Annotated in this window: 52 protein-coding genes and 1 pseudogene (1 of these 53 running past the window's edge); 36 read left to right on the top strand and 17 right to left on the bottom strand. The window is 36.0% G+C overall.

Annotation, left to right across the window (positions count from 1 at the left end):
- Positions 1–425: the 3' portion of a DUF4230 domain-containing protein gene (locus HM983_RS04080; RefSeq protein WP_317166952.1), read on the top strand. 190 nt of this gene lie to the left of the window's left edge; the window shows 425 of its 615 coding nt (coding positions 191–615); its start codon lies beyond the left edge, outside the window; it ends in the stop codon at positions 423–425.
- A gap of 7 nt (positions 426–432) precedes the next feature.
- Here HM983_RS04080 and HM983_RS04075 read toward each other — a convergent pair whose 3' ends face one another.
- Positions 433–738: a rhodanese-like domain-containing protein gene (locus tag HM983_RS04075; RefSeq protein ID WP_179344131.1), complete on the bottom strand. Its 306-nt coding sequence runs from the start codon at positions 736–738 to the stop codon at positions 433–435.
- An 89-nt stretch (positions 739–827) separates the two neighbouring features.
- Between HM983_RS04075 and HM983_RS04070 the strand changes: the two genes are divergently transcribed.
- The 17 genes and pseudogenes from HM983_RS04070 (at position 828) to HM983_RS03995 (ending at position 17,068) form a co-directional block, all read left to right on the top strand.
- A complete protein-coding gene (locus HM983_RS04070) occupies positions 828–1,397 on the top strand; it encodes a TetR/AcrR family transcriptional regulator (RefSeq protein ID WP_179344130.1) in 570 nt (189 codons plus the stop codon).
- A gap of 116 nt (positions 1,398–1,513) precedes the next feature.
- On the top strand, positions 1,514–2,587 hold the full coding sequence (locus HM983_RS04065) for a 2Fe-2S iron-sulfur cluster-binding protein (protein WP_179344129.1): 1,074 nt from the start codon (positions 1,514–1,516) through the stop codon (positions 2,585–2,587).
- A 156-nt stretch (positions 2,588–2,743) separates the two neighbouring features.
- Entirely contained in the window at positions 2,744–3,700 is a 957-nt protein-coding gene (gene paaA, locus HM983_RS04060) for a 1,2-phenylacetyl-CoA epoxidase subunit PaaA (protein WP_179344128.1), read from the top strand.
- Between the two features lie 49 nt (positions 3,701–3,749).
- Positions 3,750–4,037 carry a 1,2-phenylacetyl-CoA epoxidase subunit PaaB gene (gene paaB / locus HM983_RS04055; protein ID WP_179344127.1) on the top strand — a complete coding sequence of 96 codons (288 nt, stop codon included), beginning with the start codon at positions 3,750–3,752 and terminating at the stop codon, positions 4,035–4,037.
- 137 nt (positions 4,038–4,174) lie between these two features.
- Positions 4,175–4,930, top strand: coding sequence for a 1,2-phenylacetyl-CoA epoxidase subunit PaaC (gene paaC, locus HM983_RS04050; RefSeq protein ID WP_179344126.1), 756 nt, complete (start codon positions 4,175–4,177; stop codon positions 4,928–4,930).
- A 77-nt stretch (positions 4,931–5,007) separates the two neighbouring features.
- Entirely contained in the window at positions 5,008–5,508 is a 501-nt protein-coding gene (paaD, locus tag HM983_RS04045; RefSeq protein ID WP_179344125.1) for a 1,2-phenylacetyl-CoA epoxidase subunit PaaD, read from the top strand.
- A gap of 109 nt (positions 5,509–5,617) precedes the next feature.
- Positions 5,618–6,400, top strand: coding sequence for an enoyl-CoA hydratase-related protein (locus tag HM983_RS04040; RefSeq protein WP_179344124.1), 783 nt, complete (start codon positions 5,618–5,620; stop codon positions 6,398–6,400).
- 54 nt (positions 6,401–6,454) lie between these two features.
- Positions 6,455–6,775: pseudogene (locus HM983_RS15790) on the top strand (endonuclease domain-containing protein); the annotation flags it as partial.
- 69 nt (positions 6,776–6,844) lie between these two features.
- Positions 6,845–7,777 carry a threonine ammonia-lyase gene (locus HM983_RS04035; protein WP_246277477.1) on the top strand — a complete coding sequence of 311 codons (933 nt, stop codon included), beginning with the start codon at positions 6,845–6,847 and terminating at the stop codon, positions 7,775–7,777.
- Between the two features lie 63 nt (positions 7,778–7,840).
- Positions 7,841–8,998 carry a 3-hydroxyacyl-CoA dehydrogenase NAD-binding domain-containing protein gene (locus HM983_RS04030; protein ID WP_179344122.1) on the top strand — a complete coding sequence of 386 codons (1,158 nt, stop codon included), beginning with the start codon at positions 7,841–7,843 and terminating at the stop codon, positions 8,996–8,998.
- A gap of 123 nt (positions 8,999–9,121) precedes the next feature.
- Positions 9,122–9,529, top strand: coding sequence for a hotdog fold thioesterase (locus HM983_RS04025; protein ID WP_179344745.1), 408 nt, complete (start codon positions 9,122–9,124; stop codon positions 9,527–9,529).
- A 28-nt stretch (positions 9,530–9,557) separates the two neighbouring features.
- Complete coding sequence (ypfJ, locus tag HM983_RS04020; RefSeq protein ID WP_179344121.1) at positions 9,558–10,418, top strand: KPN_02809 family neutral zinc metallopeptidase; 861 nt, start codon at positions 9,558–9,560, stop codon at positions 10,416–10,418.
- A 237-nt stretch (positions 10,419–10,655) separates the two neighbouring features.
- Positions 10,656–11,867: a 3-oxoadipyl-CoA thiolase gene (gene pcaF, locus HM983_RS04015; RefSeq protein ID WP_179344120.1), complete on the top strand. Its 1,212-nt coding sequence runs from the start codon at positions 10,656–10,658 to the stop codon at positions 11,865–11,867.
- A 231-nt stretch (positions 11,868–12,098) separates the two neighbouring features.
- Entirely contained in the window at positions 12,099–14,636 is a 2,538-nt protein-coding gene (paaZ, locus tag HM983_RS04010) for a phenylacetic acid degradation bifunctional protein PaaZ (RefSeq protein ID WP_179344119.1), read from the top strand.
- Positions 14,637–14,726: 90 nt separating this feature from the next.
- Entirely contained in the window at positions 14,727–15,479 is a 753-nt protein-coding gene (locus HM983_RS04005; RefSeq protein WP_179344118.1) for an enoyl-CoA hydratase/isomerase family protein, read from the top strand.
- An 81-nt stretch (positions 15,480–15,560) separates the two neighbouring features.
- Complete coding sequence (locus HM983_RS04000; protein ID WP_179344117.1) at positions 15,561–16,157, top strand: acyltransferase; 597 nt, start codon at positions 15,561–15,563, stop codon at positions 16,155–16,157.
- A gap of 257 nt (positions 16,158–16,414) precedes the next feature.
- A complete protein-coding gene (locus HM983_RS03995) occupies positions 16,415–17,068 on the top strand; it encodes a hypothetical protein (protein WP_179344116.1) in 654 nt (217 codons plus the stop codon).
- 21 nt (positions 17,069–17,089) lie between these two features.
- On the opposite strand, the gene HM983_RS03990 is transcribed toward HM983_RS03995, so the two are convergent.
- Positions 17,090–17,563, bottom strand: coding sequence for an Lrp/AsnC family transcriptional regulator (locus HM983_RS03990; RefSeq protein ID WP_179344115.1), 474 nt, complete (start codon positions 17,561–17,563; stop codon positions 17,090–17,092).
- 198 nt (positions 17,564–17,761) lie between these two features.
- On the opposite strand from HM983_RS03990, the gene HM983_RS03985 reads away from it, so the two are divergent.
- The 6 genes from HM983_RS03985 (at position 17,762) to HM983_RS03960 (ending at position 24,475) form a co-directional block, all read left to right on the top strand.
- Positions 17,762–19,033: a dihydrolipoamide acetyltransferase family protein gene (locus HM983_RS03985; protein WP_246277454.1), complete on the top strand. Its 1,272-nt coding sequence runs from the start codon at positions 17,762–17,764 to the stop codon at positions 19,031–19,033.
- A gap of 168 nt (positions 19,034–19,201) precedes the next feature.
- On the top strand, positions 19,202–20,263 hold the full coding sequence (locus HM983_RS03980; RefSeq protein ID WP_179344114.1) for a branched-chain amino acid aminotransferase: 1,062 nt from the start codon (positions 19,202–19,204) through the stop codon (positions 20,261–20,263).
- A 324-nt stretch (positions 20,264–20,587) separates the two neighbouring features.
- Complete coding sequence (locus tag HM983_RS03975) at positions 20,588–22,636, top strand: alpha-ketoacid dehydrogenase subunit alpha/beta (RefSeq protein ID WP_179344113.1); 2,049 nt, start codon at positions 20,588–20,590, stop codon at positions 22,634–22,636.
- Positions 22,637–22,680: 44 nt separating this feature from the next.
- Entirely contained in the window at positions 22,681–22,926 is a 246-nt protein-coding gene (locus HM983_RS03970) for a hypothetical protein (RefSeq protein WP_179344112.1), read from the top strand.
- A gap of 118 nt (positions 22,927–23,044) precedes the next feature.
- On the top strand, positions 23,045–23,371 hold the full coding sequence (locus tag HM983_RS03965; protein ID WP_218841818.1) for a thermonuclease family protein: 327 nt from the start codon (positions 23,045–23,047) through the stop codon (positions 23,369–23,371).
- Between the two features lie 42 nt (positions 23,372–23,413).
- On the top strand, positions 23,414–24,475 hold the full coding sequence (locus HM983_RS03960) for a bestrophin family protein (RefSeq protein WP_179344111.1): 1,062 nt from the start codon (positions 23,414–23,416) through the stop codon (positions 24,473–24,475).
- Between the two features lie 61 nt (positions 24,476–24,536).
- Here the strand turns inward: HM983_RS03960 and HM983_RS03955 are convergent, their stop codons facing one another.
- The 5 genes from HM983_RS03955 to HM983_RS03935 all read right to left on the bottom strand — a co-directional run bounded on the left by HM983_RS03955 (position 24,537) and on the right by HM983_RS03935 (position 29,540).
- Positions 24,537–24,728, bottom strand: a complete 192-nt coding sequence (locus HM983_RS03955; protein ID WP_020895249.1) for a cold-shock protein — start codon at positions 24,726–24,728, stop codon at positions 24,537–24,539.
- A gap of 156 nt (positions 24,729–24,884) precedes the next feature.
- Positions 24,885–26,561, bottom strand: a complete 1,677-nt coding sequence (locus HM983_RS03950) for a SulP family inorganic anion transporter (protein WP_179344110.1) — start codon at positions 26,559–26,561, stop codon at positions 24,885–24,887.
- A gap of 124 nt (positions 26,562–26,685) precedes the next feature.
- The gene (locus tag HM983_RS03945) at positions 26,686–27,309 is read right to left on the bottom strand and encodes a DUF4136 domain-containing protein (protein ID WP_179344109.1); all 624 of its coding nucleotides are present in this window, start codon (positions 27,307–27,309) and stop codon (positions 26,686–26,688) included.
- Positions 27,310–27,321: 12 nt separating this feature from the next.
- Positions 27,322–29,370, bottom strand: coding sequence for a urocanate hydratase (locus HM983_RS03940; protein WP_179344108.1), 2,049 nt, complete (start codon positions 29,368–29,370; stop codon positions 27,322–27,324).
- Positions 29,370–29,540, bottom strand: a complete 171-nt coding sequence (locus HM983_RS03935) for a DUF5522 domain-containing protein (RefSeq protein WP_179344107.1) — start codon at positions 29,538–29,540, stop codon at positions 29,370–29,372. The genes HM983_RS03940 and HM983_RS03935 overlap by 1 nt, the downstream gene beginning before the upstream one ends.
- 117 nt (positions 29,541–29,657) lie before the next feature.
- Here HM983_RS03935 and HM983_RS03930 point away from each other — a divergent pair, with 117 nt between their 5' ends.
- From HM983_RS03930 to hemL, 4 genes are read left to right on the top strand one after another with little or no spacing between them, the layout of a single operon-like run.
- The gene (locus tag HM983_RS03930) at positions 29,658–29,981 is read left to right on the top strand and encodes a hypothetical protein (RefSeq protein ID WP_179344106.1); all 324 of its coding nucleotides are present in this window, start codon (positions 29,658–29,660) and stop codon (positions 29,979–29,981) included.
- Positions 29,982–29,988: 7 nt separating this feature from the next.
- Positions 29,989–30,891: a 1-aminocyclopropane-1-carboxylate deaminase/D-cysteine desulfhydrase gene (locus HM983_RS03925; protein ID WP_179344105.1), complete on the top strand. Its 903-nt coding sequence runs from the start codon at positions 29,989–29,991 to the stop codon at positions 30,889–30,891.
- Positions 30,892–30,894: 3 nt separating this feature from the next.
- The gene (locus HM983_RS03920; protein ID WP_179344104.1) at positions 30,895–31,701 is read left to right on the top strand and encodes a glucosaminidase domain-containing protein; all 807 of its coding nucleotides are present in this window, start codon (positions 30,895–30,897) and stop codon (positions 31,699–31,701) included.
- Between the two features lie 6 nt (positions 31,702–31,707).
- Positions 31,708–32,994 (top strand): glutamate-1-semialdehyde 2,1-aminomutase, encoded by a 1,287-nt coding sequence (hemL, locus tag HM983_RS03915; RefSeq protein ID WP_179344103.1) that lies wholly within the window; start codon positions 31,708–31,710, stop codon positions 32,992–32,994.
- A 138-nt stretch (positions 32,995–33,132) separates the two neighbouring features.
- Here hemL and HM983_RS03910 read toward each other — a convergent pair whose 3' ends face one another.
- The 6 genes from HM983_RS03910 to HM983_RS15780 form a co-directional block, all read right to left on the bottom strand.
- On the bottom strand, positions 33,133–33,573 hold the full coding sequence (locus tag HM983_RS03910) for a hypothetical protein (RefSeq protein ID WP_179344102.1): 441 nt from the start codon (positions 33,571–33,573) through the stop codon (positions 33,133–33,135).
- A 976-nt stretch (positions 33,574–34,549) separates the two neighbouring features.
- Positions 34,550–37,048 carry a zinc-dependent metalloprotease gene (locus tag HM983_RS03905; RefSeq protein WP_179344742.1) on the bottom strand — a complete coding sequence of 833 codons (2,499 nt, stop codon included), beginning with the start codon at positions 37,046–37,048 and terminating at the stop codon, positions 34,550–34,552.
- Between the two features lie 134 nt (positions 37,049–37,182).
- Positions 37,183–38,874 (bottom strand): lysine--tRNA ligase, encoded by a 1,692-nt coding sequence (gene lysS / locus HM983_RS03900; RefSeq protein ID WP_179344101.1) that lies wholly within the window; start codon positions 38,872–38,874, stop codon positions 37,183–37,185.
- 57 nt (positions 38,875–38,931) lie between these two features.
- Positions 38,932–39,819 (bottom strand): thioredoxin family protein, encoded by an 888-nt coding sequence (locus HM983_RS03895; RefSeq protein ID WP_179344100.1) that lies wholly within the window; start codon positions 39,817–39,819, stop codon positions 38,932–38,934.
- A gap of 107 nt (positions 39,820–39,926) precedes the next feature.
- Positions 39,927–40,247, bottom strand: a complete 321-nt coding sequence (locus HM983_RS15935; protein ID WP_218841817.1) for a response regulator transcription factor — start codon at positions 40,245–40,247, stop codon at positions 39,927–39,929.
- A 171-nt stretch (positions 40,248–40,418) separates the two neighbouring features.
- The gene (locus HM983_RS15780; protein ID WP_218841816.1) at positions 40,419–40,961 is read right to left on the bottom strand and encodes a hypothetical protein; all 543 of its coding nucleotides are present in this window, start codon (positions 40,959–40,961) and stop codon (positions 40,419–40,421) included.
- A gap of 131 nt (positions 40,962–41,092) precedes the next feature.
- On the opposite strand from HM983_RS15780, the gene HM983_RS03885 reads away from it, so the two are divergent.
- The 3 genes from HM983_RS03885 to lipB are packed head-to-tail and all read left to right on the top strand — an operon-like array spanning position 41,093 to position 42,784.
- A complete protein-coding gene (locus tag HM983_RS03885) occupies positions 41,093–41,251 on the top strand; it encodes a YqaE/Pmp3 family membrane protein (RefSeq protein ID WP_155090056.1) in 159 nt (52 codons plus the stop codon).
- A 38-nt stretch (positions 41,252–41,289) separates the two neighbouring features.
- On the top strand, positions 41,290–42,093 hold the full coding sequence (locus HM983_RS03880) for a hypothetical protein (RefSeq protein ID WP_179344099.1): 804 nt from the start codon (positions 41,290–41,292) through the stop codon (positions 42,091–42,093).
- Entirely contained in the window at positions 42,086–42,784 is a 699-nt protein-coding gene (gene lipB / locus HM983_RS03875; protein WP_179344098.1) for a lipoyl(octanoyl) transferase LipB, read from the top strand. The genes HM983_RS03880 and lipB overlap by 8 nt, the downstream gene beginning before the upstream one ends.
- Before the next feature lie 78 nt (positions 42,785–42,862).
- Here lipB and HM983_RS03870 read toward each other — a convergent pair whose 3' ends face one another.
- From HM983_RS03870 to HM983_RS03855, 4 genes are all read right to left on the bottom strand, one after another.
- Positions 42,863–43,912, bottom strand: a complete 1,050-nt coding sequence (locus HM983_RS03870; protein ID WP_179344097.1) for a nucleoid-associated protein — start codon at positions 43,910–43,912, stop codon at positions 42,863–42,865.
- 164 nt (positions 43,913–44,076) lie between these two features.
- Positions 44,077–45,636, bottom strand: a complete 1,560-nt coding sequence (locus tag HM983_RS03865) for an OmpA family protein (protein WP_179344096.1) — start codon at positions 45,634–45,636, stop codon at positions 44,077–44,079.
- Between the two features lie 82 nt (positions 45,637–45,718).
- A complete protein-coding gene (locus HM983_RS03860; protein WP_179344095.1) occupies positions 45,719–48,100 on the bottom strand; it encodes a hypothetical protein in 2,382 nt (793 codons plus the stop codon).
- 33 nt (positions 48,101–48,133) lie between these two features.
- Positions 48,134–48,736, bottom strand: a complete 603-nt coding sequence (locus HM983_RS03855; RefSeq protein ID WP_179344094.1) for a ribonuclease HII — start codon at positions 48,734–48,736, stop codon at positions 48,134–48,136.
- Positions 48,737–48,950: 214 nt separating this feature from the next.
- Between HM983_RS03855 and HM983_RS03850 the strand changes: the two genes are divergently transcribed.
- The 5 genes from HM983_RS03850 to HM983_RS03830 all read left to right on the top strand — a co-directional run bounded on the left by HM983_RS03850 (position 48,951) and on the right by HM983_RS03830 (position 57,186).
- Complete coding sequence (locus HM983_RS03850) at positions 48,951–52,019, top strand: SusC/RagA family TonB-linked outer membrane protein (RefSeq protein WP_179344093.1); 3,069 nt, start codon at positions 48,951–48,953, stop codon at positions 52,017–52,019.
- Between the two features lie 16 nt (positions 52,020–52,035).
- The gene (locus HM983_RS03845; RefSeq protein ID WP_179344092.1) at positions 52,036–53,448 is read left to right on the top strand and encodes a RagB/SusD family nutrient uptake outer membrane protein; all 1,413 of its coding nucleotides are present in this window, start codon (positions 52,036–52,038) and stop codon (positions 53,446–53,448) included.
- An 18-nt stretch (positions 53,449–53,466) separates the two neighbouring features.
- The gene (locus tag HM983_RS03840; protein WP_179344091.1) at positions 53,467–54,213 is read left to right on the top strand and encodes a hypothetical protein; all 747 of its coding nucleotides are present in this window, start codon (positions 53,467–53,469) and stop codon (positions 54,211–54,213) included.
- A gap of 12 nt (positions 54,214–54,225) precedes the next feature.
- On the top strand, positions 54,226–55,116 hold the full coding sequence (locus tag HM983_RS03835; RefSeq protein WP_179344090.1) for a hypothetical protein: 891 nt from the start codon (positions 54,226–54,228) through the stop codon (positions 55,114–55,116).
- A 102-nt stretch (positions 55,117–55,218) separates the two neighbouring features.
- Complete coding sequence (locus HM983_RS03830) at positions 55,219–57,186, top strand: putative porin (protein WP_179344089.1); 1,968 nt, start codon at positions 55,219–55,221, stop codon at positions 57,184–57,186.
- The last annotated feature ends 485 nt before the right edge of the window (positions 57,187–57,671 follow it).

Raw genomic sequence — 57,671 nt, 5'->3', positions numbered from 1 at the left:
TATTCGGGAATTTTATTGAAGTTGAAAAGAAAGCTTTAGTGGTCGTAAATGCTGATGTCACTGTGGCTTATGACTTAAGTAAAATTGAATATGAAATTGATGAAACTACCAAAACATTACGAATTTTAAGCATTCCTAAAGAAGAAATAAAAGTCAGTCCAGACTTGGAATATTACGATGTACAGGCAGATTATTTAAACCAGTTTGAAGCCAAGGATTATAACGATATTAAGAATACGGTTAAAAAACAACTGATGAAAAAAATTGAAGCATCAGATCTAAAATCCAACGCGGAAAATAGATTGATTAGCGAACTATCAAAATTCTTTATTCTAACCAATTCCTTAGGTTGGACCTTAGAATACAACCAAGCACCAGTTGAAAGTCTTGAAGGGCTTCAAAATATCGGGATTTTAAAAGATTGACAAATGATTAGAGTTTCTTCTTCACGCTAACCCATCCTCCACCGTTAATAGCATTAATATTATTAAGATTCAAAAATTTTGAAGCTTTAGCAGAACGTACTCCGCTAGCGCAACAGGCTATAACGGGTTTATTTAATTGTTTAACTTCATCAACACGATTATTTAATTCGCCCAATGGTATATGTATCGAGTTTTCTATATGTCCTGCATCCCATTCCCGTTGACTTCTCACATCTAAAATAACTGCTCCATTCTCAATATATTCTTCAACTTTTCGCTTCTTAGTACCAAATAGATATTCCAAAAATCCCATAGTTTCTTTTTGGTTAAATTTACAAATTACAATTTGAAAACGATAGTGAATTTTATATTCCCTTTCCTCAGGAAAGGGTTAGGGATAGGATGAAAAAGGTAACCAGAAAAGAGGAAATTATTAAGACTGCCGCCAAACTTTTTAAAGAAAAAGGCTACAGTGCTGTAACTATGAGGGATTTAGCTTCGGCAATGGGTATCAAAGCAGCGAGTCTTTACAATCATATCAATTCAAAACAAGATATTCTCAAAGCTATTATAATTGAAGTTGCGGAAGATTTTACCCATGGAATGAGGGCGATTATAGCTTCGGAACAGTCTAACATTTCAAAACTTAAAAAAGTTGTAGAACTTCACGTCAGCATATCATCTAATAATACCAATGGAATAGCAGCGTTAAATAACGATTGGATGCATCTCGAAGATCAACTAGAGTATTATTTGAAGCTTAGAAATGAATATGAAGCCAATTTTCTATCCATAATAGAACAAGGAATTTCAGCAAATGAAATAAAAAATAGTAATCCTGAAATTATTATGTTTTCCATGCTTTCAACGTTGCGTTCACTTTACTTGTGGATTCCTAAAAAGGATACACTTAATTCAAATGAACTAGCCAACGGCCTAAGTGAGATTCTCATTGAGGGAATTAACATCTAATTAAGAATATTATTTTGTATATTTGCTACACAAACTAACAAGTGTTAGTTTGTTCAGTAAGATTAAGTTAAATCAGATAACAATTCTCTTTCTTTAGGAAAGGGTTAGGGATAGGAATGGCAGAATTTCACAAGTTAAAAATTGCAGATTTATATAAGGAGACCGATGACACTTCTGTAATTGAATTTGAAATTCCTCCGGCATTAAGAGAGGAATTCAAATTTCGTCAAGGTCAGCACTTAACGCTTAAGGCAGATATCAATGGTGAAGACGTGCGTCGATCATATTCATTATGCTCAAGTCCTATTGAGAATAAATTGAAAGTTGCTGTAAAACTGATTCCTGGAGGCAAATTTTCAACTTTCGTTAATGAAGAGCTGGAAGCTGGTGACACCATAGAGGTTATGACACCAAGTGGTACATTTGGTGTAGAAGTTAGTTCAGAAAAATCAAAGAATTATCTCTTTTTTGCAGCAGGAAGTGGTATAACGCCAGTGTTATCAATGATAAAATCGCATTTAGCACAAGAGCCAAATTCAACTTGCAAGTTGTTTTATGTGAATAAAACAGCAAAATCCATTATCTTTAAAGAAGAATTGGAGCAGTTGAGAAACAGGTATTTCGGAAGACTTGAGATTTATTATTTTCTCACTAAGGAACGACGTGATATTGATTTGTTCAATGGGCGATTTGATGATGAAAAGATGAAACTGCTCACCAACACGTTCATTGATATTCCGGACACGAGCGAAGTCTTTCTATGCGGTCCCGAGCAAATGGTAGAATATGTAAGTAACTATTTGGTCGAAGCAGGATTACCAAAAGAATTGGTTCATTTTGAGCTGTTCGTAAAAGGACTTTCGGATGAAGATATTAAAAGAGCAGAAAGGTTAGCGCAGCAAAATGTTGAAGGTACAGAAGTCACCATTGTAGATGGAGGAAAGGAGTTCGCCTTTACAATGACAAAGGATTTCGATAACATTCTCGACGCTGCTTTAAACGCAGGAGCAGATTTGCCTTTCGCCTGTAAAGGTGGCGTTTGCAGTACTTGTAAATGCGAAGTAAAAGAAGGAAGCGTAGAAATGAAAATAAACTACGCCTTGGATGAAAAAGAAGTAGGTCAAAACTTGGTATTAAGCTGTCAGGCCGTACCAACAACCGATAAAGTGGTTGTGGATTTTGATGTTTAATTGTAATGATTTGTCATTCCTGCGTAGGCAGGAATCCATAATAAATCAAAAAATATAAGTATCAGTTCCCTGTCCTTTGGAAAGGGTTAGGGATAGGAAAAAAATTAAAGTTCAACACGCTAAAGGCTAAAAGCCAATAGCTAAAAGCTAAAAATTATGAGTGAAGAACAAATAAAAAATTTAGAAGAACAGTTCGAAGCACGTATAGCACGTGACGAAAAAATCGAACCTAAAGATTGGATGCCAGAAAAGTATCGCCAAACGCATATTCGTCAAATGTCCCAACACGCGCATTCCGAAATTGTAGGTATGCTTCCAGAAGGTAATTGGATCACAAGAGCACCGTCGTTAAGACGAAAAGTGGCTTTGCTGGCCAAGGTTCAAGATGAAGCCGGTCATGGCTTATACTTATACTCTGCAACTGAAACTCTAGGGATTTCCAGAGATGAAATGTATGAGCAACTACATACAGGCAAAGCAAAATACTCTTCAATATTCAATTACCCAACAGTTACTTGGGCAGATATGGGAGCTATAGGTTGGTTAGTAGATGGTGCAGCAATTATCAATCAAGTACCATTATGTAATACATCTTACGGACCCTATGCACGTGCGATGATTCGTGTATGTAAAGAAGAAAGTTTTCACCAACGTCAAGGTTATGAAATCATGATAAAGTTGGCTAATGGAACTCCAGAGCAAAAAGAAATGGCTCAGGATGCATTGAACCGTTGGTGGTGGCCAAGTCTTATGATGTTAGGTCCAACAGATGCAGAATCTATCCATACGGAGCAATCCATGAAATGGAAATTAAAGCGAAAATCCAACGATGACTTACGTCAACAGTTCATTGACCAAACAGTACCACAAGCAGATTTAATCGGACTTACGATTCCAGATCCAGACTTAAAATGGAATGAAGAACGCGGTAGTTACGATTTTGGTGAAATTGATTGGGACGAATTCTGGCAAGTTGTCAAGGGTCATGGTCCTATGAACAAAGAACGTATGAAAGCAAGAGTCGGTGCTTGGGAAGAAGGTGAATGGGTCAGAGATGCAGCAATGGCTCATGCCGAAAAGAAACAAAACAGAAAAGAAAAAGAAGCGGTTTAATTATCCAGCAAGGTTTTTAAAACCTTGTAGGTATTTAGCAATAAATATTATGTCAACAAAAAACTGGCCCCTTTGGGAAATCTTCATAAGAAGTAAAAACGGATTAGAGCACAGGCACTCAGGAAGCCTTCACGCTGCTGATGCAGAAATGGCATTGGAAAATGCAAGAGATGTTTACACAAGACGTAATGAGGGTGTAAGTATTTGGGTTGTAGAATCCAAAAACATAACAGCTTCAAACCCTGAGAATAATGGTGAAATGTTTGAGCCAGCTCAGGACAAAGTCTATAGGCATCCCACATTTTACGATTTGCCAGATGAGGTGAAGCACATGTAACAAATCTATGGTTTGTCATCCTGAACTCGTTTCAGGATCTCATAATAATGAATTATTTAAAATGTAACGAAATGTCATGCTGAGCTTTTCCGCACTGAGCGCAGTCGAAGAGTCGAAGCATCTCAATTCAATAAGAAATGAAAAACAAAAACCTATACAACTATATACTCGGAATCGCAGATAACTCTTTAATCCTGGGACAAAGATTGGGAGAACTCTGTGGCCATGGTCCAACGTTGGAAACTGATATCGCTTGTACCAATGTTTCTTTGGACCTATTCGGTCAAGTGCGAAGCTACTTTCAATATGCGGCTAAAATAGCGGATGACGGGAGAACTGAAGACGATATTGCCATGCTCCGTAAAGAGCGAGAATATCTAAATGTATTGTTGGTGGAACAGCCAAATACGAATTTCGCATATACTATTGGACGTCAGTTTCTATTCGATGTATATCATTTGGCATTTCTTACAGAATTAGAAAAAAGCAAGGATTTAACGCTTTCTGCCATTGCGAAAAAAAGCATCAAAGAAGTACGTTACCATGAGCGATTTTCTTCAGACTGGGTAAAGCGCTTAGGAGATGGAACTGAAGAAAGCAAAACAAAAATGCAAGAAGCCATAAACGATTTGTGGACTTATACTGATGAATTATTTCATCAAACTGAAGCCGATAAAGCGATGGTTAAGGAAGGTATAGGTGTTGATGTTACTAAGTTAAAGGAAGATTATTACGAGAATGTTAGTGAACTTTTAGAAGAATCAACATTAGAAGTGCCAGAATCAAAATACTTCCAAAAAGGAGGGAAAAAAGGCATTCATACAGAGCACATGGGATATTTATTAGCGGAACTGCAATACATGCAACGCGCTTATCCTAATATGGAATGGTAACAAATTTCTGCGAAAGCAAGAATCTCATAAACTGAACCAATCCGTCACCTCGAGCGTAGTCGAGAGGTCTCAAAATTATGACAACAACAGAACAAAACATAGACAAGAAACTAATTCCAATTTTGGGAGGTGTTTCAGATCCAGAAATCCCTGTCCTTTCAATCATGGACATGGGAGTTGTACGTTCTGCAGTCATAGAAAATAATACGGTAAAAGTCGAAATTACACCAACTTACAGTGGCTGTCCAGCAATGGATGTCATTGGAGATGATATAAAAAAAGCATTAAAAGAAGCAGGTTATAATTCAGAAATTGAATTAATCTTACATCCAGCTTGGACGACTGATTGGATAACACCGAGAGGGAGAAAAGCATTAGAAGATTACGGCATAGCGGCACCTTTAGGCGCGGAAGCAGATAAAGATGTTTTACTAAACGGAAAACGAATCGTAAAATGTACCAATTGTGGTTCGCAAAACACGCGATTGGTAAGTCAGTTTGGCTCAACAGCATGCAAAGCACAGTTTCAATGTGACGATTGTCAAGAGCCTTTCGATTATTTTAAATGTTTAAAATAAGAGTTGTCGTCATGCTGAACTTGTTTCAGTATCTCATAAGGTTTGTCATTCCACACTGTTCCACTGAGCTTGTCGAAGTGTGATGTGAATCCACAATAAAAAAATAAATATGACAGAAAGTATAAAACTAAAAATAGAAAACAAAGTAGCCTACATCACGCTCAACAGACCTGAAGTATTCAATGGTTTCAACCGCGAAATGGCATTAACTCTTCAGGATATCCTAGATGATTGTGAGCGAAATTCTGAAGTGAGAGCAATTGTACTTACTGGAAGCGGAAAAGCATTTTGCGCAGGTCAAGATTTAAAAGAAGTCACTTCGCCAGAACTAAACCCAGGGTTCAAAAAAATATTAGAAGAACATTATAACCCAATAATCACACGAATCAGAAATATTAAAAAACCGATTGTTGGAGCCATAAATGGAGTAGCAGCAGGTGCTGGAGCAAATATTGCACTGGCTTGCGATATTGTAGTGGCACATGAAAAAGTGAGCTTTATTCAAGCTTTTAGTTTAATAGGACTAATTCCTGATAGCGCAGGAACATTCTTTTTGCCACGATTAATTGGTTTCCAAAAAGCTTTAGCTTTAGCGATGTTAGGAGATAAAATTTCAGCGGAAGAGGCAGAGAAAATGGGAATGATTTATAAGTGCGTTTCAACAGATGAGTTCGAAGCAACAATCAATGGCTTGGCACAGAAACTAGCAAATATGCCAACAAAAGCATTGGGTATGATTAAGGAATTGTTCAATAAATCAATGACAAATGATTTGGACGCTCAACTGGCTTTAGAGTCTAAATTACAGATCGAAGCTGCAAGCAGTAACGACTACGCAGAGGGCGTTGCCGCATTTATAGAAAAGCGTAAGCCAAATTTTAAAGGAAATTAAAAAAAGGTTAATCGAAAGATTGTCCCCTCGAGGGGACGTTAGGGGTGTAAAGAATTGAAAAATAAAATAATTCCATATAATCCAAAACTAAAAGAGCTTGCAAGAGAGCTAAGAAAAAATAGCACCTTAGCTGAGGTTTTATTATGGAAAAACATAAAAAATAGAACCTTAGGAGTTCAGTTTCACAGGCAAGTGCCTATGCTGGATTATATCGTTGACTTTTATTGTCATGAATTAATGCTAGCCATTGAAATAGATGGTAATTCACATGCATTTAGATATTTTGAAGATGCTAATAGACAGAATAAATTAGAAAATCAAGGAGTGAAGTTTGTTAGGTTTTCTGATAGCGATGTCAAGAATAATATATTCAGTGTTTGTATGACTCTTGAAGAAAAAGTGACATCTTTGATAACACCCCTAAAGTCCCCTCAAGGGGACAATTTGAAACAAACCCTCATAAAAGTTCACGAAAGGATAAAACCATACATTCACAAAACACCTGTACTTACATCACAATTGTTAAATGAAAAAGCAGGATGCAACTTATTCTTTAAATGTGAAAACTTCCAAAAAATGGGTGCCTTTAAAATGAGAGGTGCAACCAATGCTATATTATCGCTATCAGAAGGTGAAAGACAAAAAGGAGTGGTAACACATTCTTCAGGTAATTTTGCACAAGCAGTTTCGTTGGCGGCAAAAAAAATGAATGTAAAGGCGAATATTGTAATGCCAGAAAATGCACCACAGGTTAAGAAAAATGCAGTTAAAACTTACGGTGGAAATATAATTGAGTGCGAATCCACAGCCAAAGCAAGAGAAAAAAAAGCTAACGAGGTTAAGGAGGAACTGGGTGCATCATTTTTACATCCATCCAACCAGATTGAAGTAATTTACGGCAATGCAACTGCAGCAATGGAACTACTGGAAGAACAGCCGGATTTAGATGTGATACTAACGCCTGTTGGAGGTGGAGGTCTCATTGCCGGAACTGCTTTAGCGGCACATTTTTTTTCGAATAAATGTAAAGTTATAGGTGGAGAGCCAATGGAAGCAGATGATGCTTATCGCTCATTAATTTCAGGTAAAATTGAAACAAACGATACGGCAGATACAGTTGCTGATGGCTTACGAACCAATTTGGGCGATAGAAATTTTCCAATCATTCAAAAACACGTTGAGAAGATTATTCGTGTTGAAGAATACGAAATTATCGAAGCTATGCAGCTCATTTGGGAACGCATGAAAATCATCATTGAACCATCGTGTGCAGTACCTTTTGCAGCAGTACTAAAGAATAAAGAAGAATTTAAAAATAAAAATGTCGGAATTATTTTATCTGGCGGAAATGTTGATATAACAAATCTACCTTTTTGATTATTTGAAGGATTGTCCCCTTGAGGGGACTTTAGGGGTGTTTTCAAAATGAAAAATAAAAACATGAACATAGGAATTATAGGAAGTGGAACAATGGGAAGTGGCATCGCACAAGTAGCCGCAACTGCTAATTGTAAAGTAAAATTATACGATACCAATCAAGCTGCTTTAGATAAAGCCAAAGCATCACTTGAAAAAATCCTAAATCGATTAATTGAAAAAGGCCGAATTGATTCTGACGAAAAAAACAGAATTCAAGGAAACATTAGCTATGTAGATAATTTGAAAGATTTATCTGATTCAAATTTAACTATCGAAGCCATTATAGAAAACCTTGATATCAAACAAAAAGTTTTTTCAGAATTAGAGGGTTATGTTTCTGCCGATTGTATCATAGCTTCAAATACTTCAAGTTTGTCTATTGCTTCTATAGCTGCCTCATTAAAAAAACCAGAGCGTTGCATCGGAATTCACTTTTTTAACCCAGCACCATTAATGAAATTGGTTGAGGTGATTCCTGCGATTCAAACTTCAAAAGACGTTTTGGAAAAATCAATTCAAACAATTAAGGATTGGAAAAAAACTGTAGCAGTTGCAAAAGACACACCTGGTTTTATTGTCAACAGAGTCGCTAGACCGTTTTATGGAGAATCATTAAGAATCTATGAAGAAGGCATAGCCGATTTTGCAACCATCGATTGGAGTTTAAAAACTATTGGTGGTTTCAGAATGGGACCATTTGAGCTTATGGATTTTATAGGAAATGACGTTAATTATATTGTTACTGAAACCGTATTTACCGCATTTTATTTCGACCCAAGATACAAGCCAGCATTTACGCAGAAACGTTTTGCAGAAGCTGGTTATTTAGGTAGAAAATCAGGAAAAGGCTATTACGATTATTCGGAAGGAGCAACGAAACCTAATCCAAAAGAGGATAAAGCACTAGCGGAAAAAATATTTAATAGAGTTATAGTAATGCTTATCAACGAGGCTGCAGATGCTTTGTTTTTAAATATTGCTTCAGCAGAAGATATTGATAATGCCATGACCAAAGGTGTGAATTATCCTAAAGGTTTATTGGCTTGGGCAGACGAGATAGGAATCGATAAATGTGTTGATGCATTAGACCGATTATATAACGAATACCACGAAGATAGATACCGTTGTAGTCCGCTGTTGCGAAAAATGAATAGAGAGAATAGAACGTTTTTTAATTAGAGCGTCATTCCTAACGAAGTGAAGGAATTTCTTAAAAAGATTGCCACGTTCTTTGTCCTCGCAATGACATATAAATATAAACTGAACAAATTCCCTTTCTTTTGGAAAGGGTTAGGGATAGGAATGAAAGGAAAAGATATACCACACAAAATGCTTAGCCAAGACGCCTACAGCCAATGGCTAGGAATTGAAATTTTAGAATGTGAAATTGGCAGATGCAAGGTAGCAATGACCGTTAGAAAGGATATGCTAAACAGCATGAACAAAGCACATGGCGGAATAAGCTATTCATTAGCAGATACAGCATTCGGATTTACGGCCAATACACACGGCAACTATGCAGTTTCAATTGAAACAAGCATCAATCATATCGAAGCATTAAACGAAGGCGATTACTTAGTCGCTGAATCCGTTATCGAAAAAGTAAATAACAGACTAGGTTTTAACATCGTAGAAGTGAAACGTGGAGAAGAATTAGTAGCTTTGTTCAAAGGAGTCGTTTATCGAACTCAAAAACAATGGGAAGAATAGAAATAGTTAACCAATCAAATTTCGAATTATGAAATGGCAACGCAGAAAAAAAAGCGATAACTTCGAAGACCGTCGAGGGATGAGCAATAAAGGTAAATTAGCGGCTGGTGGTGGCGTAATCGCAGTAGTTGTAATTTTATTGCAATTATTTGGTGGGGAAACTGGCCAACAATTGGCACCAATAATTGAACAAGTTGGTGGCTCTCAAACTACACAACAAGTAGAGCAACGTGAATTAACCCAACAAGATAAAGCTATGGGTGAATTTATGAATTTCTTACTTATAAATACCGAAGAAACTTGGAGTAGGCTTTTTAGAGAAAACAGTTTAGGAGACTACAAAGAACCAAACATGGTCTTATTTACGAGTGCGGTCAATACTGCTTGTGGTAGTGCCAGTTCGGCATCAGGACCTTTTTACTGTCCGGCTGACCAAAAAGTATATATGGATTTAGCTTTTTTTGATGAATTGAAAACGCGATTTGGAGCTAAAGGAGGTGATTTTGCCATTGCCTATGTAACGGCTCACGAGGTTGGCCATCATATTCAAACAATTTTGGGCACATCGAGCAAAGTTCGTCAATTACAGTCGCAATCGAATCAAACACAGGCAAACAAATTATCTGTCGCACAAGAGTTACAAGCTGATTTTTACGCAGGAGTTTGGGCTCATCATAATAAGCAATTATTAGAAGCTGGCGATATTGAGGAGGCTATGAGTGCAGCAAGAGCGGTTGGAGATGATGCCATACAGAGACGAACCAGAGGAAGCGTGAATTCAGATAGTTTTACACACGGAACATCAAAACAGCGTATGGATTGGTTTATGAAAGGCTATAACAATGGGGATATGAGAAACGGTGATACGTTTTCTGCCCTCTTGAATTGAACAATTCCTGCGCAGGCAGGAATCTCTTGGCAAAAAGGCAATGAACTTGAGTCAAGAAAAAAACATAGCAAGTTAGTGCGTTAGGGATTGAAGCGACATCCTTTTTTAGTTATGGCTGAGGTTCTCGAAGCCAACATCAAAAAAGATATAGCGGAAAGCCCGACCTTCAGGTAACGCCAAAAAAAATAAAAATAATTAAAAAAGTTCCCTTTCCTCAGGAAAGGGCTAGGGATAGGAATGAAAGAAGCATACATAATAGACGGAATTAGAACACCAATAGGAAATTACAAAGGCACGTTATCTGCAGTTCGCACAGACGATTTGGGAGCCATTGTCATTGAAGAAATTGTAAAAAGAAATCCAGACATCCCAAAAGAAGCGTACGACGATGTCATTATGGGTTGCGCCAATCAAGCAGGAGAAGACAATCGAAACGTAGCGAGAATGTCAGCATTATTAGCCGGACTACCATTTACAGTTCCTGGCGAAACGGTAAACAGACTTTGCAGTTCGGGCTTATCGGCAATTATCCATGCAAACAGAGCTATTAAAGCTGGAGATGGAGACCTCTTTATTTCAGGAGGTGTAGAAAATATGACGCGTGGACCATACGTCATTGCAAAACCATCAAGTGCTTTTGGTAACGATTCCAAAATGTACGATTCTAGTTTCGGATGGAGATTTGTTAATCCAAAAATGCACGAAATATATGGAACCGATGGCATGGGAGTGACTGCCGAAAATTTAGTAGAAAAATATGACATCTCAAGAGAAGACCAAGATAAGTTCGCTTATTGGAGCCAAATGAAAGCAACTAAGGCGCAAGAGAATGGAAGGCTGGCAAAAGAAATCGTGACCGTGGAAATTCCACAGCGCAAAAAAGACCCAATTAAATTTTCTGAGGATGAATTTATTAAACCTAATACCTCATTAGAAGTTTTAGGAAAATTAAGAGCAGCCTTTAAAAAAGAAGGTGGCAGCGTCACAGCTGGAAATTCTTCAGGATTAAACGATGGCGCAGCAGCAACGATTATCGCCTCAGAAGACGCAGTAAAAAAATACAATTTAAAACCATTAGCAAGAATTGTAAGTTCGGCAGTGGTTGGTGTGGAGCCAAGAATTATGGGCATCGGTCCGGTAGAAGCTTCAAATAAAGCGCTCAAAAAAGCAGGCTTGACTTTGGATGATATGGATATAATTGAGCTTAACGAAGCTTTTGCTGCACAAGCATTGGCATGTACTAGGGAATGGGGACTTGCAGATGATGACCCAAGATTGAACCCAAATGGCGGATCTATTGCGATTGGGCATCCACTTGGCGTTACAGGAGCAAGACTAGCATATTCCGCGGCTTTAGAGTTGCAAGAGCAAAACAAGCGCTACGCTTTAGTGACTATGTGCGTTGGTGTTGGTCAAGGATATGCAGCTATTATTGAACGAGTAGAATAGAAAATAGACCGCTACGCTCATAGAATATAGAATATAGATAGCAAGAGGTGGTCGTTGAAATGCAGAATATAAAAATCAAATCGTTAAGAATTTCTGAAGCCTTGGAAGAAATTTAGATTTTATTTTTGGTTTTCAAGCTCAATAAGAGATTGAAAAATTCCTCATTTCAACTTGAATTTTTGGTTCGTTTTGTTTCAAGACAAAATGAACATAAATAAAAACAAATACGAAATGAATAAAATACCGCATTATATATTAGGTTCATGGACAACTGGAAAAGAAGAGGGAGCACCAATTTTAGATGCTGTCACTGGCGAAGCCTTTACAAGCGTTGCAATTGAAGGTCTCGACATTCCTGAAATCCTAAACTACGGAAGAACAAAAGGAGGAGAAAAGCTTCGTAAAATGACTTTTCAAGAACGTGGAAACATGCTTAAAAAGTTAGCATTATATCTCACTAAAAGAAAAGATCAATTCTACGATTTGAGTTATAGAACAGGTGCCACACGAGTTGATAGCTGGATAGATATCGAAGGTGGTTTCGGTAACTTATTCGCAAACGCATCTTTGCGAAAACTATTTCCTAATCAGCCCTATCACGTAGAAGGAGACCCAATCGATTTGTCTCGTGGCGGACGCTTTATGGCACATCATATCATGGTGCCTAAACGAGGAGTTGCAGTACACATCAACGCTTTCAATTTCCCGGTTTGGGGCATGTTAGAAAAATGTGCGGTAAATTGGATGGCAGGCGTTCCTGCCGTTGTTTTACCTGCACCTTCATCATCTTATTTAGCTGAAGCTGTAGCAAGAACAATTATCGATTCAAAAATATTGCCAGAAGGTGCACTTCAAATAATTAACGGGACCGTTAAAAACATATTAGATACAGTTGAATCCCAAGATGTTGTAACCTTTACAGGTTCTGCTTCAACGGGTCGATTGCTAAAAGCACATCCAAGGTTAATTGAGGAATCTGTGCCATTCACTATGGAAGCAGACTCGCTTAATGCATCAATTTTAGGAGAAGATGCTAAACCTGGCACACCGGAATTCGACCTGTTCATTAAAGAGGTTCGAAAAGAAATGACCGTTAAATGCGGACAAAAATGTACCGCAATCAGAAGAGTTATCGTTCCAGAAAATTTAGTTGAAGACGTTCAAGTCCACTTAGGAAAAGCATTGGATAAAGTCACAATCGGAGACCCAAGATTAAAAGAAGTTAGAATGGGTTCTTTGGTCAGCCGTCATCAAGTTGAAGCCGTAAGAGATTCAGTAAATGATTTAGCGAAAGAAGCCCAAATCGTATATGGAGATTTAGATAAAATTGAAACCATTGGAGCGGATGCCGAAAAAGGTGCGTTTATCAGCCCTATTTTATTAAGAGCAGATCATCCATTTCAAAATACAATTATTCACGAACGTGAGGCTTTCGGTCCAGTAAGTACCATAATGCCTTATAAAAATTTGGATGAAGCCATTCAATTGGCACAAATGGGTAAAGGCTCATTAGTGTCTTCAATCGCGACGAATGACGATAAGATTGCTAAAGAATACACCATAAATGCAGCATCGCATCACGGACGAATTTTAGTGATTAATCGTGAAATGGCAAAACAAAGTACAGGTCACGGTTCACCATTACCATATTTGGTACATGGTGGTCCAGGACGAGCTGGTGGTGGAGAAGAAATGGGTGGCATGCGAGGTATTAAGCATTATTTACAGCGAACGGCCATACAGGGTTCGCCAACTACAATTACTGAAATCACTGGTATTTATCAACAACACGCAAAGTATAAGGAGGCTGAACAGCATCCTTTTCAATATCATTGGGAAGATATTGAACCAGGAATGTCGCTTAAAACACATAAGCGTACATTAACAGATACAGATATCATTAATTTTGCCAATCTCACTTGGGATCATTTTTATGCCCATACGGATATTACATCTTTAGACGGAAGTATTTTCGAAAAGCGAACGGCTCACGGCTATTTCATTATTTCGGCCGCAGCAGGTTTGTTTGTATATCCAAATAAAGGTCCTGTCGCTGCAAATTATGGTTTGGATAGTATTCGGTTTTTACGACCGTTGTACCATAATGACACCATTTATGTTCGACTGACGTGTAAGGAGAAAGTCGATAGAGATGTGGCGTCAACAGAACACCCAAGCGGAATCGTAAAGTGGCATGTCGAAGTATTTGATGCTAATTTTGAAAACAGACCTGAAAGCGAAAAAACTGAAAAGGATAGTCCTTTAGTTGCTGTAGCAACCATATTAACTATGGTTCAGAAAAAACAGGAAACGTTTGTAGAAATGACAGACGAAAAAATAGATGAATTGCTATCAAAGTTGAAGTCAGATATGAAGCCTGAATGGGGAATTATGACACCACAACACATGGTTGAGCATCTGGAATACACTTATAAAATCGCCTCGGGAGAAATTCAAGATTTTGATGTGAATACACCAGAAAAGATTTTGGAAAAGGTACATGCGAGTTTATACAACTACGACAAGTTTCCGAAAAACACCAATTTCCCATTATTAGAAAAAGACACTTTAGATGAATTGAGACATGCCGATTTAGAAACGGCAATTGAAAAGTTCAAAGAACAACGCAAAAAATACATCGAGTATTTCAAAGAAAATCCAGAAGCCAAACTAAATAATATGGTATTCGGAGAAATGAACAAATATGAGTGGTATTTACTCGAAAGAAAACACTTAAACCACCATTTTGAACAATTTGGATTAATGTAATTTTGTCATTCCTGCGAAGGCAGGAATCCAGAATAGAATAAAAATTAAAATAGATTCCTGCCTTCGCAGGAATGACAATAAATGAAAAACATGAGTGACCCATACGTAAAACAAACCATAGAAAACGAAGTAGCATACATAGAATTCTTTCACCCAGCACACAATTCCTTACCGGGAGATGTTTTGGCAGAATTAGCCCAAACCATTACAGATACAGGAACTAACGACGATATAAAAGTTATCGTCTTGAAAAGTGGAGGCGATAGAACATTCTGCGCCGGAGCAAGCTTCAAGGAACTGATTAACATCAACGATGCAGCCACGGGAAAAGTCTTCTTTTCAGGATTCGCCAATGTGATTAATGCGATGCGTAAGTGTCCAAAATTCATAATCGGTCGTATCCAAGGAAAAACCGTTGGAGGCGGAGTCGGATTAGCAGCATCCACCGATTATTGTATGGCAACAAAATTTGCAGCTATAAAGTTGAGCGAATTAAATATTGGCATCGGACCATTCGTCGTAGGCCCAGCCATAGAACGCAAAATGGGATTAAGCGCTATGTCGCAAATCGCTATTGATGCGAACTCTTTTTATCCACCAGAGTGGGCAAAACAAAAAGGACTGTTCACACAGGTTTATGAGAGCACTGAAGAACTTGATGAAGCCGTAAAAACAACAGCAGAGCATTTATGTACCTACAACCCTGAAGCCATGCAAGAAATGAAGAAAATTTTCTGGAAGGGTACTGAAGATTGGGACAAACTATTAGCTGAGCGTGCAGAAACGAGCGGAAGATTAGTGCTTTCTGAATTTACGAAAGAGAAATTGAAAACTTATAAATAAGGACGTCATTGCGAGGACGAAGGACGTGGCAATCTCATGATGAGATTCTTCGCTTTGCTCTGAATGACATATTCAAAAAATATGATTTATTCATTTAAAGGCTACACGCCAGTTGTACACAAAAGCAGTTTTGTGCATCCATTGGCAGCCGTAACAGGAAATGTTATTATTGGCAAAAACTGTTATATTGGTCCAGGAGCTGCAATTCGCGGAGATTGGGGACAAATTATTTTAGAGGATGGTGTGAATGTTCAGGAAAATTGTACCGTGCATATGTTTCCGGGAAAATCCATCGTGTTAAAAGAGGGCGCTCATGTTGGTCATGGAGCTATTATTCATGGAGCAAATTTGGGCAGAAATTGTCTTATCGGAATGAACTCAGTGATTATGGACGATGCCGAAATTGGTGATGAATCCATCGTGGGAGCAATGGTATTTGTAAAGGCAGAAACTATAATTCCGAAACGAAGTTTAGTCGTTGGAAATCCAGCAAAAGTAGTTAAACAGGTCAGTGATGAAATGATTGCTTGGAAAACAAAAGGGACTGAACTCTATCAACAATTGCCCAAGGATTGTCATGAGTCATTGAGAGCGGTTGAGCCTTTAAGAGAAGTGCCTGAAAACATGAAAGTTCAAGACGATATTTATAAAACGCTTCGAGAAACTTTTAAAAGATAATTGCTATCGTAGAAAATTTCTTTTTAGTTATTCTTTTAGCTGTATAAATTTGTGACATAATATTTTGTTTTACTTAAACACATAAAATTATGGCATGGAATAGCAGTGCAGAGCACACACAGTCAGATCGTGACAATCACGCAAACCAATTAAACCCAGATCATGAAGAGTATCATAACTCACGTGATGAAGACTAAATTTATCAATGCAAATTAAACTCTGCCTATGGTCTTAATGGGCAGGGTTCATTTCTCCATATGGAAACAAACAAAATTTTCAGTTATTCTTATAACAAAAAGCATGGGCTAAGATTTGGTTTTTTGCTTCAGACTATTTTCTGTTCTAAAATAGATGAATTTGACCGAAAATTGATTTATATTCTTCATGTTTCAGGAATCCTACCAGACGATATTTTAAAATATCATCGTCATAAAATCGATAAAGAATTTCTCATAAAATTTATGTTTCAAAAAACTGATGGTAAAAAAATTATTCCTGCCTCAACTATACGAGAGCTCGTTCAGATAGAAGACAAAGGAACATTTTTAAGCTATTTTGACAGTCTTGGATATAAAGGGAGAAGAAGTTTTACCTTGTCAGAGGCATACGAGATTATCAGCTATTGGTACGGGAAAGATTATATGGTTGTGTTTGATTCTCTAAAAAAAGGAGACATAGCCCTAAGGTTTACAGACGGAAAGTATGAAAGGCTAGAAGAAGAAATTACAGATAATAAGATTATGGATTTGATCAAATATAGAAATCATGATTATATTATGCCAAAATATCTACGAGAGTATATAGAATCTGTCAAAATGTATAATCTGATTGACGTGCTTGATAAAGATGAACAAATACTGAAGTATTTTGATTTAATTGCTTTTTTATTTTTGATTAGTATGTTCCACTAAACTTAATAGAATAGATTAGTTTCAAATCCTACTCAAATCAATTTCATTGGTTTCTTTGCCAGTGGAAAGCGTAATCAAGCTCTGCACATTACCTAAGTAGGGTAGTAGAGTCAATTTAGAAATAATAAAGGTTTCGTAAGCTTCAATATCTTCCACAATAAGTTTGAGTAAATAATCAAAATTTCCACTAACACGATGGCATTCTACAATCTCCGGAAAATTGTTGATCTCGGTTACAAATTTTTCTAAATAACTTCTCGTATGACCTTGCAGTGTAATACCAATAAATACAGTTAGTTTAATCCCGATTTTTTTATTATCGAGAACAGCAACGTACTTTTTAATATAACCTTCTTTTTCTAACTTCTTAATACGCTCAAAAACAGGAGAAGTGGTCATGCCCAATTCCTCAGCAATGCTTTTTGTAGTTCTATTGCTGTTTTTTTGAAGTATAGCAAGGATTTGCGTATCAATTTTGTCAAGACTGTGTGCCATCAGAAAATTATTTTTTAAAAGTGCAAATTTGTAAATATATGAAGAATATTATTCTTTATTTCAATGAATAAAAAGAACTATATTCTTATTAAATTTAATTATAGAGTATTTAACGAACAAAATATCTAAAATACCTTAATTTTATTGCTGATTTTAAAAGTTTAGAATTTGAGCAAGTTTGAATTAAAAATGCCTAAAATGGGTGAAAGTATCACCGAAGGAACGATCATAAATTGGTTAGTTGCCGAAGGTGATGGCTTTGATGAAGGAGACATCATTTTGGAAGTGGCAACTGATAAAGTTGATAATGAAGTTCCCGCACCAGCATCTGGAGTTTTAAAAGAAACATTGTTTCAAGCGAAAGATGTTGTTCCAGTTGGAGAAGTGATTGCCATACTTGAAGTTTCTGAAGAGGTGAAATCATCAAAGAAGCAAATTGTCATTCAGAGCGATAGCGAAGAATCTCCAAAAAAGAAAAAAGATAGTAAGCGACCAAAACCAACACAATCAGTTTCTACTTCAAATTCATTTTCAGTCAACAATACAAACACTTTCTTTTCACCATTAATCATAAAAATAGCCAAAGAACATCACATTAGTTTTGAAGAATTAGCTCGAATTCCAGCAACTGGAAACGAAGGCAGGTTGCGAAAAAGTGATGTATTCAATTATATAGAAGAAGGCCGTCCATACAAATTTGCACAGCCAATAACCCAAGATCCAACGGCATATCGTATTCCACAATTGACATTCGATAAAGGCAAAGGAAAAGTCATTGAAATGGATAGAATGCGCCAAATGATTGCTGACCACATGGTGTATTCAAAACATACATCGCCTCACGTTACTGCTTATGTTGAAGCCGACTTAACCAATATGGTCAATTGGAGAAACGCTAACAAAAAAGCCTTTCAAGAAAAATATGGAGAGCGATTAACCTTCACGCCTTTGTTTGTAGAAGCTGTTGCAAAAGCGGTTAAGGATTTTCCGAATATCAATGCGTCTGTAGATGGTAACAATATTATTGTAAAAGAAGATATAAATATCGGAATGGCAACGGCACTACCAAGTGGAAACTTAATTGTGCCAGTGGTAAAAAACGCAGACACCAAAGATTTAAAAACCTTGGCTGAAAATGTCAACGAATTAGCAAGTAAAGCTAGAGAGAACAAACTCGCTGGAGACGATATAAAAGGAAGCACATTCACCATTTCCAATGTTGGAACTTTCGGCAGTGTCATGGGAACACCGATCATCAATCAACCCGAAGTTGCCATTTTAGCATTAGGAATCATCAAAAAAAGACCAGAAGTCATAGAAACCGAAAAAGGAGACGAAATCGCAATTCGAAGTATGATGTATTTATCATTGTCCTTTGATCATCGCGTAGTCGATGGTTTTCTAGGTGGAAGCTTCGTACGACGCGTTGCCGACTATTTTGAGCAATTCGATGTCAATAGAAAAATATAAAAATTAACATCAATTCGAGTGATTCCGAATGCATTCGGAATTGTATCGAGAAGTCATTACAAATAAGTTCTCGATACAAAATTGCAAAAGCAATTTCACTCGAACTGACGAAAAATATTAACCGTTTGTCATCCTGAACTTGTTTCAGGATCTCATCAACATAAAATCATGAGCTACAATATTTCAATACAAAAAACAGAAACATCTAATCTCGATAAATTAGACTTCAACAATATACCTTTAGGAACTACATTCACTGATCACATGTTTATCTGTGATTACGACAATAGCGAATGGACCAACCCAAGGATAATTCCAATGGGAATGATTCCAACGCATCCTGCAGCAATGGCTTTGCACTACGGACAAGCCATTTTTGAAGGTATGAAGGCCACAGTAGATTCAGATGGCAATCCAATGTTGTTTAGGGCAGAGGATAATGCCAATCGTTTGAATTTTAGTGCCGACCGTATGGGTATGCCTAATATTCCCACTGAGTTATTTGTAGATGGTCTAAAACATTTGGTCGATTTAGACAGACAATGGATTCCGCCAATGAACGGCAGTGCTTTATATTTAAGACCGTTTATGTACGCAGATGAGCCATTTATTGGTATGCGTGCCGCAACACATTACAAGTTCATCATCATGGCATCGCCAGCAGGACCATTTTTCAGCAAGCGTATAAAATTATGGGCCGAAAAGAAATTCATTAGAGCAGCTCAAGGTGGTACAGGAGAGGCCAAAGCCGCGGGAAATTACGCAGCCGCAATTCGTCCAACAGAATTGGCAAAAGCCAAAGGTTACGACCAAGTGTTGTGGTTAGATGCAGTTGAGCACAAGTACATTCAAGAAGTGGGTACGATGAATATCTTTTTTAAGATTAATGACAAATTTATTACTCCAGAATTAGACGGTTGTGTTTTGGATGGTATAACCAGAAAGAGTGTTATTGCCTTATTAAAAGATCGCGGTTTTGAAGTCACAGAACGAAAAATCACCATTGATGAAATTAGGGAAGCCTCTAAAAATGGTACCTTAAAAGAAGCATTTGGGACAGGTACGGCAGTTGGTATTGCTTACATTCAGGAAATTGGATTGGATGGCGAATCCATTCACGTGTCTCACGATAGTCCTGTTGGGATAGAAATAAATCAGCGATTAAACGATATAAAAACTGGAAAAGTTGAAGACAAATTTGGTTGGATGACCAAAATAGATAAGCAATAGGTGGATAAGGGCGTTACCACAAGGGTCGGGCTTTCACTACTCGCTTCCCGACGACAAAGTCGGGAGAGCTCAAACAGGTCGTTCAATCCCTAACGCGGAAGTAACTGCCACAATTAAAAAGGACGTCACTTCGAGTGATTTGTGAGGCACGAACAAATTGTATCGAGAAGTAATTAAAAGTTCTCGATACAAAATTGCAGAAAAAGCAATTTCACTCGAACTGACGGAATGATTAAAAACAGTTTTGTCATTCCTGCGAATGCAGGAATCCAAAATAATGAATATTTAAAAAGTTAGATTCCTGCCTAAGTAGGAATGACAGTTATGAATAAAGATATTTTAAAAAAAGCATACTCAAAACTCTGCACAGCGAAAGCCATGACAGAGTTATACGAAGAAAACTTCAAGCAAGTTTCAAAATACGTACATGCCACATCACGTGGTCACGAAGCCATTCAAATTGCATTGGGTTTACAGTTATTGCCTCAAGATTATACGTTTCCATATTATAGAGATGATGCTATGTTATTGTCATTTGGGTTGGAACCTTTTGATTTAATGTTACAATTGTTAGCGAAGAAAGACGACCCATTTTCAGGCGGAAGAACCTACTATTCGCATCCAAGTTTAAAGGATGATGACAAACCAAAAATCCCGCATCAATCTTCAGCAACAGGTATGCAAGCTATTCCTGCAACAGGTGTTGCAATGGGAATGCAGTATAAAGAATTACAGGGTTTAAACGATTCTTCAGTTGAGAATCCGATTTCGGTTTGTTCACTTGGAGATGCTTCAGTAACCGAAGGCGAAATCGCAGAAGCGTTTCAAATGGCAGCTTTAAAGCAAATGCCAATTCTATATTTAGTGCAGGATAATGGTTGGGATATTTCGGCAAATGAAGCCGAAACAAGAGCACAAAATGCTTATGAATACGCACAAGGATTTCACGGATTGGAAGCTATTTCAATTGACGGAGCAAACTTTACTGAAAGCTATGAGGCTTTAGAAAAAGTCATTAAAACTATCAGAGAAGAAAGACGACCATTTTTGGTTCATGCTAAAGTACCTTTATTAAATCACCACACTTCTGGTGTGCGAATGGAATGGTATAGAGATGATTTAGATGAGGCGCGAAGCCGCGATCCATATCCAGTCTTAAAGCAACAATTGTTAGATGCTGGATTTTCAGAAAAAGAAATTTTAGAAATAGAAAATTCAGCTAAAGAAAAAGTCCAATCTGATTTCGAAAGAGCTTTAAAGGCCGAAGACCCAAAACCGGAAGATTTATTTACAAACGACTTCGTTCCTACAACAATTACAGAAGAACAAGGTACACGCGCACCAGAAGGTGCAGAAAAAGTGGTGATGGTAGATTGTGCCTTATTCGCCGTTGAGGAACTGATGAAAAAGCATAAAGAGTGTTTGCTTTATGGACAAGATGTTGGAGGGCGATTAGGTGGAGTGTTTAGAGAAGCAGCTACTTTGGCGCAGAAGTTTGGGGACGATAGAGTTTTTAATACACCAATTCAAGAAGCATTTATTGTTGGCTCTACTGTAGGCATGTCAGCTGTTGGGTTAAAACCCATTGTTGAGGTTCAATTTGCCGATTATATTTGGCCTGGGCTTAACCAATTATTCACGGAAGTAAGTCGAAGTTGCTATTTAAGTAACGGAAAATGGCCAGTGAGTATGATTCTTAGAGTGCCAATTGGTGCTTACGGTAGTGGTGGACCTTATCATAGTTCGTCTGTAGAAAGTGTGGTGACCAATATTCGAGGTGTTAAAATAGCCTATCCAAGTAATGGTGCCGATTTAAAAGGTTTGATAAAGGCAGCCTACTACGACCCAAATCCAGTTGTGATTTTAGAGCACAAAGGATTGTATTGGTCTAAAGTGCCAGGGACAAAAGGGGCAACATCAATAGAACCAGCAGAAGATTACGTATTGCCATTTGGGAAAGCATGGGTATTGCAAGAAATCTGGAAGCAGGAAAGTGTTGAAACATTAACCATAGTGACTTACGGAATGGGTGTACATTGGGCTTATAATGCTTCGGGCGAATTGGATATGCGCGACCAAATCGAAATCATCGACTTGAGAACATTATTTCCACTAGATGAAGACACGATTATGAAATCAGTCAAGAAAACTGGAAAATGCTTGGTCGTAACAGAAGAACCGTCAAACAATAGTTTTGCGAGAGCCTTGTCTGGGAAAATTCAAGAAGAATGTTTCAAGTATCTCGATGCTCCAGTAATGACTATTGGTAGTGAAAATATGCCTGCTATTCCTTTAAATTCAACTTTAGAAGAAACTATGATTCCTTCGACTGAAAAGGTAAAAACTAAGGCTCAAGAATTATTAAATTATTAGTCAGAATTAGAGTATATTGGCTCAAATTCTAAACTAGTAATAATATGAAAAAAGTAATTCTAGCGATGACTATGGCACTTTGCCTAATCTTTTCGGTAACTTCTTGTAGAGAGCAAACGGAGAAAGAAAAAGTAATGGAAGAAATGGAAGATGCAGGTGCCGATGTAAAGAAGAATGTTGATGGAGATGAAACTAAAATCAAAATGGAAACTGAAAACAAAGAAGTGAAAATCAAAGAGGAAGATGGTGAAACCAAAATTAAAGTCAAAACAGAAAATGACGATAATTAGTTCACTTACGATTATTTAAGCTAAAGCCAATCTTTTCTAGGTTGGCTTTTTTGTTTGTTTTTATCTACTAGATATAATTAAATTATATTTGGAATAAGACAATTATATTCAACAAGTTATGTATCAATACAAAGCAAAAATTATAGATGTTTACGATGGAGATACCGTAACAGCGATGGTAGATCTGGGTTTTCTGCATTTTCAACAAATGAAACTTCGACTTTATGGTATAGATACACCAGAGCTAAGAGGTCCAGAGCGAGAACGTGGTTTGGAAGTGCGTGATATTCTGCGCGAAATGATTCTTGACCAAGATGTAATTATCAATTCCTACAAAGATAAACAAGGCAAGTATGGACGTTATTTGGCAAATATTTTTTTGAATGGTATTGACATTAATGAATGGCTCGTTGACAACGGTCATGCGAAACCTTATTTAATTTAATGTAGCATTTTCACTACCTTACTATTCTCTAAACCCAACTAAATGCTCACTAAAAAACGATACTCGGTTAAAGACATGATACTTTGGACGCGAGGAGAAACTTTAATTTATCTTTTTTATGCTGGAATTATTACCATATTGTATAAAGTTTTTGGCTTTACATTTCTCAACGTTCCTTGGACGCCTGTAGCCTTAATAGGTACAGCTGTTGCTTTTATGGTTGGTTTTCAAAATAATTCGGCTTATGGCCGCATATGGGAAGCACGCATGATTTGGGGAGCAATTGTGAATACTTCACGCACCTGGGGAATGAAAGTACAGGATATGGTGAACAATAGTCATAAATCGCCACCTGTTTCTGATGATGAAATCATAACAGAAAAGAAAATATTAATTTATAGGCATATTGCCTGGATGACTGCCTTGCGCTATGCAATGCGGCAACGTAAAACCTGGGAAACCCAACACACCTCAAAAACTAATAGAGAGTGGAGAAAAATGATTTTTATACCAGAAGAAACATCAACATTAGATGATAACTTGAAGTGTTATTTGTCTGATGAAGAACGTCACTATGTAATGAGCAAATCTAATAAACAGACAGCATTATTGTATCTGCAATCGGCACATATCAGAAAGTTAAAAGAAGTGGGATTGATTTGGGAATTTGCTTTTTTAGAATTGGAAAACATTTTAGAATCTTTGTTTACGCATCAAGGTAAGTCCGAACGCATCAAAAACTTCCCTTATCCGAGGCAATATGCGAGTTTATCTATGTACTTAACACGAGTATTTGCCATTTTGTTGCCTTTTGGTTTAATTCCGGAATTTGCTGAAATCGGTAAATCTATGGTTGACGATTTCTATTTGGTCGGAAAATATTTTATATGGATCGCAGTACCGTTTTGCGCTATTGTATCATGGGCATTTCATACGATGGAACGTATGGCGAGAGTTGGTGAAAACCCTTTTGAAGGTACATCTAACGACGTACCAATTTCTACAATTGCTAGAGGTATCGAAATTGATTTAAGACAAATGCTCGATGAAGAATTAGATGATATTCCGAGTCAATTTCCAGAACAGAAAAACGTACAGATGTAGAATAAAAAAAAGCCTATCTAAAAGATAGGCTCTGTTTTTAAAAAGATTGTAAGATATATACTTATATAACTTTTACATTTACTGCATTTAATCCTTTTTTTCCTTCGGCTAAATCGAATTCTACATTATCCCCTTCTCTAATCTCATCGACTAAACCAGAAATGTGTACAAAATGCTCTTTGTTGTTTCCTTCTTCTGTTATGAATCCAAAACCTTTAGAGTCATTAAAAAATTTTACTGTACCAGTACTCATATTAAAATATATTAAATTAAGCCACAAAGGTACTCTAAATTATTGATTCTCAATTATTTTGAAGTTTTATTTCAAAAATAAAATTGAAAATTGGCTAATCATCTAAGGCTTAGCTCTTAGCGCGATTATAATTGCTTCTTAAAAGTGAAACTAATGTTAAAGATTATATTCTGAAAGCGGTTTTGAAAACTTTTCTGGGTCTGCGGCCAAATGATATCTTGGGTCATCAACATCTTCAATAATCACTTCCTTGAACTTTGGACTCGCCTTATACATCAGTAATTTACAGTCTTCACTCAGATGTTTTAGCTTAATGGATTTTCCTTCAGCTTCATATTTATTAACTAAATTGAAAATAGCCTCCAATGCAGAATGGTCACTCACGCGAGATTCTACAAAATCAATTTCAACATTTTGAGGGTCATTTTTAGCATCAAATTTACTATTGAAATTCTGAATTGAACCAAAGAATAAAGGTCCCCAAATTTCATAAGTCTTTGTGCCATCTGGTTTAATGCGCTTGCGTGCTCTAATCATAGTAGCATTTTTCCAAGCAAACACCAAAGCCGAAATAATTACACCTGCAATAACCGCAATAGCTAAATCCTGCCAAACCGTAATCGCCGAAACAGCAATTAATACAATGGCATCAGACAACGGAATTTTTCTAATTATCCTGAAACTACTCCAAGCAAACGTTCCGATAACTACCATAAACATAACTCCAACTAAAGCTGCGATAGGAATTTGCTCAATTAAAGGTGCTCCAAACAATACGAAGCAGAGTAGTGCCACTGCTGCAACTGCACCAGATAATCGTCCTCGTCCGCCAGAATCTACATTGATAATGGATTGGCCAATCATGGCACAACCACCCATTCCGCCAAATAGGCCATTTAGAGTATTTGCAGCTCCTTGTGCAATACATTCACGATTTCCGTTTCCGCGAGTTTCAGTCATTTCGTCTATAAGATTTAAAGTCATTAAGGACTCAATTAAACCTACAGCTGCTAGAATAAATGCTGTTGAAATTATAAGACTCCAATGCCCAGAAAGCGTACTAAAAAAACCGAATATTTGCTCCTGAAATGTAGGTAGGCCTCCTTCAAGTCCTTTACCACCACCTTCTTGGATAAAAGAACCAACCGTATTTACTTCGATACCTCCAAAAATTGTGATACATGCAACCACCAAAATAGCTACTAGCGCAGCAGGTATTTTCTTTGTTATTTTAGGTAGACCATACATGATTCCCATGGTTAAACCAATAAAACCCATCATTTTCCAGAATGTAGCGTTTGAATAAAGCGCTGAAAACCATTCTGAAGTATTACTAAAAAATGATATATCTTTTGGAACTGCATTCGGAAATAAACCGAGTTGGGATAGGAATATCACAATAGCCAAGCCGTTTACAAATCCCATCATCACAGGATGCGGAATTAATCTAACAAATTTTCCGAGTTTAAAAACACCCGCTAAAATTTGAATCGCTCCCACAAACAGTAAGGTAATAAATAACCATTGTAACCCGAGATTTTCAACAGGATTATCAAGTGCTAAACCAACCTCATTTCCTTTTTGAATTAAATGTACCATTACCACGGCCATTGCACCTGTTGCGCCAGAAATCATTCCTGGTCTTCCACCAAAAAGTGCCGTAACGATTCCCATCATAAAAGCACCGTAAAGTCCAACCAATGGGTCAACACCTGCGACAAAAGCAAAGGCAACAGCTTCTGGTACCAAAGCCAATGCAACCGTTAAGCCGGAGAGGATATCATTCTTAGGGTTCTGAGTAAAGTTTTTTCTAGTGGTTTGACCTAATATCATAATTCGTGTCCTTAAAAGTCGGCAAAGATATGGTATTTAGGTTAATGGTCTGGTGAATTAGAATGAGAATAAAAAAAGCACTAGTTTTTACTAGTGCTTTGTGAATTATTTAATGCTGTTAATTTTATTTCTCTGGTGGAAATTGCTCCATGGTCTTAGATACAAATTCTTTAATGCGTTCTTCTTTCTTTTCAACATTTCGGGTCACAAGATATCCTGTGCCAGAACCTTGCCAGATTAATTCTTTTTTATCTGCATCGACTAAATCAATAAATAGCATGCCTTCTGTTCTGGTAGAAACGTTATTTCCACCCCAACCAGGTCCCCAACCAAAGCCAGGTCCCCAGCCCCAACCCCAACGGTTGAAACCTCCCCAGCCCCAAGCGCCAGCTCCCCATGCATTGTTGTAAACATCAACGCGCTGGTTAGACTTAGTAAAAATGCTCACTAGCATATCAGGATTTTCGGATTTGGTCATGCCTTTAGCCATTAACTCTGATTCAATAGCACGTAAAATCCTACGCTTATCTAAATCACTTATTTCGGCTTTGTCAATACCAGGTTTAAAAAAGGCAAAAGTTTTATACTGGTCAAAATTGGCTTCTTTGTCGTAATCTGCTGCAACTCTAACGGAGCTGCAAGATGATAAAATGATGGCAAATGCCAAAAGCGGAATAATTTTAATAATTCTTTTACTCACGAGGTTTCTATTGCGAAAGAGTTCGTGAACATTTTTCAAATGTTTCATATTGCTTTTTTTTTAAATTGTTTTTAATAAATCATCATCGACTATATTAGGTAATGTTATTTTTAAATTGGGTTCTACTTCCATAGCTCTTTTTATTGCGAAAATAGCTCCTTTGTTTCGTGCCCAACTTCGTCTTGAGATACCATTATTAACATCCCAAAACAACATATGTTTTAATCGTTTTGATGCTTCTTTAGTACCATCAAGAACCATACCAAATCCGCCGTTGACCACTTCTCCCCAGCCAACACCTCCACCATTATGAATGCTCACCCAAGTGGCTCCTCTAAAACTATCTCCAATCACATTGTGGATGGCCATATCTGCGGTAAAGCGAGAACCATCGTAAATATTGCTGGTTTCCCTATATGGCGAATCCGTTCCTGAAACATCATGATGGTCTCTTCCTAAAATGATATAGCCAATGTCACCGCTTTCAATAGCCTTGTTAAAAGCTTCTGCAATTTTCATTCGTCCTTCTGCATCTGCGTAAAGTATTCTGGCTTGAGAACCTACAACAAGTTTGTTTTCTTGGGCACCTTTAATCCATTGAATATTATCGGCCATTTGTTGCTGAATCTCCTCAGGTGAATTCCTTTTTATTTCCTCTAAAACCTCACATGCAATAGCATCTGTTTTTACTAAATCTTCTGGTTTTCCTGATGCACAAACCCATCGGAACGGTCCAAAACCATAATCAAAGCACATAGGTCCCATGATGTCCTGAACATAAGATGGATATGCCCATCTCTCGGTCTCTTCCCCAAGGGAAGAGAGGTGGGATTTGTTTACTAAGTTTCCTTCTTTATCTCTAAAAATATTAGCATCAGCTCTCGAAGCTTCTAGTAAAAATGCATTACCGTAATCAAAAAAATAGGTGCCTTTTTCGGTGTGTTTATTTATTTCTTCAACATGTTTGCGTAAACTTTCCTGAACTTTTTTCTTAAATTCTTCAGGATTATTTGCCATCATCTGGTTGGCTTCTTCAAATGAAAGTCCAACAGGATAATAACCTCCAGCCCAAGGATTATGTAATGAAGTTTGGTCGCTTCCTAGATCAATATGAATATCTGCGTTATCAAACTTTTCCCAGACATCAACAATATTCCCTAAATAGGCAATTGAGATGGTTTCTTTTTCGGCTTTTGCTTGTTTAACACGTTCAACCAATTGGTCTAAATCTGTGATTTTTTCATCAATCCAACCTTGATCTAATCTGACTTGTGTGATTTTTGGGTTCACTTCTGCACAGACTGTGATACAACCGGCAATATTTCCTGCTTTGGGTTGGGCGCCAGACATACCGCCTAATCCTGAGGTCACAAATAAGTTACCTTTAGGCTCTTTTCCTATTTTTCTGAACGCATTTAAAACCGTAATTGTTGTACCATGGACAATACCTTGAGGGCCAATGTACATATAGCTACCAGCAGTCATTTGACCGTATTGTGTCACTCCCAAAGCATTGAATTTTTCCCAATCATCTGGTTTGGAATAATTAGGAATCATCATGCCGTTAGTCACAACAACTCGAGGTGCTTCTTTGTGAGAAGGAAATAAGCCCATTGGATGTCCAGAATACACTGCAAGCGTTTGTTCGTCACTCATTTCAGCAAGGTATTTCATCGTCAATCGGTACTGTGCCCAATTTTGAAAAACCGCTCCGTTTCCACCATAAGTAATTAATTCATGCGGATGTTGTGCCACAGCATAATCCAGATTATTCTGAATCATCAGCATGATTGCTGCTGCTTGTTTCGATTTTGCAGGATACTCATCAATTGGTCGCGCGTACATTTTGTAATCTGGGCGGAAGCGGTGCATGTAGATACGACCATAAGTTTCAAGTTCATTTTTAAATTCTGGCAAAAGCAATTTGTGGTGCTTTTGGTCAAAATAACGCAGCGCATTTCTTAATGCTAATTTTTTTTCTTCGGTATTTAAGATGTCTTTTCTCCTAGGTGCATGATTTATGGTTTCATCGTACGCCTTTGGTACAGGTAAAATATCTGGGATACCTTCTAAAATTTGATTCTTAAATGAAACTTTTATTTCTTGCATTATTTAGAGTTGTCTTTTTTATTCGTTTTTGAATTAAATCCGTAAGGGCAATGTCTACAACCGCTTTCGCAACAATAGCCACGTTTAAGATGGTATTGTTCTGTGAAACAGCGATAGCCTTCGGGTGTTAAATAGTAATCGCCATCTTCAATTGGCACATATTTCTTCATATCTAAACAAAGATAATGTAAATTCGAGAAAGTAATTTCTTGAAAAATTCAACAAAAAATACTGGTCTCTCATTCTCGTACAAATGAAAATGGATTGATTTTTGAACCAAATAAAACATGATATTAATTTCGAAATATATGGTGCCTAAAGGTTATATTGGGATTACCATCTTTCCCTTTGTGTTTTTGAAACATAAATCGCTAGCGAAAAACAAAGTGCTCATCAACCACGAAAAAATACATTTAAGGCAACAAATTGAGTTACTGATAGTTCCTTTTTTTATCATTTATATAGTTGAATTTTTAGTGCGATTAATTCAGCAAAAAAATTGGAATTTAGCTTACAAAACCATATCCTTTGAACGCGAAGCTTTTCAAAATGATGCCAAACTAGACTATTTAAAAAAACGTCCATTTTGGAATTTTATCAACTATTTTTGAAAGTTATATGACTACTTCGGAAACTCAAAAAATAGAATTTAAAAATGATTCAAATGTTCAGCTGCATATAAAGCGTGAAGATTTAATCCACCCGCATATTTCAGGAAATAAATACAGAAAGTTAAAGTATAATATTGCTGAAGCTAAACTTCTTAAAAATGATGCATTGCTAACTTTTGGTGGTGCGTTTTCAAACCATATTGCGGCAACGGCATATGCTGGAAAAATTAATGACCTCAAAACTATAGGAGTTATTCGCGGAGAAGAACTGAGAAACAAAGTCGAATCTAACCCGACGTTAAAATATGCGCAATCTTGTGGTATGACATTTCATTTTGTATCTCGTGAAGCGTATCGGAAAAAAACCACTGCAGAATTCATTGAAAACCTAAGATCCAAATTCGGCGAATTCTACCTAATTCCAGAAGGCGGTACAAATGAATTAGCGATTAGAGGCTGCGAAGAAATTATAAATCCACAAGATGAAGAATTTGATTACATCTGCTGTTGCGTAGGAACAGGTGGTACAATTTCGGGAGTGATAAGGAGTTCTAAAAAACACCAGACAGTTTTGGGTTTTCCAGCTTTGAAAGGTGATTTTTTACAAGAAGATATTCGTAAATTTGCAAAACAGGATAATTGGAAATTAATTACCGATTACCATTTTGGCGGTTATGGAAAAATAAAGCCAGAATTAATTACGTTTATTAATCAATTTAAGTTGAATTATGGCATTCCGTTAGATCCAATTTACACAGGGAAAATGATGTTTGGAATTTTAGATAGGATTGAAAAGGGATATTTTCCTGAAAACTCAAAAATATTGGCTATTCATTCTGGAGGATTGCAAGGTGTCGCAGGCATGAATTTGAAACTAAAACGTAAAAATTGGCCCTTAATTGAAATATAAAAAATGAAAATCAAATATATCATCTTATTGCTGGTTTTGGTTACGTTTAACTGCGGTCCAAAAAAAGGGATTGTGACCAAAAAAAAGAATAGTAAATCAGATTCTAAAGAAGTAGTCGTAAAAGAAACCACTACTAAAACTACTGAAACTGTCAAAAAAGAAGAGGTTACAGTCTTAAAGGTACCAACTTCTACAGATCAATATATTGAACAGTTTGCCGAAATAGCAAAAGACGAAATGCGAAAATCAAAGATTCCTGCAAGTATAACTTTGGCTCAAGGCATATTAGAATCTGCTTCTGGTCGAGGAAGATTGTCGGTCGAAGCCAATAATCATTTTGGTATCAAATGCCATGGTTGGACGGGTGGTAAAATATATCATGATGATGACAGTTCACAAGAATGCTTCAGGAAATATAATAGAGCAGAATCCTCTTACGAAGACCATTCGGAATTTTTAACAGGTAGAAGTCGTTATGCAAATTTATTCAAACTTAAACCTGATGATTATAAAGGTTGGGCCAAAGGTTTGAAGGCTGCTGGATATGCTACAGACAGAAAATATCCGGATAAGCTTATAAGTCTCATAGAGCGTTATAAACTATACGAATACGATGAAGAAGTTTTAGGAAATAAAGCACCTATAAAAGTAAGAGTAAACTCTGGAGTTAGGAGGCACATTATAGTCAAAGGTGATACGTTATACTCATTATCTAAACGATTTGGGACTACGGTTGAAGCGATAAAAAATTTAAACAATTTGGAGACCAATGAACTTTCAATTGGTCAAGAAATTCTAATACCGAATTAAAACAACATGTTATATAAAAGAAGTAGTGAATTATTTAGGGAAGCACAGAATGTGATTCCGGGTGGAGTTAACTCTCCAGTTAGGGCATTTAACGCCGTTGGAGGCACGCCAATTTTTGCTAAATCAGCCAAAGGAGCTTATGTGTATGACGAAGATGGTAACAGGTTTATAGATTACATTAATTCTTGGGGACCAATGTTGTTGGGTCATGCATTTCCTCCAGTGGTGGATGCGGTAATTGAGAGAACCAAACAAGGAACATCTTTTGGGATGCCAACGGCTTTAGAAACTGAAATTGCAAAGTTGGCCGTTTCTATGGTCCCAAATGTTGATAAAATCAGATTTGTAAACTCTGGAACTGAAGCGTGTATGAGTGCTGTACGTTTGGCGAGAGGATTTACAAAAAAGGATAAAATTATAAAATTTGCGGGATGTTATCATGGTCATAGCGATTCGTTTTTAATCGCAGCAGGTAGTGGAGCGGTCACTTTTGGTACGCCTAACAGTCCGGGAGTAACACAAGGTACGGCTAAGGACACTTTGCTAGCCACCTACAATGATTTAGAAAATGTAAAGGAGTTAGTTGGTGCTAACAAAAATCAAATTGCTGCTATTATCATTGAACCTGTTGCAGGCAATATGGGTTGTATTCCGCCAAAAGAAGGTTTTTTAGAAGGTTTGAGAACTATCTGTGATGCGAATGATATTTTATTAATTTTTGATGAGGTGATGACGGGCTTTAGATTAGCAAACGGTGGAGTACAGGAATTAAAGAATGTTGATGCGGATATTGTGTGTTTCGGAAAAGTTGTTGGTGGTGGGTTACCAGTTGGTGCATTTGCGGCCAGAAATGAAATTATGAGTCATTTAGCTCCAGAAGGTCCAGTTTACCAAGCAGGAACTTTGAGTGGGAATCCACTTGCTATGGCTGCTGGTCTAGCTATGTTGAAATCCATAAAAACTGACAAGGGCTTAATGAACCGTCTCGATGAAAAAACAAAATATCTGCACAACGGTATTGCTGATGCCTTGGATAGAAATGGTGTGGTTTATACAATTAATAGAATTGGTTCAATGATTTCGGTTCACTTCGCAAAAGATGAAGTTGTGGATTTTGAAAGTGCCGCCAAAGGGAATAACGAAACGTTTAAAAAATTCTTTCATGGTATGCTTGAAAAAGGAATATATATAGCACCAAGTGCTTTTGAAACTTGGTTTGTAACCGATGCTTTAACATATGAGGACCTGAATGAGACTATTGCGGCAGTTGATGAAATTGCTAAGGAGCTGTAAAGACATGCTCGTCTATTTGTCCTATTGAGTTAGTTTAGAATTTTAACGCATATTGACCAAATTTGCTGTTATATTTGGTTTCATAGATTTATTAAAAAACCTCGCTTTTCGCGAGGTTTTTTAATAAATAATATAGGTTTACATTTTTCTTCTGTGATTGCGTTTTCCTTTTCGGTTTCTATGGCTCATTTTTTCGAACTTTTCATATTGTTCAGCATTTAAAATTGATTTCATCTTACGCTTCATTTCAATCAGTTGATCCAACTTTTGGTTACGCATTTTAACCATTTCTTCTTTAGTTGGTTTCGCATCCTCTGTTTTGTTAGCTATACGTTCTGCTCTCATTTTTTGATGCTCTGTTGCATCCGTTAAAATGAGTTGATAAACTTCCTTCTGCTGGGCTTCTGATAAATCTAATGCCAAAGTCAGCTTTTTTGATTTAAGATCTGCTATTTCTGTGGGAGTTATATCTTTCATCCGCTCCATTCTATCTTTTCTGTCTTTTGAGTCTTTTTTTCTCTCTTGTGCCACACCATTAAGGGTAACTAATGCGAGGGCGATTACTAATAAATTTTTCATTATCAATTGTTTTTAAGTTCCTTAGTAAGACCTTGAGTTTTTGAAAACGTTTAAATTGTAATTTATTTTTAACTTTTTATTAATATGGATATGATTGCCTCATTGTTAAAAAATGTTGGGTACATTTGATCTATGAAAACAGTTAGCATCGTCTATATAATTTTTTGTTTTGCAATTATAAGCGCATGTTTTTTCTTTTTCTTATATATCAATTTTCAATACCTAAAGATTGATTGGGTTGGGATTAGTTTCGTTCAGGAATTGCTAACCTTACCTTTAGCGTTGCTTCAGCCAGTTTTAATTGTATTAAGTATTCGAGGAATTAAAATGTACAACGGAAAATTTAATGTATTAAATTATATTTCTGCGTTTATCGCAATCGTTTTATCTATTGCTATAGTTTACACTTTCATTGAATAACATTTCTCAAAAAAATCAAGAAATCAAAAGGATTACAATAATTTGTATCTTGTGAATGGCTAAGGCTATCTTATGGCATTCTAGAATTCAATTAGTTTACTTATTGTAGGTCTATTAGTATTGCGTTATACTATATGCAGGATTATATGGTATCCAAGCCAGAGAAGCTCCTAAAGAATTTTCAATTTGACTATGAGAACTAAGAAGCAAAAGTCTTGTTCTTTGATTAAAAGAAAGCTTAAAAAGCATTAAAGGGTAGGGAAAGTTTGCTGTAGATTTTACAAGATACGGTTTCAATGTGCTAATTTAAGATGCGCCCTACTACAGTCTGACCAATGTCACGGCTCGCTGCACACCGTTAATGGCGCTTTCATTATTTATAAGATATCGCTTTCCAACATACAAATATCTCCGTGAATTTTAAAACTGTTAAAGGTACAGGGCATAATAACCTTGTGGGTTTTGAAGATTATCATTAAAAGATACAAAGCATATTAAATTAAAAAGGCTTCAAAATTAATTGAAGCCTTTTTCCCCTAATGTGCTACTAACAACATTAGTTCTTAGGATCTAAAATATCATTGATACGTTCGATTGCGTCAGCAATATGGATTCTGCTCATGGCATCACCACCTCTAGCAGATCTTAAAGAACTTCTTAAAGATTTTAATTCTGCTCTTACAACCGCTCTAATATCAGACTGGCTCACATCTACAGATGTTGTACCGACGAATCTTCTAAACTGTGCTGGAATTGGTGGCTGCTCATTAGTCATTAAGTAAGCCATACGATCAATATATGCACGTTGTAAACTTCTTCTATAGATATCAATGCTTCTACCCGAACGCAATTCACTAAAAAGGCCAGTTCTAAGGTCTTTCATCATGTCATACATACCGTAAGCGTCTTTGCCATTGATGGTTTCGTTTTCAGACATGCGGGCCAATCGTCCAAAATCTAAAAGATTGTTCAAAGTTCTTTCTTGTGTGTTTCTCAAACGATCAAGGCTACCAGCATTTTCAATTTTATTGAAGATGTTGTTGTCCAATAACCATTCTGGAGTTGAGAACAATTGAGTCTGGATAAAATCCATGGCTCTTTTTTGCTTTTCTTTATCGACATGAGTATAAACAGCACCTTCTTGATCGTAAGTTTTGTATATTTCGTATACACCTCCAATGTTAGAAGCTACATGACCCATATAACGATTGTACTGCCCTAAAACCTGTCCGTACATTGTTTCTAAATCGTCATAATTTTTACCGTCTTCAGAAGTCCATTCTATAAGGTTTGGTACAATACGCTTAAGATTTTTAATACCATACTCACTAGCTAACATAGAATCATCACCTAAATCTTCAGTTTGTGAACTTGGATCAACGACTCCGAATTGTTGTCTTCCAAATCTGTACATTGGATCACCTGCATGTTCTAAAATCCAACTATCTAAAATTTTCTTTTCGTCTTCTGCAGTTTTTGCTTCAGGAATTGGTCTGTAACCCCATTCAATAGCATATTTGTCATAAGGTCCGATGTTAGGCATAAGTGCAACACCCTCGTCACCTGGCTGCGCTACGTAATTAAAACGAGCATAATCCATAATCGATGGAGCTGTACCAAATTCTTTTGTAAATTCTGGATCTCTTAATTTTTCTACTGAATAAGCAACACTGCTTCCCATATTATGCGGTAAGCCCAATGTGTGTCCTACCTCATGAGCAGAAACAAAACGAATTAGACGTCCCATCACTTCATCTTTAAATGCAACGCCTCTTGCATCTGGATTGATAGCTGCAGTTTGTACAAAGAACCAGTTTCTAAGCAATGTCATTACATTGTGGTACCAGTTAATATCACTTTCCAAAATTTCACCAGTTCTTGGATCACTAACGTGAGGTCCATTGGCGTTTGGTATCGGCGACGCTAAATAACGTACTACAGAATAACGTGCATCCTCTGGTGACCAATCTGGATCTTCCTCTACTGTTGGTGGGTCTTTAGCTATAATTGCTTCTTTAAAGCCAGCGGCTTCAAAAGCGACCTGCCAATCTTCGATTCCTTGCTTAATGTATTTTCTCCATTGTTCAGGTGTTGCTCTATCTATATAATAGACAATCTGTTTTTTAGGTACAACAAGCTCACCTCTTTTAAAAGCCGCCATATCTTCGTCTCTGACTTCTAATCTCCAACGGTCTAGATAATTTACGGTTTTACTTTCTTGTGCAGTTAACCCGTAATCAGTTTGTCCACTAGTGAACCAGCCGACACGCTGATCGAACATACGTCTCTTCATAGGAACATCTGGTAATAAAATCATTGAGTTGTTAATCTCTAAAGAAATAGCACCAGTGTTTGAATTAGAAGGTGGTTGACCTGCTGCGTAAGTTTTCACTGTACGTGATTCTATATTTCTTGGGTAAGCTTTGATATTTTCTATGTAAGAAAGATTACCGTCTAAACGTGTAATTCTGTATTGTTGTCTTCTTCTTTGAGGAAAGCCAAAAGGTTTAGTGTCTTTCTCAAACAAATCTGTAACATCAATTACAGTATTTAAAGAATCTTTGCTAAATGCTTTAATAGGAAATGTTGCAATAACAGGCTCAAAATTAGAATTAACTACAGCTTCGTGAACAGGCAGTGAATCTGCTGCCACTACTTGGTGTGATACCATACGAAGTAAGACTTTTTTGTCTTTCTTCTGCCAGCGCAATACTTGTTCACTCAATTTTCCACCACCAAAACCGAGTCCTGAGGCTGTTTTAGAAATACGAGTTACCATAAGCATTTCACGCTCAAATAGAGAATCAGGTATTTCATAGAAATAACTGTCATCTACTTTGTGCACAGTAAAGAGACCTTGGTCACTTTTAGCGTCTTTGGTAATTACCTTATCGTAAGGCTTTGGATCATTTTTTCCAGGCTTTTTTCCTGGCGGTTTTGCCATTGCTGTGGCATCACCATTTTTAGATTTGCTTGCTTTTTTTGCGGTTGAGCATGAAAAAGCTAAAAATGCTGCAACTACGAAGAGTAGCTTAATTGATAGTTGTCTCAAAATTAGTGTTTTTTATTAATTGGGCTGAAAATACGTAATCTCTAAACAAACTGTTAAATGTATTAACGACTTTAATATTTTTTTAACTTGATTATGTAAATAATAGGTATTAGTAAATTTTATTTTTTGACGCTTAATTAGACGATCTCAACAAATAAACCGTCTTCGGTTTTTTCCACTTTGGTTAATCCGTGTTTTCCTAAGCCTTTAATTCCTTTGTCCCAACCTTTATTGCTCAATCCAGATTTGGATTTTAGGTCATTTAAATCCATTCGCTTTTCAGATTTTAAGACTTCGAAAATAGCTTTTTCGTTATCGCTAAGCTCCACCTTTTTCTTTTCTGGTCGCATTTGCGGGAAGAACAATACTTCTTGAATACTTTGGTTATTGGTTAAAAACATAATTAATCTATCCATGCCAATTCCCATTCCGGAGGTAGGTGGCATACCGTATTCTAAGGCTCTTAAGAAATCAAAATCTATAAATTCTGTAGCCTCATCGTCACCTTTTGCAGCGAGTTTTAACTGATGCTCAAATCGCTGGCGTTGATCTATAGGATCATTAAGTTCTGAATAGGCGTTAGCAATTTCTTTTCCGCAAACCATAAGCTCAAAACGTTCGGTGAGCTCGGGATTTTCACGATGTTCTTTACATAATGGGCTCATCTCTTTTGGATAGTCCGTTATGAATGTGGGTTGAATATAATTCCCCTCACATTTTTCACCAAAAATTTCATCAATCAATTTACCTTTACCCATGGTTTCATCTACTTCAATTCCCATGTCTTTAGCCGCAGTTCTTATTTCGTTTTCAGATTTGTTTTCAATATCAAAACCTGTAAATTCTAGAATGGAATCACGCATGGTGATGCGTTTGTAAGGTGCTTTAAAATTAATATTGTGCTTGCCAAATGTCGCTTCTGTAGTTCCATTGACAGCAATCGCACAATGCTCCAATAATTGTTCGCAGAAATCCATCATCCAATTGTAATCCTTATAAGCCACGTAAATTTCCATAGCGGTAAATTCAGGATTATGTGTGCGATCCATACCCTCGTTTCGGAAGTTTTTAGAGAATTCATAGACACCTTCAAAACCACCCACAATCAATCGCTTTAAATAAAGCTCATTGGCTATTCGCATATACAAAGGAATGTCCAGACTGTTATGATGCGTTATAAATGGACGTGCTGCCGCTCCACCGGGAATAGGTTGTAAAACTGGTGTCTCCACTTCAAAATATCCAGCATCGTTAAAAAATTGACGCATAGCATTAAAAAGCTTAGTACGCTTAATAAAAACTTCTTTCACATGCGGATTTACAGCTAAATCTGCATAGCGCTGTCTATAGCGCTGTTCGGGATCGTTAAATTTATCATATTCATTGCCTTCTGCATCCTTTTTAGGAAGTGGTAATGGCTTTAATGCTTTGCTTAAAAGCGAAAAATCCTTGACCATAACCGTCTTCTCACCAACTTGAGTCGTAAAGAGTTCGCCAGTTATTCCTATAAAATCACCAATATCTAGTAGTTTTTTATAAACATCGTTATAAAGGGTTTTATCCTCTCCTGTACAGATTTCATCACGATTAAAATATACTTGAATACGACCTTCGCTATCTTGAAGCTCAGCAAAAGAAGCCTTACCCTGAATGCGACGCGACATTAAACGGCCAGCAATTGTGACCTGTTTTCCTTCCTCAAAATCAGATTTAATCTGTTTGCTAGTGTGGTTCACTGGAAACAAATCGGCCGGGTATGGGTTGATGCCCATATTGCGTAGTTTTTCTAACTTTTCTCGTCGTACTAATTCTTGTTCTGAAAGTTGCATTCTTTTGATTTTAGAAGTGCAAAATTACATTATTTACAAGAATTAGGGAATATGTTTTCAATTCGATTTAATAGCCTTTAAATTTTCCTTTAAATCTTTATTATTTGGTAATTTTAATAGGGCATTTTCCAAAACTTTAATCGCCTTATTTTTCTGACCGCTCGCGCCTAAGATATTTGCCAAGCTCATATAGGTTTTAGAATCATTTGGGAATAGTATGGTGTTGAATCTATATACAGCAATGGCTTCTTCTGTACGATTAGTGCCATGTAAAATTCGACCGTAGGTGTTCAACTCATACATATTGCTCACTTTGCCTTCATAAGCTTTAAGTAGTTTTTCGCTCTCTCTTTTGAGTCCTTTGGTGCCTTTTGATTTCAGAATTTCATCTATAACGCTTACTATTTTATTGTTGGGTTCATAGTCGTTTGTGATAATAATCTTTTTAATATCTTCCTCTAAGCTTAATACAGGTTGCTCCACGATCCGATTTACTTCCTTTCCATTTTTAAAAAAGATCACTGTAGGGACTCTATGGATATTTAGTCCGGCGTCTTCATGCTCTGGGCTTTGTTTATACATCTTTGGTTCACGACTTACTGCCACTAAAGTGAGTTGTTTCATTGGAAAGTTGGCAGTTTCTAAAATCTTATAAAACCTTGGTACTTCCCTTTTGCTATCTCCACACCAAGTACCCATAAACAGTTTAATTTCGTAAGATTTTAATTTTGAAGCAAACTCAGAAATAATGGTGTTGTTAGGTTGGTAGTCTTCATAATTTGCATTAAACCAAGAGGCGTAATTTTCTCTTTCCAATCCACTTTTGTCAATTTTTCCCAATAAGTAGGGGTATTGGTTTACCGTGGAAATTTCCCTGTTAAGATGTTGTGCATTTAAACAGAACTGAAACATGCATAGTCCTATAAGAAAATAGATGATTTTCATTTTTTTGATATTTTGAATGATTAGAAATCAAAACTCAAAAAATCAATTGAAAATTTTCAAAATGAAAGGTTTGAAATAGGTACTAGACCCTAGGTTGAATTTTGTAATTATTTAATAAAGAGTGATTTTGCATCATCGCGAGATTGTACATTGAGCTTTTTGTAGATATTATTAATATGTGTTTTTACAGTACTTACACTCAAAAAAAGATCTTCTGCAATATCTTTATTAGTTTTATTTTGAAGAATTTGCTCTAAAACGACTTGTTCTTGTTTGGACAATCGTTGTTTTAAATCTTCAGTTTTGGATTGCCTGATTTTGTGTATGTGAAGAAATAACAAAGTATTTGCGATCAAAGAAATAATTAAGAACGATATCAAATAAAAATTCCAACTTAGTTCTGAATTTTCATCTGATGCTGCCAACATGTATCGGTCTGCATTTAGTTCATCTATATACTGTTTGGTATATGCCGCATTTGGGTAAGTGATTTCTAATCTTTCTTTTAAATCGTCGTAATAAGTATTGGTTTTTAGATCTTTTACGTAATAGTTATGTAAATCACTTGTTCTATCAGAGAGGTAAGCATAAATGTTTAGTTACGCTAAAGGTTCATTCAAAGATTTACCAAAATTCTGCAAGTTTTTAAACCATTTTTTATTGTTGAGTTTTCGGTTAGCCTCGCTTCGAATTTCGCTGTAAGCAAATCGCATATCGTTTTTGAGCGAATCGATTTTTACAAAAACATTAGCTTTTGGGTTACTCGAATCAATGCTACAAAACACTTGATTGCCAAACGTAACAGGCAGTTTTAAGACGTCTGAATTATTTGCAACAAACAACAGTTCTTCGCTATCGCTGCAATGGCCATTAAAGTGATTAAAGTCCTGTTGAATATCAGAGCACTTGTCCACGTGGATGCGGTAAATTCTATTATCAGCATCTAACATATCACCTTTAAATTCAAAATAACCTGTCGAATCTGCTATAGTTTTTGCGATAATTTGTTCGGAATAGACACCGGACATTTTGCGATAATCTTCAACTACAGAAAGATAGACTGCGTTTTGCCACTCATCAGGATTTATTTGTCCTGAAAAGGAATATTGTGCTCGGCAGTTGGCCGCAATAAATAAAAGCAATAACAGAATTTTAAAACGCATAAAACGAAACTACATAATTTTAGTTGACTATGAAATAGTTGCATTTTAAAAGTGTAACAAATAAGACGAATTGTCGACATATAAATACATCAAAATCAAAAAACGAAACTATGAGTATATGGCGTGTTATACTGTCTATTATTTGCCCACCTTTGGCCGTACTTGACAAAGGTTGCGGCTCAATCTTCATCACATTTTTACTATGGCTTTGCGGTTGGGTGCCAGGCGTAATTGCAGCATTGGTTATTCTCAATAATCCTGAGCGATAAATCCCTATCTTTGTTTTGTGAAAAATCAAGATTTCAAAATGAAAAACATTATTTTTTTATTGGCCTTGGCTTGTGTTTTTACGAGCTGTAATGTTACCGAATCCATTGTTTTTAACAGTGATAATTCTGGTGAATATTTAGTTAAATATCAAATGGGTGATGCCATGCAGGCATTTAATGATGCGATGGGTGGCGACAACTCAAATGATGAAAACAAAGAAAAAGGTGAGGTAATGGATACTACCATGGTGTTTGCAGATATTATGGCAACCTACAAGGATAGTATTGCTAGTTTACCAGAAAAGAAACAATTAGCCATGGAAGCTGTGAGAAATATGTTCATGAACATGAAATTGGACGAAGATGCTGGGATAATGGATATTGGGATAGGAATGAAGTTTGAATCTATTGAAGATTTAAAAAACATACAGGATAAAATAAAAAAAGTACAAAGCCTTAATCAACAAGGCGACCAGCTAGAAGCTATGAAAAGTGGCTCTCCTTTGGGGAAATTTATGGGTACCGATGATAGCACTGTGAGGTATGATCTTACCACAGATGGATTTTCAAGAACTACTATGGTGAGTGTAACTGAAGAAAGTGAAGAAGTTATGGAAGAGTTGTTCGATGAAACCGATGAAGGTGATAAAGAATTTATAAAATATTTTGAAGAATCATACTATAACGTAAAATTAACCTTCCCGAAAGCCGTAAAATCGGTGTCTTTTGAAGGGGCTGAAATCTCAGCTGATAGAAAAACTGTTAGTTATAGGGCCAATTGGCTAGACTTTATTAAAAATCCAAAATTGTTGGATGTGAACGTGGAATTTGTAGATGAATAAAACTGTACAGCTTCAAGATCTAGGCACTAAAGATTTTAAGAACACTTGGGATTATCAAGAAACCCTTTTTAAGGCCATTTTAGATACTAAAATTAGAAATAGAAGGGAAGATGCAGGCCTAGAAACTGATAATCATTTTCTGTTTGTAGAGCATCCGCATGTTTATACTTTAGGTAAAAGCGGAGATCTCTCTAATTTACTTTTAAATGAGCATCAACTCAAAGAAAAAAACGCCACATTTTACAAAATAAATAGAGGTGGAGATATTACTTATCACGGTCCGGGGCAAATAGTGGGTTACCCTATTTTAGATTTGGATAATTTTTTTACAGACATCCATAAATACCTTAGATTTTTAGAGGAAATGATTATCCTCACTTTAGCTGAATACGGCCTAAAAACTGAGCGTAGTCCTGGTGAAACAGGTGTGTGGTTAGATGTCGGTACACCGTTTGCTCGGAAAATTTGTGCTATGGGTGTAAGAGCTAGCCGTTGGGTGACCATGCATGGTTTTGCACTTAATGTGAATGCGGATTTAGGCTATTTTGATAATATTATTCCTTGTGGTATTCGCGGAAAAGCTGTTACCTCTTTAAATGTTGAATTGGGAGTCGATAAGGTGGAAGAAGCTGAGGTTAAGCGGAAGTTGTTGAAGCATTTTGGTGAGCTTTTTGAGGCGAGTTTCGTTTAATTTTAGTGATATGAGTCCGTTTCAATGACTTATGTCAGACGTTAGACTAAATTAGCATCTTAATTTTACAAAGTAAAATTAAGACTCATCATTAAAAAACACCTTATAAAAATGCATTTTCTTTTCTTCGTCGTAACCACGCTCTAGGTATTCCGCAGAAGCGTCTGGTGCATCCACGTCGAGTTTAATTTGGATATTGGTATCCAGTTTTATTTCCGTTTTGATTTTTTGCTTTTGCTTTTTTAAAGCAATTTCCGAGACGTCAAATTGGTTACGAATTAGGATTTTGTTTTCAGATTCGTAACTTTTCTTGTAATCTTCGAATAGCTGAATTTGGTCTTCTTCGTCAAACACTTCTTCCTTAAAAGTATCAATATTTACAATTTCATTTTCCTTGAAAAAATCTACTGTATTTGCCAGGAAATTACTTTGTGCTTGTCCACCAAAATTTGGTTGTAATACTTCCTTTGAGAATTCGCGGCAAAGCTCGATGCAATTTTTAGTATGTTGATTGCTGTCATCAGGATATTTAATATTTAGAAAACTCTTGATCCAATATTGTGTATCGTACGTATTATTATCGACACTGAATACTATTTTTCCTTCCATGTCCGAAGTGTTTAAAATCAAACATCCTTTATCGACTTTCTTGGCCTGTATTCCTTTCTGTACCAAAATATCGTAATTGCCACTTTCTAAATAGGTCTGAAAAAACTCAGTTTTGTTTTCAATTTTAAAAATGCCGATGGCATCCGTAAAATAATCTTCGTATTGTACGTTTTCAAAAAGGCAAACTAATACATCTCCCGTTTTAATTTGTGCAGAATTACTCTGCTCAAATAAGTGCGTAGCTATGTGTTTTGACACTTCCACAAAATCGGTTTCCTCTTTAAATAATTGATCTGCATAGGTGTTAATCTCATTGAGACCAACATCGCTGTGGTGGTGAAATCGGTAGCTTTCTGCAACGCTTACAAATGGCTTTAAAAGATAGGGTAGCATTAAGTTGTAAGTGGCTTCGTCAAAATCTACTTTTGCATCTGAAAATGCGTTTTTCGTACCATTAAACTTGTTGCCAACCTTATGGATAATGCAGCTTTTAATTGATGCTTTCTGTCGTTTGATCATAGGTAGATGGAGAGGTGAAAATTTAAAATTGTTATGTTTTGAAAACCTTATAAAGTGATTGTTCTATCAAAATTACAATACTACAAAAACCAACAATTGAATACTAAAAAACGCCAAAGTAAATTTGGCGTTTAATGATTCAAGGACTTTAGATTTGGTTGGGTTTAGATTTTTACAAATTCCACACGTCTGTTTTGTGCTTTACCGTCTGCAGTGGTATTATCTCCAACAGGTTGGCTTTCCCCTTTGCCATCTGTGGTAAGTCTGTCTGAAGAAATATTGTAAATGTTCACTAGAGCATCTTTAACAGCGGCTGCTCTGTCTTTGGATAGTTTTAAATTGGACTCGTCCGATCCATCAGAATCCGTGTGACCAATAATATTAAGTTTAATATTTGAATCTTGCATTAAAACTTGGGAAATCTGACGTACAATGCCCAATGATTGCGGCTGTATTTTTGCAGAGCCAGAATCGAACAAAATACCGTTTGTTGAAATTCTACCTTCGGACAATAATTTTCGTCTTAAATCCACACCACCTTCAGCGACTTTTATATTTTTTATAAACACGCGTTCTTCGCCATCCTTTAAGCCATAAGCGTGAAATTTGAGATAATTAAGTACATCCAACTGATCAATAAATCGAGGTATATCAACATATTTTACTTCGTTTATCCAAAGTCTGTAGCGCTTTTTTGTTACGGAAATAGCAATGTGCGGTTGGTTTTTTATTTCGTCTCTAATATCTGCGCTTAATGAAGAGTTTATGGTTGATTTGCCATTAAAGGTGTTAAAAGCCCGAATGTTAAAAGCCGCATATTGGCCTAATGGTATAGATACAGCCGCATAATGCTTTTGTCCTTCACTAAAGCCGTTTGTGTCGCTAATAATAACACTAAGCTTGGCTCCAGACGAGGTTTGGTTATCCATTCCTGAGGTCAATACATCGAATTCGATGGTGTAATCTTGTGGCAGTTCATTTATATCCGGAATTACGTACAATCTATAACCTGCTTTAAGCTCAAACCAATTGCCTTCAACTTTATTGAATTTTACGATTGCACCAGAACCGTTCGTGTTCCACCGACTCGGTAAATCACCTACAAAATCTTGGGAAAAATCATCATAGAAGATGGTTTTGTCTCCAGGAACAAAATCATATTTACTGTAAACCTCTAATCCGTCCGATACGTTATCTGGTTCTGCATCATCGTCATTTTCAGAAGTAGAGGTACCTTCATCCATTTCTTCATTGTAATCATCGTCTTCATTATTGTCGCTCTCGGCATTCCTATCCTCATCAGTAGTTTCTCTCTCGCGTTCTCCCATAATCAGCTCCTTTGCGGTAGTAATACTATATTTTAGAGCTTTTTTGGCACGATTGATCTGAAGTGTTGCTTTTGCTTGTTTTAAAGCTCCTTTACCATCGAGATCGCTTAAAATGTCTGGTGCACTTTCGCTGAGAATTGTGATGTCCTCTAGTGCTTCTTCTAAAACATCTAAGTCTTCATCTTCTAATGGTGTCCTGGCCGCAGCGTAACCGTCATATTTATATACTTTATCATAGAAGTTAAAGGATTCTTGAACAAAATTATCTACGCTAGATATACCGACCCTGCTCTTTGGGCGTTTCAGTTTTTTGGTTTGGGCATCAAGGTTTGGGATAATAAACAAGAACAGCGCAATGGCAAGCCCTGTTTTTTTGAGAGAGTTGAATTTTTTCATTGTAAGTGTTTGATTAATAGCTTTCTAAAATTAAGAATAACTATTGTAAACAAAAAATGAAAATGTATATTCTGCTGTAAATTTAGTATAGTTTGTAAACTAAGACTGTATTTGAATCGCTTTGTGTTATAAGTTCTAAACCGCTTTCTCCATCTGTTTTTTGTAGTTCTGCAGCCGCGGTGCCAAACACAGGAAAGTTAGGTAGCGGTTGAGCTTGACTATCAAAAAGATAAACTTTGCTTGCTTGTAAATCTGATACGGAAACGTATATTTTATCGTTGAGATAGAAAATTTTTGGAGATGTATAGTTTCCGAAATCTAAATCTAAAGTTCTGGATCTAATTTTTAATCGATTATCGTTAAGCGTAACCAATGTCTTGCTCGTGGTCTCAATATGATGATTTTCAGAAAGACTGAGTGATTTGGTAGTTATATTACCCGAAGTACTTACCTGTATTAATTGTCCGAGTGTGTTAGTGGTTGTAAACTTATTTTGATATAAGTACAACTCGTTATCTGAGAATTTAAACTTGTCGGTAACGTTAATTCTAATATTTCCTTGCCTATTTAAAATTTTTAGTTTTTCACCAGCTGTAAAAGCAATGTAATCTTTACTGCCAATCCTAAAATGTTTGGGTTGTGAGTTTACAAAACCATCACTTTTATAATCAAAACCCGTTACTCTTTTGCCTTTAGCGTCGTACATTAATAGATTATTTCCTTGGGTAACCAAAAGCCTATAATTTTTTCTTTTATCATAATCAAAAACTGATAATGGCTGCGTTATTTTGTCTTGAAATTTAAGTGGAAACTCGCCAACGTCCTTACCATTTCTATCGAGAACATAAACACTGTTTTCTGTTGCAAAAACCAATTGTAATCGACCGTTTTTAAAACTATCTATCTGTTCGACCTTTCCCAGAATTTTACTTTGTAATTGTTTTTTCCATAGAATATTGCCAGAGCTAGAAATAAGATAGATGACGTTATTTATATCTTGAACAACAATTTCGTTGGTGTTACTATTATGATTTTTTACACTTTGAGGCGCAAATAATATATCTGCATCAATTTTAGTCGTAAAATTTTCTTCAACTGCATTATTGGCTGAACGTTTTTTATATTTTTCAAAAATACCATTGACCAACGCATAATTTTTTTCATAAACGAATTGTACAACGTTAGCATTATAGTTTTTAACGTCTTCATTTAAAATCTCGGACAACGCTTCAGCATCTTTAAATATAAATAATGAAGACTCGTTGCTTAGATTGTTCTGAATATTTTGAAAAGCATTTGATTTAGATAGGACCTTGTCATTGAGTACATCACTTATAATCGATTTAAGGGATTCCGTTGATTCGGCGAAAATCAAAAAATCATTATACTCTATAAAATAATTGGCATCACTAAAACTTATGATTGGTTGAAAATAAGATGCTAGAAAACTGTTATTTTCATTGAGATAAATATCGATATCGCGATATGTTTCATGAAAAGATTTATCCTCTATAGCCTCAAAAGCTAGATTCGAGTCAAGTGCATGCGTAACTAAGACTTTTTTACTTTGGATTTCTGCAAGGGCAATTTCATCCGTGTAATTTAAGAAATTGGGAAGTGTATCATTATTTGTTGGTGATAGCTCATCCAGGTTTTTTTTGAAAGTTGCAAAGTTGTCATAACTCAAAGCTGTTAATGAACTAGAATTATCAGAAACAACATCAATACTTTTTATTTTTTGAGGATTCGTGTTTTTAAAACAATCAAGAATCGTTTTAATGGAATCTTTTGAATTTACAACACCATTGAATTTTAGACTCGTATCACTGAAGTCCAGATCTAAAACAGTAAAATTAGTTACTTCTTGTCTATCTCCCAGTACATTAAAAAGTAATTTTGAATAATCTGATTTGTTATTTCTAAAAATAATAGAAGCCACAGATTTACTGTTTGTGGTTTCTATGAGTTTTTCGAGACTGCTGTTTTTATTGTTTTTTTTAAGAGTTTGTATGACCTCCAAACTATTTGATGCTGCGAATAAGTTTTTCAGCGTTCTAATGTATATGGTGGTTGTGTCAATTTGTACCTTTTCAATGTCTTTTTCAGAGAAAGATTCAGAAATAAAATTAGAAATAGAATCTCTAACAAATAAGGTGGAGTCAGTTTGTGTGAGTATTAGATAGTCCGATGCTTTCTGATCATTTTCGATAAAAGACAAGTATAGTTTCCCTCTAGGAGTGAGGTGTTTTAGAAATTGAAATGAGGTATTTAACTCCTTATTATATATATCATTAATAATTTCTTGATTGATTTGGCCATTTAAAAAATCATTAAGCTCGTTTATTTGTATTACCGTTGAGCTTTTAGAAGGTATATAGAGATAAGTCTGTAATTTTTTATCGTAGTCTCTTTGGCAAGCAGTAAGATTAATTGCTAAGAGTAATAAAAAAATGAATTTTTTCATTAAGAGAATTATGTTTCGTACAAATATAAAAAGTTATATATCTAATTTGTATTGCTCTGGCAATAATCTAAATGATTTTCTGTGGTATTTGGTTATACCAAATTTTCTAATAGCCGCTCTATGCTCCTTTGTTGGATAGCCTTTGTTTTTTTTCCAATTGTACATTGGGTATTCCTTATGGATATCTTCCATATAACTGTCTCTAGTTGTTTTTGCAATTACTGAGGCAGCTGCAATGCTCAAATATTTACTATCACCTTTGATGATGGTTTGATGCGGAATTGATTTGTAGGGTTTAAATTTATTGCCATCTACAATTATAAAACTAGGTTCAACTTTGAGTTTTTCAATAGAACAATGCATGGCTTTGATGGAAGCATTGAGTATATTAATGTTGTCAATTTCATCTTCAAATATATGCGCGAATGCAAAAGACAAGGCTTCTTCCTCAATTATTGATTTAAGTAGTAATCTGTTTTTGTGCGTGAGCCTTTTAGAATCGTTTAAAATTAAATTCTCAAATATTTTTGGTAAAATAACAGCGGCTGCAGTAACCGGACCAGCCAAACAACCACGTCCAGCTTCATCTGTCCCGCATTCAAATTTTAAGGAGCTAAATTGTTTTTTAAGGTCCAAATGTTAAAAGTTTGAACAAAGTTAAAATTTTAACGCAACCCTTTTGGATATTATGCATCTAAATGATGAGTTTAAGGTTGAAAACGTTGTGTGCAATGATTTAGAGGCAATTCTGTCGATACCAAAAACCATTAACATTTTTTTAGCAAAAACACTTGCTTATTTAATATTTAATTAAGATGTTTGCAACTAGACTAACTCAAATAATTGTTTTATGAAATTAAAGTTAACATGGTTATTAACGCTTTTTATGGCGTTCGTGATGCAATTTTCTTTTGCACAAGAGAAAACTGTCACAGGTACAGTTACAACAGCTTCGGATGGATTACCACTCCCTGGAACAACTGTATTAGTAAAAGGTACCTCTAGAGGTCAACAAACAGATTTTGATGGAAAGTATTCCATTCAAGTCACTCCAAGCGATGTCTTGGTATTTTCATTTGTAGGATTCGCTACGGTTGAAAGACCGGTTGGTGCTAATACAACTATTAATGTAGGTATGAACGAAGATAACACCTTAGATGAGGTGGTTGTTACAGGTTTTACTACAGAAAAAAGAACTACAACAACTTCGGCAGTGACAACGTTATCTGCAGAAACTGTAGATTCGAGACCAAACGCATCTATTGCGACGGCTTTACAAGGACAGGTACCAGGTCTTAATATCGGTACTGGTTCAGGACAGCCTGGAGCAAATAGTGTTATTCTTTTGCGTGGTGTAGGATCTATTAATGGTAACATTGAGCCATTATTTGTAATTGACGGTGTTCCGGTTGATGAGGATAACTTTAGGAGTTTGAATAACAACGACATTGCGAACATTACAGTATTAAAGGATGCATCTGCCTCTGCGCTTTACGGTAACCGTGGTGCTAACGGTGCAATTATCATTACTACGAAAAAAGGAACTTTTGGTTCAGATTTAGCGATTAACTACAGAAGCCAGTTTGGTTACTCTGTACTACCAGATAAGAATTTTGACGTAATGAATTCATTCCAGAAATTAACTTATAATAAAAGAGTAGGTTCTGGTTTTGGTTCGAATTTAACAGATGCAGAAATTGCTACAATTTCCCGCCAGACAAACACGGATTGGGAAGACGTGTTTTTTAGACCAGGTGAGACAATAAGTCACAACCTTAGTTTAAGTTCTGGATCAGAATTGTTTTCAACATTCACATCTTTAGGTTATTTTGAGCAAAGTGGTGTGACTTTACGAAGTGATTTACAGAGATTTAACTTAAGATCTAATGTGTCTGGTAAAAGTTCAAATAACAAGTTCAACTACGGAACTAATTTAAGTTTAAACTTTAGTGAGAACAACTTCATTCAAAATGAGGGTACTGGTAACTTATCAAATCCATTCCTTGTACCTTATGTGGCTTTGCCATATTTCTCTCAGTTTAACCCTGATGGAACATTAAATACTGTAGGTTCTGGTTTAGATACTTTTGATAATACTCCTTATACAGCACTTAATAATACAGTGTTAAATACAAACAGAGTTGAAGAAATTAAATTTATCGGTTCTATAAATGCAGATTATGAATTTGCGAAAAATTTAAGTGCATCGATAAGATTTGGTTTAGATTACACTTATAATAGAGGTATTTTTATTGAAGACCCTACAAGTGTGTATGGTTCTACTGCCGTTAATGGTGGTGATGCTGAGTTTCAAGGAACAAATGCTGAAAATTACTCAAGAGACGCAAGATTCAACAACTTAGTTGGTCTTAATTATAATAACGTTTGGGGTGATCATGATTTGGATGTTTCTGTATTTACAGAATACAACAAATCTTATTTAAATACTTCAGGCTTTACGCAAGTTGGTCTTAACCCTAAGATTTTTGAATTTGGTACAAGTTTTATCCCAGGAGATACTTTCGAGGATTTAAATGATGATGGTGTAGCTGCATTAGACGGTTCAGAATTTCCATATATCCCAGGTATTTCTTTAAATGAGATTACAATTGGTATCTTTTCATACTTTGGTGTATTAAGATATACATATGATGACAAATATAACTTTCAGGGATCTGTAAGACGTGATGCTTCATCTCGATTTGCTGAATCTAATCGTTGGGGTACATTCTGGTCTGTTTCTGGTTCATGGAACATTAACAAAGAAGGCTTCATGGATGGTTCTGTATTTAATAACTTGAAATTAAGAGCTTCTTATGGTGTAACTGGTAATGATCGTATTACTGGAGGATACTATGGGTCTGACGATGCGACGTTTGATACGTATGCTCAAGGATCAGGTTATAATAATTCGGTTGGTTTGTTTGCTAACCAAATTGGTAATAGAGATTTAAAATGGGAAACTGTAACACAAACTAACTTTGGTATTGACTTTGGTTTATGGAATAATAAATTAAACGGATCTATCGATGTTTATAATAAAGTTACTGATGACTTATTCCAATCTCAACCAGTATCTGCATTAAATGGTGTGAATACAATTTCTGCTAACCTTGGTCAATTGACTAATAAAGGTGCTGAAGCGGTTATAAACTATAGTGCTATTTCTAATCCTGATGGTTTTAGTATTAGTTTCTTCGCTAATGGTTCTTATAACGAGAATGAGATTACTGAATTACCTAATGGTGTTGATGAAGTGTTAGGTGGTGGCCGAACAAATAGTTTAGGTGTTGGTGAGAAATTAGGTGAATATTTTGCTGTAATATGGGCTGGTGTTAATCCAGCGAATGGTCAGCCACTTTATAGAGATGTTGATGGAAATTTAACTGAGACTTATAACCTTAGTAACAGAGTTTGGACAGACAAGTCTGTCTATCCAACATACCAAGGTGGTTTTGGATTTAATAGTGCTTTTAAAGGCTTTACCTTAGATACGCAATTTTCTTTTGTAGCTGACATTTACCGTTACAATGGTAGTCTTGGTGTAATTGAAGATCCGGGTTTAACTACGTTATCTAACGGTTCATTGGCTTTATTTAATGACCAATGGCAACAGCCAGGTGATGTTACAGGTATTCCACGTGCAGGTTCTACTTCTGTTAGAAACTTGTTGACAACGAGATACTTGGAGGATGCATCATTCTTAAGACTTAGAAATATTGTATTAGGTTATAATTTTGCAGAGGCATTAAAGGATGCTAATTTCATTAAAGGTGCTAAAGTTTACGTTCAGGCAGAAAATTTAATTACCTGGTCTAAGTGGAGAGGTTGGGATCCAGAGTCAAGTTTTAGAAACTCGGATTTCTTTGACTATCCAACAACAAAAATATTCACCTTAGGTGTGGATTTAACTTTTTAATAAAAATAGTATGAAAATGAATAATAAATTTATTGTATTAATGATTGTAAGTCTCTTTTTTGCATGTAACGATGCAATAGAGATTGTTCCAGAGGATGAATTTACTCCGGAGATTACATTTGAGAGCGTTAGTGATTTGCAACAGGGTTTAAATGGAGTTTATGCTCAATATAACTTTGAAGCAGATATAACGTATAACTCTATATTTACTGATAACGTTAAACCTGGTTATGCTAGTGGTGGTCAACAGATCCCGTTTTTTAACTGGTTGCTCCCAACAAGTTCAGGAAACGTAACAGCACTATGGAATTCTTATTATGACATGATAAACGCTGCTAACAGAGTTATTGAGGCATCAGTATTTGTTGATGTTTCAGCTGACGAACAAGTAGCATTTAATGACATCTTGGGTCAACTATATGGTTTAAGAGCAGTTGCTCATTACCATTTACATACTTATTTTACTACAGATTACTTAGATGAATCAGCTTTGTCTGCGATCATTTCTGATCGAGTACCTGTTGTAACTGAGGTTTTCGCTAGAAATACTACTGGTGAAATGTATGATTTTATTTTAGAGGACTTAGCTACGGCGTCTGGTTTTCTATCATCAGGATTCAACAATAATGGTTTTATAACTGAGGATTTCATTACAGGTTTAAGAGCAAGAGTTGCTTTATTAAGAAACGATGCATCTGGTATTGGCTTAGCAGATAATTTGATTGGTCAATATCCTTTGGCTAATCCAGCTGAATATGCTGCCATGTTCTTTGATCAAGATGACACTGAAGTAATCTTTAAACTTTTTAGAACGACTCCAGTTGGTGGAATCTGGTATTTCACCAATAGTGCTGGACCTTTCTTGGAGGCTTCTAATGGTCTTTATAATACTTTAGAAGCAGCTGACGACGTAAGATTAGGAGTTAATATCAATTTAACTAATGATATCAATGTTGCAGAAGGTGGTCCAACAGATATTAGTGAAAACATCATTCTGATTCACAAATATCCTGGTAACTCATCGCCATTCGTTAATAATATAAAGGCAATGAGAGTTTCTGAGATGTATTTACTAAAGGCTGAATTACAAGTAAAAGCACAAAATAATTTACCTGGTGCAGCACTTACACTTAAGCAGTTAAGAGATGCACGTAATGGTGCAGATACACCTCTTGCAACTTATGCAAATTCAACTGAAGCTTTGGCTGATGTAATGAACGAAAGACGTATGGAGTTGGCTTATGAAGGAGCAAGGTTTTTAGATATCAAAAGAAATAAGTCTATTTTAGGTGGTATCTCAAGAAATCCTATTGATTGTGCACAGGGTGGTGCTTGTGAATTACCAGCATCAGATTATAGATTTACATTGCCAATACCTCAGGTAGAAGTAAATGCAAATCCTAGTATAACTCAGAACCCAGGCTATTAATTAAAAAGAAATATAATTATGAAAATTAGAATATTAATATTAAATTTAGTTCTCTTAGCCTTTATGAGCTGTGAGAAAACCGAAGATGTAGTATTTGATCCAACTACGGGCCAGACAGGTCTTAGTTTTACGTCACCTACTCTTTCGGTAACTGTTCCAGAGGAAGGTGTAACCTTAAATTTTGAGGTAACTTCAACTACAATTTCAGATACTGATAGAACTTTTAATGTAATGGCTGATACTGATCCAGAAGCTACTACTGCTAATCCTTCGGATTATTCACTTGGTGTTGTTACAATTCCTGCTGGTTCACATATTGGTTCATTACCAGTAACTCTTAATTTTGATTCACTTGATGAAGGTGTCAATTATACATTAAAAATTGACTTATCATTACCTGATGATGTTGTAGGAGTTAGAAACAGTTCAATAAATATAAACTTCACTCCAGAATTTGTTTGTCCAGATTTAGTACTGAATTTTACTTTTGACGATTATCCAGGCGAGACTTCTTGGGAGGTTACTAATTCAAGTGGTTCTGTAGTTGCAAGCGCTGAGCAAGGAGATTATTCTGGTCAAACTGCAGCATCAATTGATCTGTGCCTTTTAAATGGAACTTACACTTTAACTGTTTTTGATAGTTTTGGAGATGGTATTTGCTGTGCATATGGTAACGGATCTTATGAAGTTGTTTTAGACGGTATGGTGTTGATTTCAGGCGGAGAATTTGGTGGTTCTGAATCTCAAAATTTTACTGTTAATTAAAAAAAAATGAATATGAAAAATACAATTAAAATTATATCGGCCTCATTATTATTATTTGTCATGGCAGTAAGTTGTGATGAAGATAATAATAACCTAGGTGAGCAAAGTCCAGAAACTGGTTGGGTTCAGTTCGCTTCTGCGTCCTCAACAACAGGACAAACTGTGCCAAGTCACAGTATTAACGTTCAAGTTAATGTGCCAATTTACAAGGAGGGATTATCAATTAGTTATACTACTGCTGCCAATGATGGTGATTATACTCAGTTTGTACTTCCTTCTGATCGTACGGGATCAGTTTTTGCAGATCCTTCAGATTACGATAGAGTGGTTAGTATTAACATACCACTTCAAAATATGGAAGTTGGTAGAGATTTTGTGACATCATTTGATGTTATATTAACTGCTGTTGATAAGCAAGGAGTTACTGTTGGTATTCAAGATACAAGACCTACAGTTCACACGGTCACTATTCCATGTTCTAATCCTGATGTATTACCAAATGATTATTTTGTAGGTAATTACACAATTGAAGATGTAATGGCTCAAATTGGTCCAGGTAATGGAACTGAGAATATTGGTTCTGGAACGGTTACTTTAACTGTTGATCCTTCAGATCCAAATAGAAGATTGTTTTCAGCTTCAATATTACCAGCATTTACAGGTGGAGCTTTAGTGCCTTTTGCACTTGAGTTTACTACTGATGATACAGTAACATTAGGTCAGTTTTCTAGTTCTGGTATTAGCTGTAGTGGTCCTGCTTATGGATTTGACGCAGCATCAGAAGCAGATAGTGTTCCATGGGACATCTGTAATGATCAAGTAATTACAATTAATTATACCGAAGATCCTTTAGTTGGTTGTGGCGGCCCTTATGCAGCTTCATTTAGATTGACAAAAATTTAAGGTACTTATCTTTTATAAAATTAAAAGCGACTTATAATAATAAGTCGCTTTTTTTGTTTTATGTCTCTAGGTAATTCTATTTTTGAAGCTTATTTTTAGGCAATGAAAAATTTCATATTTATTATATTGGTAATCTTTATTTATTCTTCTCTTGGAGCGCAAGATAAAATTCTGAGGGAACAAAAAAATGAACAACTTCAGCAAAGAGACTCTCTAAGAAATTTCAACAAAACCAATTCATTAAATAATAATAAAAAAGCAAACATAGTAGACTACAAAATTATCTCTTTTTCCAGAGACACGAATTCAGTCGACACGACTTTAACAATTAAAAAAGACTATAAATTTAACTATCTTCAAAGAGATGACTTCGGTCTTTTGCCATTTACCAATATTGGCCAATCGTATAACTCTCTTATAGTAAATACAGAGGAGAATTCTATTCTACCCCTTTTTGCCGCCAGATCTAGACATTTTAATTATATGGAGGTTGAAGATATTAATTACTACAGAGTCCCGACGCCATGGACCAGGCTTACATATAAAACTGCATTTGAACAAGGACAATTATTAGATGCTTTTTTTACAGTGAATCTGTCGAATCAATTTAATTTTTCGATAGCCTACAAAGGTCTTAGATCACTTGGTAATTATCAAAACGTATTAACAAGTACTGGTAATTTCAGATTCACTTCAAATTATACGAGCAAAAATAAACGATATAGCGCCAAAGGGCATATTGTTATGCAGGATTTACTCAATCAGGAAAATGGTGGTCTCACAGATGATGGAGTTCAAGATTTTCGTTCTGGTGACGAAGAATTTCTTGATCGCTCTGTTTTTGATCCAAATTTTAATAATGCTGAAAACATTCTAGAAGGTAAACGGTTTTATTTTGAGCACGACTACGATATCATTAGACAAAATGATTCAATTAGTAAAAACAGGCTTCAGTTACTTAACCAAATAAGTTTTGAAGATAAATATTATCAGTATGTCCAAGATTCACCTGCAGAAAATTTTTTCGGTGATTCTTTTTCGAATAATATAAATGATAAAGTCACATTAGAAAACTTTCATACTGAAATTGCATTGAGGTATTATAACAATATTCTAGGTGATTTTAAATTCGGACTCACTTATACCAATATAAATTATGGATATAATACAATTGTTCTATTGCCGTCTGAAAATATTCCAAATAGAATAAAATCTAATTTTCTAGGAACAACCGCATCCTATTCTAAGACTATAGGAAAGATAGATATCAATGGTAGTGCCCAGATTAATCTTTCAGAAGAATTCAGCGGAAGTATATTCAATGGAATGGTTGGACTCAAACTTAATCAAGATATCAGTCTGGATGGGGGAGTCCAAATAAGCTCAAGATTACCAAACTATAATCATCTCTTATATCAAAGTGATTACACAAATTATAATTGGTACAATTATGGCAGCTTTGAGAATGTGAATAAACAACAGCTAAGTTTTAATATTAGATCAGACAAATACCTCAATGCGTATTTCGACCTCTCAAACATTAGCAACTATACCTATTTTAATTTACAAAATAAAATTGACGAAAATAGAATTATAAAACCACAACAGTATAACAGTTCTATTCAATATTTGAAACTTAAAGTCCAAAAAGAGTTCACACTAGGTAACTTTGCTTTGGATAATACGGTAATGTACCAAAGTACAGTAAGTGACCTAAACGTGCTTAATGTTCCCACGTTAATAACAAGAAACTCTCTTTATTATACAAATCAACTGTTTAAAAAAGCAATGACTTTGCAAACAGGTGTAACCCTCAATTACTTTACAGAATATAACATGAATGGTTACGACCCATTACTTGCAGAATTTTACACACAAAATGAAACCAAACTTGGAGGATTCCCGCGGTTAGATTTTTTTATAAACGCAAAAATCCGTCAAACTCGGATATTTTTTAAAGCAGAACATTTCAACTCATCATTCACTGGCTTTGATTACTTTTCTGCACCAAATCACCCTTTTAGAGATTTCACTATTCGTTTCGGTCTCGTTTGGGATTTCTTTCTGTGAACCTTAAGTGCGTTCCGATTTTGCCTTTAAGTGGCAAAACGGCTGCGCTATCCGCTATATCTATCTGCGAAGCCGTCTTTATTATGTATAAGTACCTTATCTACACAACCCAAGTACAATTATATTTAAGAGGTGAGCTCATGATCTCGCAGAAAGGATGCCGCTTCTATCGCTAACGCGTGGAATATTCTAAAGTATTTTAATAGAATATTCTTGTCTTCATATAGAGCCTGTATAACTTTCATTTATTCCTATTTAGGTATACAATTAACATTTATTAAAAAAAATAGGCTGCAACAACTTGTTTTTTAGCGGATTAAAAAAAAGAAAAAAAATAAAATGAAAAAGGTGTTGCGGGAATGAAAAAGGGTTCTATATTTGCACCCCGAAACAAAGGCAGCATGTCAGGTTTCAGGAGTTCATTGCCATACGAAGCGTCACCGAAAAAAGAATTTCAAATTTTTTTCAGATAGGTGTTGCGGGAA

This window comes from Winogradskyella ursingii (assembly GCF_013403975.1).
Classification (GTDB): domain Bacteria; phylum Bacteroidota; class Bacteroidia; order Flavobacteriales; family Flavobacteriaceae; genus Winogradskyella; species Winogradskyella ursingii.
The sequence above is the reverse complement of the archived record's forward strand: the minus strand, read 5'-3'. Positions and strand labels throughout refer to the sequence as shown.

Bases quoted from the DNA above. Each gene is read 5' to 3' on its own strand.
- HM983_RS04075 (WP_179344131.1), bottom strand. From the start codon at position 738: ATGGGATTTTTGGAATATCTATTTGGTACTAAGAAGCGAAAAGTTGAA.
- HM983_RS04070 (WP_179344130.1), top strand. From the start codon at position 828: ATGAAAAAGGTAACCAGAAAAGAGGAAATTATTAAGACTGCCGCCAAA.
- HM983_RS04065 (WP_179344129.1), top strand. From the start codon at position 1,514: ATGGCAGAATTTCACAAGTTAAAAATTGCAGATTTATATAAGGAGACC.
- paaA (WP_179344128.1), top strand. From the start codon at position 2,744: ATGAGTGAAGAACAAATAAAAAATTTAGAAGAACAGTTCGAAGCACGT.
- paaB (WP_179344127.1), top strand. From the start codon at position 3,750: ATGTCAACAAAAAACTGGCCCCTTTGGGAAATCTTCATAAGAAGTAAA.
- paaC (WP_179344126.1), top strand. From the start codon at position 4,175: ATGAAAAACAAAAACCTATACAACTATATACTCGGAATCGCAGATAAC.
- paaD (WP_179344125.1), top strand. From the start codon at position 5,008: ATGACAACAACAGAACAAAACATAGACAAGAAACTAATTCCAATTTTG.
- HM983_RS04040 (WP_179344124.1), top strand. From the start codon at position 5,618: ATGACAGAAAGTATAAAACTAAAAATAGAAAACAAAGTAGCCTACATC.
- HM983_RS04030 (WP_179344122.1), top strand. From the start codon at position 7,841: ATGAACATAGGAATTATAGGAAGTGGAACAATGGGAAGTGGCATCGCA.
- HM983_RS04025 (WP_179344745.1), top strand. From the start codon at position 9,122: ATGAAAGGAAAAGATATACCACACAAAATGCTTAGCCAAGACGCCTAC.
- ypfJ (WP_179344121.1), top strand. From the start codon at position 9,558: ATGAAATGGCAACGCAGAAAAAAAAGCGATAACTTCGAAGACCGTCGA.
- pcaF (WP_179344120.1), top strand. From the start codon at position 10,656: ATGAAAGAAGCATACATAATAGACGGAATTAGAACACCAATAGGAAAT.
- paaZ (WP_179344119.1), top strand. From the start codon at position 12,099: ATGAATAAAATACCGCATTATATATTAGGTTCATGGACAACTGGAAAA.
- HM983_RS04005 (WP_179344118.1), top strand. From the start codon at position 14,727: ATGAGTGACCCATACGTAAAACAAACCATAGAAAACGAAGTAGCATAC.
- HM983_RS04000 (WP_179344117.1), top strand. From the start codon at position 15,561: ATGATTTATTCATTTAAAGGCTACACGCCAGTTGTACACAAAAGCAGT.
- HM983_RS03995 (WP_179344116.1), top strand. From the start codon at position 16,415: ATGGAAACAAACAAAATTTTCAGTTATTCTTATAACAAAAAGCATGGG.
- HM983_RS03990 (WP_179344115.1), bottom strand. From the start codon at position 17,563: ATGGCACACAGTCTTGACAAAATTGATACGCAAATCCTTGCTATACTT.
- HM983_RS03985 (WP_246277454.1), top strand. From the start codon at position 17,762: ATGGGTGAAAGTATCACCGAAGGAACGATCATAAATTGGTTAGTTGCC.
- HM983_RS03980 (WP_179344114.1), top strand. From the start codon at position 19,202: ATGAGCTACAATATTTCAATACAAAAAACAGAAACATCTAATCTCGAT.
- HM983_RS03975 (WP_179344113.1), top strand. From the start codon at position 20,588: ATGAATAAAGATATTTTAAAAAAAGCATACTCAAAACTCTGCACAGCG.
- HM983_RS03970 (WP_179344112.1), top strand. From the start codon at position 22,681: ATGAAAAAAGTAATTCTAGCGATGACTATGGCACTTTGCCTAATCTTT.
- HM983_RS03965 (WP_218841818.1), top strand. From the start codon at position 23,045: ATGTATCAATACAAAGCAAAAATTATAGATGTTTACGATGGAGATACC.
- HM983_RS03960 (WP_179344111.1), top strand. From the start codon at position 23,414: ATGCTCACTAAAAAACGATACTCGGTTAAAGACATGATACTTTGGACG.
- HM983_RS03955 (WP_020895249.1), bottom strand. From the start codon at position 24,728: ATGAGTACTGGTACAGTAAAATTTTTTAATGACTCTAAAGGTTTTGGA.
- HM983_RS03950 (WP_179344110.1), bottom strand. From the start codon at position 26,561: ATGATATTAGGTCAAACCACTAGAAAAAACTTTACTCAGAACCCTAAG.
- HM983_RS03945 (WP_179344109.1), bottom strand. From the start codon at position 27,309: ATGAAACATTTGAAAAATGTTCACGAACTCTTTCGCAATAGAAACCTC.
- HM983_RS03940 (WP_179344108.1), bottom strand. From the start codon at position 29,370: ATGCAAGAAATAAAAGTTTCATTTAAGAATCAAATTTTAGAAGGTATC.
- HM983_RS03935 (WP_179344107.1), bottom strand. From the start codon at position 29,540: ATGAAGAAATATGTGCCAATTGAAGATGGCGATTACTATTTAACACCC.
- HM983_RS03930 (WP_179344106.1), top strand. From the start codon at position 29,658: ATGATATTAATTTCGAAATATATGGTGCCTAAAGGTTATATTGGGATT.
- HM983_RS03925 (WP_179344105.1), top strand. From the start codon at position 29,989: ATGACTACTTCGGAAACTCAAAAAATAGAATTTAAAAATGATTCAAAT.
- HM983_RS03920 (WP_179344104.1), top strand. From the start codon at position 30,895: ATGAAAATCAAATATATCATCTTATTGCTGGTTTTGGTTACGTTTAAC.
- hemL (WP_179344103.1), top strand. From the start codon at position 31,708: ATGTTATATAAAAGAAGTAGTGAATTATTTAGGGAAGCACAGAATGTG.
- HM983_RS03910 (WP_179344102.1), bottom strand. From the start codon at position 33,573: ATGAAAAATTTATTAGTAATCGCCCTCGCATTAGTTACCCTTAATGGT.
- lysS (WP_179344101.1), bottom strand. From the start codon at position 38,874: ATGCAACTTTCAGAACAAGAATTAGTACGACGAGAAAAGTTAGAAAAA.
- HM983_RS03895 (WP_179344100.1), bottom strand. From the start codon at position 39,819: ATGAAAATCATCTATTTTCTTATAGGACTATGCATGTTTCAGTTCTGT.
- HM983_RS15935 (WP_218841817.1), bottom strand. From the start codon at position 40,247: ATGTTGGCAGCATCAGATGAAAATTCAGAACTAAGTTGGAATTTTTAT.
- HM983_RS03885 (WP_155090056.1), top strand. From the start codon at position 41,093: ATGAGTATATGGCGTGTTATACTGTCTATTATTTGCCCACCTTTGGCC.
- HM983_RS03880 (WP_179344099.1), top strand. From the start codon at position 41,290: ATGAAAAACATTATTTTTTTATTGGCCTTGGCTTGTGTTTTTACGAGC.
- lipB (WP_179344098.1), top strand. From the start codon at position 42,086: ATGAATAAAACTGTACAGCTTCAAGATCTAGGCACTAAAGATTTTAAG.
- HM983_RS03870 (WP_179344097.1), bottom strand. From the start codon at position 43,912: ATGATCAAACGACAGAAAGCATCAATTAAAAGCTGCATTATCCATAAG.
- HM983_RS03865 (WP_179344096.1), bottom strand. From the start codon at position 45,636: ATGAAAAAATTCAACTCTCTCAAAAAAACAGGGCTTGCCATTGCGCTG.
- HM983_RS03860 (WP_179344095.1), bottom strand. From the start codon at position 48,100: ATGAAAAAATTCATTTTTTTATTACTCTTAGCAATTAATCTTACTGCT.
- HM983_RS03850 (WP_179344093.1), top strand. From the start codon at position 48,951: ATGAAATTAAAGTTAACATGGTTATTAACGCTTTTTATGGCGTTCGTG.
- HM983_RS03845 (WP_179344092.1), top strand. From the start codon at position 52,036: ATGAATAATAAATTTATTGTATTAATGATTGTAAGTCTCTTTTTTGCA.
- HM983_RS03840 (WP_179344091.1), top strand. From the start codon at position 53,467: ATGAAAATTAGAATATTAATATTAAATTTAGTTCTCTTAGCCTTTATG.
- HM983_RS03835 (WP_179344090.1), top strand. From the start codon at position 54,226: ATGAAAAATACAATTAAAATTATATCGGCCTCATTATTATTATTTGTC.
- HM983_RS03830 (WP_179344089.1), top strand. From the start codon at position 55,219: ATGAAAAATTTCATATTTATTATATTGGTAATCTTTATTTATTCTTCT.